Here is a 57671-nt window from a genome sequence, read left to right as displayed (position 1 = left end):
TCGGCCTCGTAGGCGAGCCAGACGGCCCGGGCCTCCTCCAGCTCGTCCAGCGCGGCCACGAGCCGCGCCGGGTCGGGGGAGCGGTCCTCGGGGCCGAACCCGGCCCGGGAGCACAGGTGGTCCCAGGTCGCCCTGTGTCCGTAGGGAGCGAACCGCTCGAGGCACTTGCGCAGCGAGTACCGCCGTAGCGCCAGATCGCAACGCGGGTCCCGCACCTGTCTCGCCAGACTCCGGAAACCGGCCATCGCCTTGCACCTCCGTCACATTTGCAGCTGAACTTCGGTCACTTCGGCGTCGTCGTACGGACGTCGTCGAATAGACGTATCGACATGCGATTCGGCTCCCTCCGATCTCCGATTGCCTCCACGCGCCGAAAACTTGACGCATGCTCATCTTCAAAACTGGGGGCTACCGGCGGTAACCTTCCGGCCACCCCCATCGCTAGGAGCAGCCGATGCCACGGCGAACCCCACGCAACACACTCGACAGACTGAGAACTCCCGGCAGATTCCCCGGGTTCCTGAAGACGGCGTCCGTATGCGCGCTGATCGCAGGTCTTCTGTCGCCCCTCACCCAGGTCGCGGCCGCCGCCGACGCCACGGCCTCGAACGACTACTGCGGCGGCCAGTGTTCCGACATCCTGCCGCCGGGCGAGAACGGCAACGCGACGCTCGCCCAGATCCTGCTCAACCAGGCCTTCGGCACCCAGCCCGAGCACGCCGAGGACCAGCTCGGCCCCTACGCCAACCTCGCCAAGGGCTACCCCGCACTCACCAACGCGACGATCAACACCTTCTTCAACGACGCGTCCTTCGGCGTTCCCTCGGCTCAAGTCGCCTCCACGGTGAAGCCGGCGGGCCGCTCCGACGTGACGATCGTCCGGGACAAGAAGACGGGCGTCCCGCACATCACCGGCACCACCCGGTACGGCACCGAGTTCGGCGCCGGGTACGCCGCCGCCCAGGACCGGCTCTGGCTCATGGACGTCTTCCGCCATGTCGGCCGCGGCGGGCTCACCGCGTTCGCGGGCGGCGCGCCCTCCAACCAGGGCCTGGAACAGCAGTTCTGGCGCAATGCTCCGTACACCGAGGCAGACCTCCAGGCCCAGATCGACAACGCCGTCGCCGCCAACGGCGCCCGCGGTCAGCAGGCCCTCGCCGACGTGGACGCCTACCTGGCCGGCATCAACGCCTACATCGACGCCTCCGACAGCGGCCGCTACTTCCCCGGTGAATACGTCCTCACCGGCCACAAGGACTCAATCACCAACGCCGGCGCCATCGACCACTTCAAGATCACCGACATGGTGGCGCTGGCCTCGGTCATCGGCGCGCTCTTCGGCTCCGGCGGCGGCGGCGAGGTCGGCAACGCCGTGTCGCTGCTCGCCGCGCAGGAGAAGTACGGCGTCGAGCAGGGCACCCGGGTCTGGGAGGCGTTCCGCGAACGCAACGACCCCGAGGCCGTGCTCACCGTCCACGACGGGAAGAGCTTCCCGTACGCCGTCAAGCCCGCGAACCCGCAGGGCGAGGCGCTGCCCGACGCCGGCTCGGTGACCACGCAGCCGCTGGTCTACGACGCCGCGGGCACCGGCGGCGACCAGAACGCCTCCGCCGCCGCCCGGGCGGCCACCGCGTCCGCCCTCGGCTCGGCCCGGCGCGGCATGTCCAACGCCCTGGTGGTGAGCGGCAGGTCGACCGCGAGCGGACACCCGATCGCCGTCTTCGGCCCGCAGACCGGCTACTTCGCCCCCCAGCTGCTCATGCTCCAGGAAATCCAGGGGCCGGGCATCAGCGCCCGCGGCGCCTCCTTCGCCGGCCTGAGCATGTACGTCGAACTCGGCCGCGGCCAGGACTACGCGTGGAGCGCCACGACCTCCGGCCAGGACATCATCGACTCCTACGCGGTCGAACTGTGCCAGGACGACTACCACTACCTGTACCACGGCGCCTGCACGGCCATGGACGTCGTCGAGCAGAAGAACGCCTGGAAGCCGACCACCGCCGACGGGACGGCGGCCGGCTCGTACACGATGCGCGTCTACCGCACCAAGTACGGGCCCGTGCAGTACCGGGCCACCGTCGGCGGCAAGAAGGTCGCCTACACCACCCTGCGCTCGTCGTACATGCACGAGGCCGACTCGATCATCGGCTTCCAGATGCTGAACGACCCGGACTACGTCAAGAGCCCGCAGACCTTCCAGAGCGCGGTCCAGCACATCAACTACACCTTCAACTGGTTCTACGCCGACTCCACGCACACCGCGTACTACAACAGCGGCGACAACCCGGTGCGGGCGAGCGGAGTGGACGCCGAGTTCCCGGTGTGGGCGCAGCCCGCGTACGAGTGGAAGGACTGGGTCCCGGCCACCAACTCGGCCGCGTACACGCCCCCTTCGGCGCACCCCAACTCCGTCGACCAGGACTACTACATCTCCTGGAACAACAAGCAGGCCAAGGACTACGCCACCGCCTCGTGGGGGGACGGGTCCGTGCACCGCGGCAACCTGCTGGAGGACCGGGTGAAGAAGCTGGTCGCGGCCGGCGGCGTCACCCGCGCCTCCCTGACGGCCGCGATGGCCGAGGCGGCGCTCGTCGACCTGCGGGCCGAGGACGTGCTGCCCGACCTGCTGAAGGTGGTCACCAGCTCCCCGGTCACCGACTCCACGGCCGCGGCCGCGGTGACCAGGCTCCAGACCTGGCTCACGGCGGGCGGCAGGCGCACCGAGACGACGGCCGGCTCCAAGGCGTACGCCGACGCCGACGCGATCCGCATCCTGGACGCGTGGTGGCCGCTGCTGGTGAAGGCCGAGTTCGAACCCGGTCTCGGCGCCGACCTGTACAGCGCGTTCGCCGCCAACCTGCCCGTGGACGAGGCCCCGTCCGCCGCCCACGGCCCGACCGGGGCGCACGCGGGCAGCTCCTTCCAGTACGGCTGGTGGAGCTATGTCGACAAGGACGTCCGGGCCGTGCTCGGCGAGCCGGTGCAGGGCGGGCTGACCCGCACGTACTGCGGCGGCGGCACCCTCAGCGGCTGCCGTGACGTCCTGATCGCCACCCTGAAGACGGCGGCCGGCCAGACCGCGGCCCAGGTCTACCCGGGCGACACCCTGTGCGCGGCGGGCAACCAGTGGTGCGCCGACTCGATCGTCCAGCGCACGCTGGGCGGCATCAAGCACGGCAACATCAGCTGGCAGAACCGCCCCACCTTCCAGCAGGTGGTGGAGTTCACCTCGCACCGGTAGTCCGGCGGGGTCCGCCTCGAACCGGAAGTCCCGCGGCGGCGGGCCGGGTCCTCAGGGACGCGGCCCGCCGCCGTCGTGCGGCGGGACCCCTGCGACCATGGGGCCGGCCGTCGGCCACGACTCCCGCGGAGCGGGGACGGGTCACGGCCGCCGGACTCGGCGGCGATCCCCGGGTAACCCTTCCGCCGCAACATACCGACTGGTTAGTCTGGCGGGCAGAGCCGATTCGTGCCGCAGTCGCGTCGAAGGAGACCGATGGTGGAAGCCGTGCAGGATGCCGCAGTGGTCGTGACCGGAGCGGGAGGCGGCATCGGGGCCGCACTGGCCCGCCGCTTCGCCGCCGAGGGCGCGCGGGTCGTCGTCAACGACCTGGACGCCGGGCGGGCCGAGGCGGTGGCCGCCGAGATCGGCGGCATCGCGGTGCCCGGCGACGCCTCCACGATCGTCGACCGGGCCCGCGAGGCGCTCGGCGGCGTCGTCGACGTGTACTGCGCCAACGCCGGGGTCGCCTCGGGCGGCGCCGAGTCCGCCGACGAGGCCGTGTGGGCGCAGGCCTGGGACGTCAACGTCATGGCCCATGTCCGCGCGGCCCACGCGCTGCTGCCGCACTGGCTGGAGCGCGGCCGCGGCCGGTTCGTCTCGACCGTCTCCGCCGCCGGGCTGCTCACCATGATCGGCGCGGCCCCCTACAGCGTCACCAAGCACGGCGCGTACGCCTTCGCCGAATGGCTGTCGCTCACCTACCGCCACCGCGGCGTCCAGGTCCACGCGATCTGCCCCCAGGGCGTGCGCACCGACATGCTGGCCGCCACCGGCAGCGCGGGCGACCTGGTGCTCAAGCCCACCGCGATCGACCCCCGGGACGTCGCGGACGCCCTGTTCGACGGCATCGCGGAGGACCGCTTCCTGATCCTGCCGCACCCCGAGGTCGCCGGGTACTACCGGACGCGCGCCGCGGAACCCGACCGCTGGCTGACCAACATGAACCACCTCCAGCAGAAGTGGGAGACCGCAGAATGACCCAGCCCGCCTCCCGGTACGCGGCCAAGCCCTGGCTGGCCCTCCTCGACGACGCCCAGCGCGCCCCGATCGAGCCCGCCGACTCCGCGGTGCACGCCTTCCGCAGGTCCGTGGCCGAGGCCCCCGACCGCGCCTTCCTCGCCTACTTCGACGGCCGGCTCAGCTACCGCGAGGCCGACGAGCTCAGCGACTCCGTCGCCGGCCACCTCGCCGCCCGCGGTCTGGCGCCCGGCGACCGGGTCGCCGTCGTGCTGCAGAACTCCCCGCTCTTCGTCCTCGCCCTGCTCGGCGCGTGGAAGGCCGGCGCGACGGTCGTCCCGGTGAACCCCATGTACAAGAGCGGGGAGGTCGCCCACGTCCTGCGGGACGGCGAGGTCGCGGCGCTGGTCTGCTCCGACCGCGCGTGGGAGACGTATCTGCGCGACACCGCCGCCGACTCGCCCGTGCGGATCGTCCTCACCGGCTGCGAGCTGGACTTCCAGACGCGGGGCGACGCGCGCGTGCTCGCCTTCGAACGCCTCCCGCAGGCCCCCGACGCCGACGACCTCACCGCCGTCGCCCGCGCCGGCCACAAGGCGCCCGAGGGCCGCGACGCCGCCCCCGACGACATCGCGCTGATCAGCTACACCTCCGGCACGAGCGGAGCCCCCAAGGGCGCCACCAACACGCACGGCAACATCATGCACAACGCCGAGCGCCAGCGCACCGGGCTGCACCTGCCGGACGCGCCCGTCTACTACGCGCTCGCGCCCCTGTTCCACATCACCGGCATGGTCTGCCAGCTCGTGGCCTGTCTCAACAGCGCGGGCACCCTCGTCCTCACCTACCGCTTCGACGCGGGCGTGGTGCTGGAGGCGTTCGCCGAGCACCGGCCGCACTACACAGTGGGCCCCTCCACCGCCTTCATGGCGCTGGCCGCCCACCCGTCCTGCACCCGCGACCACTTCGCGTCCTTCGCGCACATCTCCTCGGGCGGCGCACCGCTCCCGCCGGCCCTGGTGGAGAAGTTCCGGGCCGGCTTCGGCCCCTACATCCGCAACGGCTACGGCCTCACCGAGTGCACCGCGCCCTGCGCCTCGGTGCCGCCCGGCCGGGAGGCGCCGGTCGACCCGGCCTCCGGGACCCTCGCCGTGGGAGTGCCCGGCCCCGACACCGTCGTGCGCATCCTCGACGACCAGGGGGCGGAGGCGCCCTTCGGCGAACAGGGCGAGATCGTCGTCCGGGGCCCGCAGGTCGTGCCCGGGTACTGGCGGCGGCCCGAGGCCACCGCCGAGACCTTCCCCGACGGCGAGCTGCGCACCGGCGACATCGGCTTCATGGACGAACAGGGCTGGCTGTACGTCGTCGACCGCAAGAAGGACATGATCAACGCGTCCGGGTTCAAGGTCTGGCCGCGCGAGGTCGAGGACGTGCTGTACACGCATCCGGCGGTGCGCGAGGCCGCCGTCGTCGGCGTGCCGGACGGCTACCGCGGCGAGACCGTCAAGGCCTACATCAGCCTGCGTCCCGGCGCCGACGCGGATGCCGGTACGCTCGCGGCCTACTGCAAGGACAGGCTGGCGGCGTACAAGTATCCGCGTCAGGTGGAGATCCTGCCGGACCTGCCCAAGACGGCGAGTGGCAAGATCCTCCGTCGGGAACTGCGTTCCCGCGCACACGACGGCCAGTGACGCATCGAGGAAGAAGGCAGGTGGCGGCAGTGCCCAGGACCACGGAGGGCGACGGGACGCCCGTGCCGCAGCGGCTGCTCGCCGCCGCCACCCGGCTCTTCGCCGAGCAGGGCTACGACCGCACCTCGGTGCAGGAGATCGTCGAGGCGGCGGGCGTCACCAAGGGGGCGCTGTACCACTACTTCGGCTCCAAGGACGACCTGCTGCACGAGGTCTACGCGCGCGTGCTGCGCGTCCAGCAGGAGCGCCTCGACGCGTTCGCGGACGCCGACGAGCCGATCGAGAAGCGGCTGCGGGGCGCGGCCGCGGACGTCGTCGTCACGACGATCGAGAACCTCGACGACGCGATGATCTTCTTCCGCTCGATGCACCACCTCGGCCCCGAGAAGAACAAGCAGGTGCGCGCCGAGCGGCGGCGTTACCACGAACGCTTCCGCGCCCTGGTCGAGGAGGGCCAGCGCACCGGCGTGTTCTCCACGGCGACCCCGGCCGACCTGGTCGTGGACTACCACTTCGGGTCCGTCCACCACCTGTCGACCTGGTACCGCCCGGACGGCCCGATGGGCGCGCAGGAGGTCGCCGACCACCTCGCCGACCTGCTGCTGCGGGCACTGCGGCCGTAGCTTCCGGGGCCGTGCCAGGGGTGCACGCGGGAGGGGCGGCCGCCGCGGCGACCGCCCCTCACCGGTTCCCGTCCCAGGATCCCGTGACCGGTTCCCTAGAGGTACTTCTTCAGCTCCCGGCGCGCCAGCGACCGCTGGTGGACCTCGTCCGGACCGTCCGCGATCATCAGCGTGCGCGCGCTCGCGTACAGCTCCGCCAGCGGGAAGTCCTGGCTGACGCCGCCCGCGCCGTGCAGCTGGATCGCCCGGTCGATGATGTCGACGACCGCGCGAGGCGTCGCGATCTTGATGGCCTGGATCTCCGTGTGCGCGCCCCGGTTGCCGACGGTGTCCATCATCCAGGCGGTCTTCAGCACCAGCAGCCGCAGCTGCTCCACCGTCACCCGGGCGTCCGCGATCCAGTTGTGGACCACGCCCTGCTGGGCCAGCGCCTTGCCGAAGGCGTCGCGGGCGACGGCCCGGCGGCACATCAGCTCGATCGCCCGCTCGGCCATGCCGATCAGCCGCATGCAGTGGTGGATGCGGCCGGGGCCGAGCCGGGCCTGGGCGATGGCGAAACCGCCGCCCTCCTCGCCGATCAGGTTCGTCACCGGCACGCGCGCGTGGTCGAAGACCACCTCGGCGTGGCCGCCGTGGGAGTGGTCCTCGTAGCCGAACACCTTCATGGCCCGGCGCACGGTGACGCCCGGGGTGTCGCGCGGCACGAGCACCATGGACTGCTGGCGGCGGACGTCGGCGCCGCCCGGGTCCGTCTTGCCCATCACGATGAAGATCTTGCAGTCCGGGTTCATCGCCCCGGAGATGTACCACTTGCGCCCCGTGACGACGTACTCGTCGCCCTCCCGCTGAATGAGCGTGGTGATGTTGGTGGCGTCGGAGGAGGCCACCTCCGGCTCGGTCATCGCGAACGCCGACCGGATCTCCCCGGCGAGCAGCGGCTCCAGCCACTGCTTCTTCTGCGCCTCGTCCGCGAACTGCGCGAGCACCTCCATGTTCCCGGTGTCGGGCGCGGCGCAGTTCAGGGCCGTCGGCGCCAGGTGCGGGGAACGGCCGGTGATCTCGGCCAGCGGCGCGTACTGGAGGTTCGTCAGCCCGGCCCCGTGCTCCGCGTCGGGCAGGAACAGGTTCCACAGGCCCTGCCTGCGCGCCTGCGCCTTCAGCTCCCCGACCACCGCCGGGGTGTCCCAGGGCGAGGCCAGCGCCGCCCGCTGCTCCTCCGCCACGGCCTCGGCCGGGTAGACGTACTCGTCCATGAAGGCGAGCAGCCGGGCGCGGAGTTCCTCGGTACGGGCGTCGAACGTGAAGTCCATGCCGGTCAGCCTTCCTGGAGAGTGGTCAGTCCGTGTTCGATGAAGACGGGGACGAGCTCGCCGATGCGGTCGAAGCCGCGTCCGACCGTCTGGCCCAGCGTGTACCGGTAGTGGATGCCCTCCAGGATCACGGCGAGCTTGAACCAGGCGAACGCCGTGTACCAGGAGACCGCCGAGACGTCCCGCCCGGAGCGGGCCGCGTACCGTTCGACCAGCTCGGCGGGCGACGGGTGGCCGGGGGCGGAGGCCGTCGTGGAGATCGGGGAGTCCGGCAGCGTGAGCGGCACGCTGTACATCACCAGCAGGCCGAGGTCGGTCAGCGGATCGCCGAGCGTCGACATCTCCCAGTCGAGGATGGCCCGGATGGTGTCGTCCGGGCCGATCAGCACGTTGTCGAGCCGGTAGTCGCCGTGCACGACGGCGGGCGCGGGGGAGTGCGGCAGCTCGCGGCCGAGAGCCGCGTGCAGCTCGTCGACCCCGGCCAGGTCACGGCTGCGGGAGGCGTCCAGCTGCTTGCCCCAGCGGCGCAGCTGCCGGTCGAGGAAGCCCTCGGGGCGGCCGAAGTCGGCCAGGCCCACGGCGGCCGGATCCACCGCGTGCAGCTCCACCAAGGTGTCCACCAGCGACAGGATCGCGTCCCGGGTGCGCCGCTCGCCCAGCGGGACGAGTTCGTCGGCCGTCCGGTACGGGGTGCCCTCGACGAACTCCATGACGTAGAAGGGCGCCCCGAGCACCTGCTCGTCCTCGCACAGCAGCACCGGCCGCGGCACCGGCACGCTCGTCGGGTGCAGCGCGCTGATCACCCGGTGCTCGCGCCGCATGTCGTGCGCGGTGGCCAGCACGTGCCCGAGCGGAGGCCGCCGGACGACCCAGTCGCCCTCGCCGTCGGAGACCGCGTAGGTGAGGTTCGACCGCCCGCCCTCGATCAGCCGGCCGGTCAGGGGGCCGTGGACCAGACCGGGACGCTCGCGCTCCAGCAGGGCGCGCAGCCGGTCGAGGTCGAGTCCGGGCGGGTGGTCGGGGCTCATGCGTCGCTCCTGTGGGCGGGACGGGTGAACAGGACCCCTTCATGATGCCGACCGGTCGGTATGCCGTCCAGTGGTCACGCCCAACGTGATCGGGGCCACGATAGACGCCGACGCCCCCGGACGAGGCCGTGAAGCCGTGGGGCCCGCGGAGCCGCGGTCACCGTCCGCCCGCCCGCTCCTGCCCGCAGTCCCGGTCACTCGTCGGTCATGTCCGCTTGCGTCGCGTTCGGGGACCACGGAGGGTCGGAACCATGAAGGCCATCAGCTACTCGCGCTACGGCGGCCCCGAGACCCTCGTGTACGGGGACGTCCGTGAGCCCAAGATCGGTCCCGACTCGGTGCTGGTGAAGGTCCGGGCGGCGGCCGTGAACCCCGTCGACTGGAAGTGCCGCGAGGGATACCTGGACCCGATGATCGACGCCGTCTTCCCGGTGGTCCCCGGCTGGGACGTCTCCGGGGTCGTCGTCCGGCTGGGCGTGTCCGTCGCGGAGTACGCCGTCGGCGACGAGGTCATCGGCTACGTCCGCGAGGACTTCCTGTCGCGCGGCACCTTCGCCGAGTACGTGGCCGCGCCGGTGCGCACCCTCGCCCGTAAGCCGCGCAACCTCACCTGGGAGGAGGCGGCGGGCCTGCCGCTGACCGGCCTCACCGCCTACCAGGTGCTGACCAAGGCCCTCCAGGTGAAGCGCGGCGAGACCGTCCTGGTCCACGCGGCGGCCGGCGGGGTCGGCTCCATCGCCGTGCAGCTCGCCCGCCACCTGGGCGCCCGGGTGATCGGCACGGCCAGCGAGGCCAACCACGACTTCGTGCGCTCCCTGGGCGGCGAGCCGGTCGTCTACGGCGAGGGACTGGCCGAGCGGGTGCGCGGGCTGGCCCCCGAGGGGGTCGACGCGGCGTTCGACACGATCGGCGGCGACACCCTGAAGGTCTCCGCCAACCTGCTGGCCCCGGAGGGACGCCTGGCGTCGATCGCCGACGGCGACGTCGTGGGCTACGGCGGCCGCTACTGCTGGGTCCGGCCCGACGCGGAGGACCTCACCCGACTGGCGGAACTGGCCGAACAGGGCGTCGTCAGCGTGCACGTCTCCGAGACGTTCCCGCTGGAGCAGGCGGCGCGGGCGCACCGGTTGAGCGAGGAGGGCCGCACCCGCGGCAAGATCGTCGTCACGGTGCCGTGGGCCGACGACGCCGCCGAGCGCGGTGCGGGGGCGTCCGCCGGGTAGCCGCCGGGGCCGGTCGGGGCGGCGGCCGGGCCTCCGGCTAGCAGACGACCAGGGCCAGGGCGCACGCCGCCGTGGCGATGGTGCACAGCACCACCGACGCGGCGTGCCGCGGCGCCAGCGCCCGCGGACGCGCCGTGGCCGCGAGGGACCGGATCCGCCGGTGGGCGAGCAGCAGGAAGGCCAGCCACAGACCGCAAGCCAGCGCGCAGGCGACGACCCCGGACGCGGACGTCCCGCCCGTGCCGTTCAGCGCGGCCTTCACGGCCAGCACGGCGGTGACGGTGCTCGCCAGCGTCGTGCGCCGCCAGGCCAGCCGGGTCCGCTCGGGTTGCAGTCCGGGATCGCGCGGGGACGGCGTGCGGCCGCTCACCCGTCCCACCCCGCCAGCACCACGACGACCATCGCCAGGGCCACCACCGCGACCACCACGCCCAGCAGCGCCGGGAAGCGGGACGCCGGCAGGTCCTCGCCCCGGCGCATCGCCCGCTCGCAGCGCATCCAGTGGTTCACCGCGCGCAACGAGCACAGCACGCCCGCCCCGAGCAGGGCCAGCGCCAGCCCGACCCGCCAGCCCCAGCGCAGGTCCGGCAGGAACTGGTCCACGGCGAAACCGCCGCCGATCAGCGCCATCGCGGTGCGCAGCCAGGCCAGGAACGTGCGCTCGTTGGCCAGCGAGAACCGGTAGTCGGGCGTGCTGCCCTCCTCCCGGACCTGCTCGGGCGCGAACCACAGCCGGACGTTCCGCACGAACTCGATCACGCGACGGACCCTACCCGCCCTCCGCCGCCGCGCCCGGAGCCCTCGGACGCTGCCGCGCCGCTCAGCCCGCCGCCCGGAACTCCTTCAGCCGGCGGTACGCGGCCAGCCCGTCCGGGACCCACTCCCACACGGGCAGACGGCGCTCCACCTCCTCCTCCGGCAGGAACGCGTGCCAGGCCACCTCCTCCACCTGGGGACGCAACGGCAGGTCGCAGCGGACCTCGTAGACGGCCGACCACCAGCTCCCGGCGGACCCGCCGTCGTAGAGGAACTTGAAGAGGAACCGGGGCCGGGGCAGACCGCTCACTCCCAGCTCCTCCTCGGCCTCGCGCAGGGCGGCGTCGTCGTAGGTCTCGCCCGCGCCGACCACACCGCCGACGAACATGTCGTACAGGGACGGGAAGACCAGTTTGGTCGCGGTCCGCCGGTGCACGAACAGCCGGCCGCCGGCGTCCCGGGCCTGGATGAAGACGCAGCGGTGGCGCAGCCCTTCGGCATACACACGCCCTCTGGGAAACCGCCCCACCACCAGGTCGTTCTCGTCGACGACGTCGAGGATCTCGTCAGCAGCGCTCATCCGCCCATCCAAGCAGGCCGCCTCGCCGCGGTACGTGCCGTCCGGCCCGGCGGCCGCAACCCGCCGGTCACCGCGATCGCGAGCCGCCAGTCAGCGCGACCGGGGCGCGCCCGTCACCGCGACCGGGACGTGCCGGTCACCGCGACCGGGACGTGCCGGTCACCGGGGCCGGGGCGTGGCCGTCACTGCGGCTGGAAGTCCGGCACCCGCTCGCGGGGCGCCGTGCCGCGGGGCATCGCCGGGTGCAGGCCCAGCAGGACGATGCCCGCGACGATCGCCGCGAGTCCCGCCGCCTCCCAGGCCAGCGCGCCGGTGTCGGTGTGCAGCCGGTCGCCGAGGAAGCCCACGCCGCAGAGAATCCCCGCCAGCGGCTGCGCCGCCGTCAGCGCGGGCAGCGACATCCGCAGCGGCGCCGTCTCGAACGCGCTCTGGACCAGCACGAGTCCGGTCACGCCGAGCGCGAGCACCGCGTACGGCTGCCAGCCGGTGAACAGCTCACCGAGGCCGCCCGCGCCGAAACGCTGTCCGCTGACCCTGGTCAGGGCGTCCTGGACGCCGTAGAGCAGACCCGCCGCCAGGGCGAGCAGGACCGGGCCCGAACTCAGCCGCGAGCGCTTGGCGTACGCCGTCAGCAGCAGCGCGAGACCCACCATCACCCCGATGATCAGCCAGTGCCGCAGCGGGTCCGCGACCGCGCTGCCGCCGCTCGGCTGGCCCGCCACGATGAAGGCGGTCACCCCGCCCGCGAGCAGGAGCAGACCGGCCCAGCCCTGACGGCCGAGCGACTGCTTCGTCTGGTGGCGGGAGAGCGCGAGGGCGAAGAGCAGGTTCGTCGCGAGCAGCGGTTCCACCAGGGAGATCTCGCCCTGGCCGAGCGCGACCGCGCCCAGCGCCATGCCCGCCACCATCAGGCCGATGCCGCCGAGCCAGCGCGGCACCCTCATCAGGTCGAGCAGCAGCCGCGGCGAGAGGAAGTCGCCGAGCGGCGCCCTCTGGGCCGCGTTCTGCTGGAGCACGAACCCGAAGCCCAGGCAGCAGGCGGCGCTCACGGCGAGAACCAGAACCAGTACCGACACGCTGCGTACCTCGATCATCCGGTCGGACCACGGACGGGGTGCGTGTGGCCGACTGTAGCGTCCCGCCGCCCGCAGTGCCCCTGCGAGTGCCGGACTCCTTCGCTTCGGGCCCACCCCGGGACGACGCTTCCGGGAGTACCCCTGACCGGGCGGTCGACCCGCCCTCGGCGCCGGGCCCGGGAGCCGGGGCGCGACCGTACGGCCGCGGCGGCCGTACCGCCATGGTGTGGGCTCGGGCGCGGCGGCGCCATGGCGTACACCACACCGTCACGGCCCGCCCCGGACCGCGACCGGTCCCACCAGCGGCGGGACGCCGCCACCCGTCCGCAACCGGGCGGCGGCCGGCACGGGTCACGGTTCCCGGCCCTTGACGCTGGCCGCCGGCTGGGGATTGGCTGTGTGTGATCGGCCGATCGCGGGCCGATGCCGGATCCGCCGCCGAGGAGGATGAGGAAGTCCCGCGGTGCTCTTACCCCCGCCATCCCTCGGCCCCGACGGGCTGTCCCCGGACACGGTCCCCGACCCGGCCCTGGACGACGACCGGCTCGGCGCCGCCCGTGCCGCGCTGGCCCAGGGCCGACGACAGCCCGTGCGCTCCCTGCTGGCGCACACCGGCGACGACTGGGACCGGCGCGCGCACCGGATCGCCGTCCTCGCCCTCGATCCGTGCGCGGCCGCCCGGGCCGACGAGTGGCTGCTCGCCGAACCCGGCAGCGCCGACGCCGCCGCCCTGCTCGCCCTGGCCCGGGTCCGCCGGGCCCTGCGCGGCGAGGAGGACCCGGACGCCGCCCGCGCCGCGTGCCTCGCGTCCGCCGAGGCGGCCCCGGCGGACCCCACCCCCTGGCTCGGCCTGCTCCAACTGGAGCGGACCGGCGGCGCGCGGGCGGTGCGGATCTTCGAGGAGATCCGCGCCCGGCACCCCGACCACCACCACGCGCACCATCTGATGGTGGCCCTGCTCGCCGACCGCCGCGCCGACGGCGGCCCCGACCCGCTGCACGAGGTGTACGACTTCGCCGCATGGGCCGCCGAGCAGGCGCCGGCCGACTCCCCGCTGGCCATCCTGCCGGTCGTCGCGCACGCCGAGCGCTACCGCGTGCTGGCCGGGCACGGCTTCGCGCCCGCCGACCCCGCCGCCTCCGGGCACTGGCGCGAGGGCCGGGCCCCGGACGTGATGAAGGCGGCCTTCGACTGGTGGCTGGAGTGGGAGCACGACGACCACCCCCGGCGTCTGGTCGACCTGAACTTCCTCGCCCACGCCAAGGTGTGCGAGGGCCGGGGGGCCGAGGCCGCCGCCCTCTTCCAGCGCATCGGCCGGCACCTCACCCGCCGGCCCTGGTCCTACCCGGACCGCGATCCGGCCGAGGCCTTCCGGGCGGCCCGGGCCGGCGCGCTGCGCACCGGCCGGTCAGCGCGGTGGCCGGGAGGCGGGTGAGCGGCCGGGAGGCGGGTGGGAAGACATGACGGAAGTCTGACGGCGGCCCCGGATCCCTGGCCCCGGCGGGCACACCGGTGCTCGAATGGAGGGGTGAACCCCGAACCGTCCGAGCGACCCGGACGACCCGAACCACCTGGACGCCCCGAACGACCGCGCCCGTCCGAACCGCCGGGCGTATCCGACGCGTCCGGTGGGCGCGGCGCGCCCGTGGGACGGCGGGTGTTCCTCGGCACGCTCGCCCTGGGCGCCCTCGGCGTGATCGCCGCGCCCCCGCTGCAACGCGGCCTGGAGGCCTTCCTGGCCGGCGCCGCCGACAAGGACCCCACCGGTCTCACCGGGCTGCTCCCCAACGGCGGCGGCTTCCGCTACTACTCGGTGACCTCGTCCGTGCCGCACAAGAACGCCGCGGACTACCGCCTCACCGTGGACGGACTGGTCGACCGGCCCGGCGTCCACACACTGGACGACCTGCGCGCGATGCCGCAGACCCGGATGGTCAGGGACGTCCAGTGCGTCACGGGCTGGCGGGTGCCCGGCACGCCCTTCGAGGGCGTACGGCTGTCCGCGCTGCTCGACGCGGCCGGCGTGCGGCCCGGAGCCGGCGCTGTCCGCTTCACCTGCTTCGACGGCGCCTACAGCGAGAGCCTCACCCTGGAGCAGGCGCGCCGCCCCGACGTCCTGGTCGCGCTGCGCATGCAGGACAAGGACCTCGGCCACGAGCACGGCGGCCCCGTCCGCCTCTATGTGGCGCCCATGTACTTCTACAAGTCCGCCAAGTGGCTCTCCGGCATCACCGTCACGAAGAAGGTGCGCCCCGGCTACTGGGAGGACCGCGGCTACGACGTCGACGCCTGGGTCGGCCGTTCGAACGGACGCGACGATGATCCTACGAGCTGAGGCGCCGCCCGCCGCGCGAGTGCGCCGCTTCACCCCCGCCGTGCGCTGGGTGCACCGCACCACCGCCCTCCTGATGGGCGTGTGCGTGGTGACCGCGTCCTTCCTGTACGTCCCCGAGTTCGCCCAGCTCGTGGGGCGCCGGGAACTGGTGGTCCGTATCCACGAGTGGGCCGGGCTGGCCCTGCCGGCGCCCGTCCTGGCGGGCCTGGCGTCCCGCGCGTTCCGCGCCGACCTCGGTCACCTCAACCGCTTCGGCCCGCACGACCGGCGCTGGCTGCGGGCCGCCCTGCGCCGGGACAAGCGCCGCGAGTCGCGTCCGGCGGCCAAGTTCAACGCCGGGCAGAAGGTCTACGCGTCCTGGATCGCGGGCGCGAGCCTGGTCATGCTCGGCACGGGGCTGCTCATGTGGTTCACCCACCTCGCCCCGATCATGTGGCGCACCAGCGCGACCTTCGTCCACGACTGGCTGGCCCTGACCGTCGGCGTCGTGCTGGCCGGCCACATCGGCATGGCCGTGGCCGACCCGGAGGCGCGGCGCGGCATGCGCACCGGCTCGGTGAGCCGCGAGTGGGCGGAGCGGGAACACCGCCTGTGGCGCCCGTGACCCCGCGGCGGCGGTCCGCGGGCGACGGTCGGCGGTCCGGCCGCCGCCCGTGGCGTCGTCCCGGCCCGCCGACCGGCCGTCCGCGCGCACGGGCGGCCGTGCGCGGACGTCAGCTTTCGAAGTCCAGCAGGACCTTGCAGGACCGCTCCCGGTCGGCCGCCAGCGCGAACGCCGACTCCGCCTCCGTCACCGGCGCCACCGCGCTGATCAGACGGTCGAACGCGGGGCGTGCCGCGAGCAGCGCCAGGGCGTCGTCGAACTCGGCGTCGAAGCGGAACGCCCCGCGCAGCTCGATCTCCCGTCCTACCAGCAGGTTCCCCGCGAACGGGCTCCGCCCGGGCGGCAGCATGCCGAGCTGGACGACCGTCCCGCCGCGCCGCACTCCCCGCAGACAGGCGTCGAGCCCGGCGGCCGCCCCGGACGCCTCGACGGCCACGTCCGCCTCCTCCGCCGGCGGCCGGCCCGCCTGATCCTCCGGATCCTCCGGATTCTCCGGATCCCCGGCGAGGACGGTCGTGTCGGCGCCGGCGGCGCGCGCGAACCCGAGCGCCGCCGGCAGCAGGTCCGTCGCCGTCACCCGGGCCGCGCCCGCCGCCTTCGCCGCCGCGACCACCAGGCAGCCGATCGGTCCGGCCCCGGTGACGAGGACACGGCGGCCGGCCACCGGGCCGGCCCGCCGCACCGCGTGCAGGGCCACCGACAGCGGCTCGGCGAGCGCGGCCCGCCGCAACGGGAGCCCGGCGGGAAGCGGTCGCACCTGACCGGCGGGGACGACGATCCGGGCCGCGAACCCGCCCTGGACGTGCGGTGTGCGGGCCGCGCTGCCGAGATAGCGGGCGTCCCGGCAGACGTTGCGCAGGCCCCGGGCGCACTCCGGGCACGCCCCGCACGGGGTGGCCGGGTGCACGGCGACCCCGGCGCCGAGGGGGACGCCCGACGGATCGGGGGAGCCGTGCTCGAGCACCGTCCCCACCACCTCGTGCCCGAGCACCATCGGCTCGCGCAGCCGGAAGTCGCCCACCCCGCCGTGCCGCCAGTAGTGCAGGTCGGAGCCGCAGATCCCGCCGTAGCGGACGGCGACCAACACCTCGCCCGGTCCGGGCGAGGGCTCCGCGAGCCCCTCGACGCGCAGGTCGCCCCGACCATGGATCACACAGCCCAGCATCCGCCTCACGTCCTCTCAGAGCACACTGGTCATTCCGCCGTCGACGTAGAGCACCTGCCCGTTGACGAAGTCCGCCGCGGGGGAGGCGAGGAACAGCACCCCGCCCACGAGGTCCTCGGTGCGGCCCCACCGCCCGGCCGGAGTGCGCCGCCGTACCCAGGCGCTGAACTCCTCGTCCTCGACCAGGGGCCGGGTCAGCTCGGTCTCGATGTAGCCGGGACCCAGCCCGTTGACCTGCACGCCGTGCGGGCCCCAGTCCGCGCACATGCCCTTGGTGAGCATCTTCAGCGCGCCCTTGGCCGCCGCGTACGGCGCGATGCCGGGCCGCGCCACCTCGCTCTGCAGGGAGCAGATGTTGACGATCTTCCCGTGGCCGCGTTCCGTCATCCGCCGGGCGGCCTCCCGGCCCACCAGGAACGCGCTGGTGAGGTTGGTGTCCAGCAGTCGGTGCCAGTCGGCGTCCGCGAACTCCAGCAGCGGGGCGCGCAGTTGCATGCCCGCGTTGTTGACGAGGATGTCGAGGTGGCCGACCCGTTCCTCGACGTCGGCGATCCCGGCGGCGACGGACGGGCCGTCGGTGACGTCGAAGACGGCCGTGCGGACCCGGTCGCCGGGCACTTCGGCGGCGGCCCGCTCCAGGCGTCCGGCGTCGCGGCCGTTGAGGACCACCGTGCAGCCGGCCTCCGCCAGGCCCCGCGCGAGGGCGAGGCCGATGCCCCGGCTGGAGCCGGTGACCAGCGCGGTCCGGCCGCCGATGTCGAACAGGGGATGACTCATCCGCGTGCTCCTCCTCTTCCCGGCACGACCTCTCCTTCCGGCACGTCCCGGCCGGGCCTAGACGACGAGCGAGAGCAGCAGGACCAGGCCGCCCGCGACCACCGAGATGATGGTCTCCATGACCGACCAGGTCTTGACGTTCTGACCGACGCTCAGCCCGAAGTACTCCTTCACCAGCCAGAATCCGGCGTCGTTGACATGGCTGAAGAACAGCGAGCCCGCGCCGACGGCCAGCACCAGCAGGGCGGTGTGCGCGGTCGACATGTCGGCGGCGAGCGGCGCGACCAGGCCGGCCGCGGAGATCGTCGCCACCGTCGCCGATCCGGTCGCCAGCCGGATCGCCACCGCGATCAGCCAGGCCAGCAGCAGGGCCGGTATCGACCAGTCCTTGGACACGTCCAGGACCATCTGGCCCACACCGCAGTCGATGAGGGTCTGCTTGAAGCCGCCGCCCGCGCCGACGATCAGCAGGATGCCGGCGATGGGCGCGAGCCCGTTGTCCACGAGGCGCGAGATCCGCTCCCTGCCGAAGCCCGCGGGCCGGCCCAGCGTGAAGATGCCGACGAGCACGGCGGCGAGCAGCGCGATCAGGGGCGAGCCGACGACGTCGAACACGCGCTGCACGGTGTGCTCGGGGTCGTCCACGACGATGTCGACGAGCGCCTTGGACAGCATCAGCACGACCGGCAGGAGGATGGTGGCCAGCGTGGCGCCGAAGCCCGGGCGCCTCTCCAGCTTCTCGGAGGGCCGCTCCGGCATCATGCGGTCGGGCGCGGGGACGTCGACCCAGCGGGCCGCGACCTTCGAGAACAGCGGACCCGCCACGACGACCGTCGGCACGGCGACGAGCACGCCGAGCGCCAGGGTCACGCCCAGGTTGGCGCCGACCGCGTCGATCGCGACCAGCGGGCCGGGGTGCGGCGGGACGAGTCCGTGCATCACCGACAGACCGGCCAGCGCCGGGATGCCGATCCGCATGAGCGAGTAGTTGCCCCGCTTGGCGACCATCAGCACCACCGGGATCAGCAGCACCACGCCCACCTCGAAGAACAGCGGCAGACCGATCACGGACGCGATCAGCACCATCGCCCACGGCATCGAGCGGCCGCCGGCCCTGGCGAGGATGGTGTCCACGATCTGGTCGGCGCCCCCGGAGTCCGCGAGCAGCTTGCCGAGGATCGCGCCCAGCGCGATCAGCACGCCCACCCCGGCGACCGTGGAGCCCAGCCCGGCGGTGAAGGAGGCGATGGCCTTGTCGAGGGGCGCCCCGGCGAACGCGCCGAGCGCGAGCGAGCCGATGGTCAGCGCCAGGAAGGCGTGCAGCTTGAACTTGGTGATGAGCAGGACGATCACGGCGATGCCCGCCAGGACGGCGATGCCCAGCTGTGCGTGGCCGGCCGAGGTGATCGGCTCGACCTTGTCCGCCGCCAGCATCTCGACGCTGAGTCTGGTCACGGGGTTTCCTTTTGCGGTTATCGGGACGGGGGAGGGTGCGGGGGGTTACGCGGCCGGGTCGGGGAGGCCGGCGAGCGCCGTCACGGCCCGGCCGGCGATGCTCTCGGGGCCGCCGCGGACGTCGACGCAGACGCCCGCCTCGTCGGCCTGGAGGGGCTGGAGGGCGGCGAACTGGGAGTCCAGCAGCGCGGTCGGCATGAAGTGGCCCTGCCGGTGCGCCATGCGGTCCTCGATCAGGGACCGGTCGCCCGCCAGGTGCACGAAGACGACTCCGGGGGCCGCGGCCCTGAGCCGGTCGCGGTACGACCGCTTCAGCGCCGAGCAGCTGACCACCCCGCCGAGCCCGGCCCGCTCGTCCGCCCAGGCCCCGATGGCGTCGAGCCACGGCCGGCGGTCGTCGTCGTCGAGCGGGACGCCGGCCGACATCTTGTCGATGTTGGCCTGCGGGTGGAAGTCGTCGCCCTCGGCGTACGGAACGCCCAGCCGGGCGGCGAGCAGTGGACCGATGGTGGTCTTGCCCGTGCCGGCGACGCCCATCACCACGACGACAGGGGGGGTGCGCATCTTCGCCTCGCTGTCTTCCTCGACACCTGACGCCAATGGACGCCGACGACACTGAAGCCGATTAGGTACGACGAATTCAAGAGGCTGTGACGAATAAGTCTGACTTTTTGGCTTCGTGATCTACCGCGTACTCTGTGTGCATGACCACTCCGGGCCGGGGTCTGCACGGCCGAGTACTGGACGCCCTGGGGCCCGCGATCACCGCGGGTGAGTACCCGCCCGGCAGCGTTCTGCGCACCGACGAACTGGCCCAGCGCTTCGACGTCTCCCGCTCCGTGATGCGCGAGGCGGTCCGTGTGCTGGAGTCCATGCACCTCGTCGAGTCCCGCCGTCGCGTGGGCGTCACGGTGCGCCCCAAGGCCGAGTGGAACGTCTACGACCCGCAGGTCATCCGCTGGCGGCTGGCCGGCGCCGACCGCCCGCACCAACTGCGCTCGCTCACCGTCCTGCGCTCGGCGGTCGAGCCGGTCGCGGCGGGCCTCGCGGCGACGCACGCCACGGCGGAGCAGTGCGCCGAGCTGACGCGGTGCGCGCTGGGCATGGTGGCCACCTCACGCGGCCACCGCCTCCAGGAGTACCTGGTCCACGACGTCGCCTTCCACCGGGTGATCCTCACCGCGTCCGGCAACGAGATGTTCGCCAGGCTCGGCGACGTCGTCGCGGAGGTGCTGGCCGGGCGCACCCATCACGAGGTCATGTTCGAGGACCCCGACCCGGCCGCCGTCACCCTGCACGTCCAGGTCGCCGAGGCGGTCCGCGAGGGCGACCCGGTACGCGCCGAACGCCTCACCCGCGAGATCACGGTCGGCGCCCTCCAGGAACTCGACATCCTGGCCCCCTGAGTCCCCTGAGCAAGCACCCTGAGCACCCGGAACCGCTCCGAGCACCCCGGAACTGCCCCGAGCACCCGGAACCGCCCCGAGCGCCCCGAGCCGTCCCTGACCGGCTTGACCGGCCCGCTTCAGGCCTGACCGGCCGGAACAGGCCTGACTGGCCCTGACCGGCGCGAATGCCTGACCGGCCCTGACGGCCCGACTCGGGCCTGACCGGCGTCGACCGGCCTGGACCGGCCCTGGCCGACGCGAATGCCTGACCGGCCCCTACGGGCCCGAATCAGGCTTGGGCCGGCTCCAACCGGCGCCAATCGGCCCGCTTCAGGCCTGACCAGCCGGAACAGGCCTGACTGGCCCTGACCGGCGCGAATGCCTGCCTAGCCCTGACGGCCCGAATCGGGCCTGACCGGCGTCGACCGGCCTGGACCGGCCCTGGCCGACGCGAATGCCTGACCGGCCCCTACGGGCCCGAATTAGGCCTGGGCCGGCTCCAACCGGCGCCAATCGGCCCGCATCAGGCCTGACCGGCCGGAACAGGCCTCACCGGACCTGACCGGCGCGAATGCCTGCCTAGCCCTGACGGCCCGAATCGGGCCCGACCGGCCCCTACGGGCCCGAATTAGGCCTGGGCCGGCCCCAACCGGCCACCAGTGGGCCCGAATCGGGCATGACCGGCCGGAACCAGGTGTGACCGGCCCCGACCGATCCTGGTCCGCCGCGACGGGCCTCAGCGCGCTCCCGCGCCCGGCTCGGGGAACTCCCCGTCCACGTACGCCCAGGCCCCGCCCACCCGCTCGAACCGGCTGCGCTCGTGCAGCGTGCCGCCCCGGTAGGAGGCCCGGAACTCCACGACGCCGGACGTGTGGAACGCGGTGCCGTCGGACGTCGCGAGGATCTCCAGCCCCGTCCACCGCGTCCCGGGATCCGGCTCCAGCCGCTCCGGCCGGGTCCGCGGATGCCAGGTCCGCAGCAGGTAGGGCACGTCCCCGCGCACGAACGCGCTGTAGCGCGAGCGCATCAGCGCCTCGGCGGTGGGGGCGGTCACGGCACCGCCGCCCGCGTGGTAGCGCCCGCAGCACGCCTCGTAGGACGCGGGCAGCCCGCACGGGCAGCCGGCGGGCACGGAGGCGGCGGCTCGCTGCCGCGGACGGGCGGAACGTCGGACCATGCCCCCATTGTGCCCGCCCCCGCATCCCGGAGAGCCGGGGGAGGGCCGTGGGACATCGCCCCGCACGGGGCCGTCACCGCGTTCCCGTGGAGCGCTACGCGCCCCGGTCCGCCCACCGGACCGGGTGCTCCCGGACCGGGTGCTCACGGGCAGGGGAGCCGCTCCACGCACACGAGCGAGGGCCGCGACCAGTGGTCGCGGCCCTCGCTCTTTCATGTGTCCGAGGGGGGACTTGAACCCCCACGCCCGATAAAGGGCACTAGCACCTCAAGCTAGCGCGTCTGCCATTCCGCCACCCGGACAAGGTGTCTGTCGTGCGGGGTTTCCCTCGCGGCGACGTCGTAAACATTACCAGGCTTTCCGCAGTGCCCGATCACGGGATGCGGGCCCCCGGCGGGCGGCGCGGCGTGCACGGTGTGTGACGGGCCGGGACCGGTCTTGGGCCGGGACCCGGGAGAGAGGGAGGATGAGAGGACCCACCAGCAGTGACAGCGGGAGGAACCAGCGTGAGCGCGACGGACGACACGGCCAGGACCGTCACCGGCGAGGACGAGGTCGTGGACCTCTGCCGCGAGCTGATCCGGATCGACACCAGCAACTACGGCGACCACTCGGGCCCCGGCGAGCGCAAGGCGGCCGAGTGGGTCGCCGAGAAGCTCGCCGAGGTGGGCCTCGAACCCGAGATCTTCGAATCCCATCCGGGCCGCGCCTCCACGGTGGCCCGCATCGCGGGCGAGGACCCGTCGAGGCCGGCCCTGCTCATCCACGGCCATCTCGACGTCGTCCCGGCCAACGCGGCCGACTGGACCCACCACCCCTTCTCCGGCGAGGTCGCCGACGGCTGCGTGTGGGGCCGCGGCGCGGTCGACATGAAGGACATGGACGCGATGACGCTGGCCGTCGTCCGCGACCGCCTGCGCTCCGGGCGCAGGCCCCCGCGCGACATCGTGCTGGCGTTCCTGGCCGACGAGGAGGCCGGCGGCACCTACGGCGCCCGCCACCTCGTCGACCGCCACCCCCACCTCTTCGACGGCGTCACCGAGGCGATCAGCGAGGTGGGCGGCTTCTCGTTCACGGTGAGCGAGGAGCGGCGGCTCTATCTCGTCCAGACGGCCGAGAAAGGCATGCACTGGATGAAGCTGACCGTGGCCGGTACCGCGGGCCACGGCTCGATGATCCACCGGGACAACGCCATCACCGAGCTGTCCGAGGCCGTCGCACGGCTCGGCCGGCACACCTTCCCCGTCCGGGTCACCAAGACGACCCGGGCCTTCCTCGACGAGCTGGGCGACGCCCTGGGCACCCCGCTGGACCCCGAGGACATGCAGGCGACGCTGGCCCGGCTCGGCGGCATCGCCAAGCTGATCGGCGCGACCCTGAGCAACACCGCCAACCCGACCCAGCTCGGCGCCGGCTACAAGGTCAACGTCATCCCCGGCGAGGCCACCGCGCACGTCGACGGACGGTTCCTGCCGGGGTACGAGGACGAGTTCCTGGCCGACCTCGACCGGATCCTCGGCCCGAACGTGCGCCGCGAGGACGTGCACTCCGACAAGGCGCTGGAGACGTCCTTCGACGGGGCGCTGGTCGAGGCCATGCAGTCCTCGCTGCTCGCCGAGGACCCCACGGCGAAGGCGGTCCCGTACATGCTCTCGGGCGGCACCGACGCCAAGTCCTTCGACGACCTCGGCATCCGTGGGTTCGGCTTCGCCCCGCTCAAGCTTCCGCCGGAGCTGGACTTCGCCGGCATGTTCCACGGCGTCGACGAGCGGGTGCCGGTGGACGGGCTCAAGTTCGGGGTGCGCGTGCTGGACCGCTTCATCGACGCCTCCTGAAATGTCCCGGTGAAACGAGATTTCACCAGGCTCCGGCCGCGCCGGGAAAATCGTCCGCCTGTACGGGCGCGACTGGGAAGAGTGAATGCGCCGATAAACTCGTAGCCTCATTAATTCCGCCTCGTTACTGGTGACATGCGATCCGCTGCTTGGGGTCGCTTTGCCAACTAGGAGGAATAATGATCAAGAAGGTCGTCGCTGCTGCGGCTGCCACTGGTGGGCTGGTTCTCGCGGGTGCGGGCCTCGCCGTCGCCGACGCCGGTGCCCAGGGTGCCGCGGTGGGCTCCCCGGGTGTGGTGTCCGGCAACGTCATCCAGGTTCCCGTGCACGTCCCGGTGAACGTCTGCGGCAACACGATCTCGGTGATCGGGCTGCTGAACCCCGCCTTCGGCAACACCTGCGTCAACGACTGACGTCGACCCGCTGAGGGGTCGTCCACACCGTCGGCCCCGGAGCGCACCCCATGCGCTCCGGGGCCGACCGGTCTTTTCCCGAAGGAAAGACCGAAGACTTCGAAAATCCCGAACAAATCGAACAGCTGCAATGATGCGAGCGATTCGGGACGCGGACGAAATGGAAAGCAGGGATTCAGCAATGCGACAGGTCACCCGCAAAAGCCTCATGACCGTGGCGGCGGCAACGGGGGTGATCGCCGCCGCCGGCGGCTACGCCCACGCCGACGCCGGCGCGAACGGCTACGCCACCGACTCGCCCGGCGTCCTGTCGGGCAACTCGGTGCAGGCGCCGATCAACGTTCCCGTCAACGTGTGCGGCAACACCGTCGACGTCGTCGGGGCCCTCAACCCGACCTTCGGCAACTCCTGCGTCAACAAGGGCGGCGGCGCCCCCTCGCGCGGATACGGCGAGCACCGGGGCGGCGCCGGCCACTCCGGGAGCCATGGCGGGAACCAGGGCGGGAACCAGGGCGCAGGCCACAACGGCGGCCACGCCGGAGGACACAACAGCGGCCACAACGGCGGTCACGGCGGCCACAACGGCGGTCACGGCGGCTACGACGGTGGTCACGGCGGCTCCGGGGGTGCGCAGGCCGGCGGCCACACGGGCGGATCGCCGGGCGTCGGCTCCGGCAACCACGTCCAGGCGCCGGTCGACGTGCCGGTGAACGTGTGCGGCAACGGCATCGACGTCGTCGGGATCCTCAACCCGAGCTTCGGCAACGACTGCGCCAACGACAGCGGTCCCGGCATGCACACGCCCCCGTCCCGCGGCCACGAGACCCCGGGCAGGCCCGGCGGCCACGACCACGGCAAGCCGGGCGTGTCCACCCCGTCCCACCCCGGCGGCGTGCCGTCCACCCCCCACCACGTGACGCCGGCCGGCGCCTCCTCCGTGCACGGGCCCGCCGTCCGGGCCCCGCAGCTCGCGCACACGGGCAGCGAGATGCCGATGGGCCTCGTCCTGCCGGTCGGCGCGGGCGCGCTGCTCGCGGGCGCGGTGCTCTACCGCAAGGCGCGCCCCTCCGCGTAAGCGGTCCGGGCGCCCACAACGGAGCGGGCCCCGCCTCGGCGGGGCCCGCTCCGTTTTCCGTCTCTCACCTCACCAGGTGGCACGCACCTGGCGGATGATCCGCCGGCGCAACCGCACCCTGCGGCTGCCGTCGCGCAGCAGGCTCAGGCGGTCCAACTCCCAGTGTCCGTACTCGGCATGGTCGGTCAGCAGTCGCGTCGCCTCCTTGCGGGAGACCCCGCGCGGCACGTAGACGTCGACGAATTCGTATTCCGGCATCGCATCTATTGTGCGGGCTGGGGCCCGGTACGGATAGCGTCTGCACTATGTCTGATGCTGCGCAGCCCACCGCTGCCGAGGTACGCGCCGCCGCCGAGGCGGTCAAGACCGCGCTCGACCGCCACCTGGCCGCGGTCGAACGCAGGACGGGAGAGGACGACCCGGCTGTCAACGAGGCGTTCAACGAGCTGGCCGCGGCCGCCGAGGTGTACGACGAACTGCTCTACGACCGGTACGACGAGGTCACGCCCTTCGAGATCCCCGGCGCGGAGGACTCCCTGCCGCCGTACGCGGGGCCGGAGGAGCCGAACGGGCTGAGCGTGCTCATCCGCCGCGACTACGCCGTCGCCGAACCGCAGCGGCTGCTGGCGCAGGCGCAGCGGGTGGAGGCGGCGGACGAGGAGGCCGCCGGCGCCGGGGCCGCGAGCACCGTGCACGGAGCGCTGGGCATCCTGTTCGGCGAGTTCGAGGCGGACGAGATCGCCTCCCGGCACAAGGAGTTCGGCCTGGAGGAGGGCGACTCCACGCTGTGGGTGCTGGCCGCCGACGAACCGCCCGAGCCGGGGGAGTGGCTCGAGGCCCCGTTCGACGACGCCGACCCCGAGCGCGTGGTCTGCCGCTTCGACGTCAGCTCGGTCTTCGACGAACTGGACGACGACCCCGACGACGAAGCCGACGACGTCGAGGACGAGGAGCTGGAGACGCTGGACGCGGACCGCTAGCGACCGCACCGCGACCGGCCGCCCGCACCCGACGGCACGGGCGGCCGCCCGGTGACGGGCCCGGCGAGCCCACCGGGTGACCGGCTCCCGGTGACCGGCGCCGAACGATCGGCGTCAGGCGACCGGCGGCCGCTACGGGAGGCGGTGGCGTCGGATCGCCCGCACTTCCGGGCGTCAGGGGGACGGAGGCCGGGACGGCGGCGGTCGTGGAGGGGGAGACCCCTTCACGACCGCCGCCTTTCGCGCTACCGCGCCGCCGGGAGCTGGGTGCGCAGCAGCACCGGCAGGCGCGTCGTGCGCGGTTTCGCGGGAACCTCCGCGACCGCCCGCGGCAGGGCCTGCTCCACTCCGTGCACCACCGACAGATGACGCTCCGCCCGGCCGAAGGCCGTGTACACCCAGGGGCGGGACAGGGCTCGCGCCCCGTCCCCGGGCAGCACCACGACCGCCGCGGGCCACCGGCTGCCGACGGCCTGGTGAGCGGTGAGCGCCCACCCGTGGCGCACGGTCTGCTCCACCCGTTCCCTCGGGACGACGACGGGGACGTCCGCGCACGTCAGGTGCAGCCCGTCCGCGTCGGCCGTCACCACCCGGCCGGTCACCGTACGGCCCGGCGCGGGGGAGTAGGCGATCCGGTCGCCGGGGTCGAAGCCGCCGAAGCGGCCGGGGCCGGGATTGAGCCGTTCCTTCAGAGCCGTGTTGAGAGCACGGGTACCGGCCGCGCCGCCGTGTCCCGGCGTGATCACCACCGCTTCGTCGGACGTGATCCCGAAGGCCCGCGGCACCGAGTCGGCGAGGAGCTGCACCGTGCGGTGGACGGCCTCGCCCGCGTCGCGCACCGGCACGATCACGATCTCCTTGCCCGGTGCGTCGACCTGGTTCAGCTCGCCGATGCCGACCCCGGACACCAGCTCGCCGAGCGGGCCGGGGTCGGGGACGCGCGAGGCGACCTGGGGGCAGGCGCGCGCCGCGAGCAGGTCGGCGAAGACCCGGCCGGGCCCCGCCGACCACAGCACCGCCGGGTCGCCGCTGAGCACCAGGCGTGCCCCGTCCGGCAGGGACTCGGCGAGCATCGCGGCGCTCTCCACGTCCAGTTGCGGCGCGTCGAGCACGATCAGCAGGTCCAGCGCGAAGGCCCCGTCGCCGTCCCGGCCCGGACCCTCGGCGCCGGAGAGGAGACCGGGGACGGTCACCACCGCGCCGTCCGGGGCCGCCTCGCCGAGGAGGGCCGTGAATCGCCGTCGGCCGTCGGAGGTGTGGCACGCGGCGACGGCGCGCAGGCCCAGTCGGAGGGCAGCGGTGAGGAGCGCGGCGGGCTCGGCGCGGGCGGCCTCGCCCCCGGTGTGCAGCACCAGCCCGTGCCCGGCCACGGCGCGGATCAGTTCGGCGGTGCTGCCGGACGTGCCGGCGGCCGCGGGCTCCCACGGTGCGGACGCCTCCTTGGCCAGGGAGTTGACCACGCGGGCCAGGGCGTCGGCCAGGCTCTCCTCGGCGAGCGCGTACCGCTCCAGGCCGACCAGCACCCGGACCGGCCGGGCCTCCTCGCCCTCCGGCCCGTCGTCTCCCTGCTCCCCCTTCTCCCTCTGCTCGGCGTGGGAGCCGTGTTCGCGGTGGCCGCCCGGCACGGAGGCCGCGTCCGGACGATCGGCCGCAGGCGCGTCGTCCAGGGCGTCCTGGAAGACCAGGGCCTCTCCTTCGGCCAAGGTGCTCTGTACGGCCGCGTCGGCGTCCGGCACGGCCTGCCGTACGAGTGCGGCGGTGAGCGTGGGCAGCTCCAGGGCCGTGTGCCCGGCCAGCGCGGCCTGCTCCAGCAGCCAGACCGTCACGGCGCGGCCGCGCCGCTCGTCGTCGGGGGCGCACTGCGGGCCCAGCAGCGCCCGCGCGAACCCGTCGGCCTGCTCGGGCCGGACGCCGGGGACCCGCAGCAACTGCCACGGGTCCTCGCGCAGGACGTCCTCGGCGCCCTCGCCGAGCGCGGCGGCGGCCTGTGCCGCGAGCGCCTCGGGCGCGCCGCCGCCGGCCAGCACGCGCCGCACGCCCTCGACGGTGTCGGCCGCCGGAGCCGACGGGAGGGACTCGGCGGGCGCGGGCTGCGGCCGCCGGACCGGCTCGGGCACGGCGCGGCGCGGGGCGGGTTCCGCGCCGAAGACCGTGGCCGGGGGCGTGGCCCCGCCCTCCACAGCCCGAACCGCGGCCAGCAGATCGGCCGCCTTCCCGCTGAGCTTGGCCCCGGCGGCGATGGGGGCCGCCTTCTCGGCCTTGCGCCGCGCGATCCGCTCCCGCTCCAGCTTCTGCGCGGCGAGTTCGGCCTGCGCCTCGGAGAGCTGCGCGGCGGCCTCCGCCGCGGCCGCGGCCTCGGCGGTCGAGGAAGCACTGCCGTCGCCGTCGCCCTCACCGTCCTCGTCGGCCGCGCCGGCATCGGTGTCGCCCGCGAGGGCCTCCGCGTCGTCGGCGGAGCCCTCCGGGCCCGTACCGGCGCTCTCGCCGTCTTTCGGGGACGTGGTTCCGTCGGCCCGGGGTGCCGCCGCGTCGGCCTCGGAGGCGCGGGCGTCGCCCGCACGGTCCGGGCCGCCGGGGCCGTCCGACGCGGTGCCCGTCCCGGCGTTCGCGTCCTCGGCGGCGGCCGGCGTTCCGGGCTCCTCGGCGGCGTCCGGCCCCGCCGGTGCGGCGTTCTCCGTGCTCTGCGGGGAATCCGGCTCCGTGCTCACAGCGTGCTCCAGTCGTGATCGGGATAGCGGTGCACGGGCGCCGACACGTCGTCGAGGGCCCGGCAGATCTCGTCAGGAAGACTAAGCGCCTCCACTGACAAAGCCGCCGTGAGCTGCTGCGCGTTGCGCGCGCCGACGATCGGGGCGGCCACGCCCGGCCGGTCGCGCACCCAGGCCAGGGCCACCTGAAGGGGCGTCACCGCCAGCCCGTCCGCCGCCGTCGCCACGGCGTCGACGATCCGGCTAGCGGTGTCGTCCAGATAGGGCTCGACGAAACGCGCGAAGTGCTCGGAGGCGCCGCGCGAGTCGGGCGGCAGGGCGTCCCCGCGGTACTTGCCGGTGAGGACGCCCCGGCCGAGGGGAGAGGAGGGCAGCAGGCCGACGCCCAGGTCGAGCGCGGCCGGCAGCACCTCGCGTTCGATGCCGCGTTGCAGCAGCGAGTACTCCATCTGCGTCGCCGCCAGCCGCGTCCGCGTTCCCGGCGCGGCGAGCTGCCAGGTGGCCGCCTTGGCGAGCTGCCAGCCGCAGAAGTTGGAGACGCCCGCGTACCGGGCGCGGCCGCTGGCAACGGCGATGTCCAGCGCCTGGAGGGTCTCCTCCAGCGGGGTGTCCGGGTCGAAGGCGTGCACCTGCCATATGTCGACGTGGTCCGTGCCCAGCCGGGAGAGGGAGGCGTCGAGAGCGGCGAGCAGATGACCCCGTGAGCCGTCGAAGCGCCGGTCCGGGTCGGGCACGCTGCCCGCCTTCGTGGAGACGACCAGGTCCCGGCGCGGCACCAGCCCGTCCATGAGCCGCCCGAGCAGGTACTCGGCGTCCCCGTCGCCGTACACGTCGGCCGTGTCGACCAGGGTCCCGCCCGCCTCCCAGAACGTCTTCATGACGTCCGCGGCGTCGTGCTCGTCGGTGCCGCGTCCCCAGGTGAGGGTGCCGAGCCCGATGCGGGACACACGCAGGCCGGTGCGGCCGAGATGCCTCTGCTCCATGGACGCCGAGATTACTGGCCAGAACTGGGCGGTGGGTTGCCTGTGGACAACCGGATCCGGGGACGGCGGACCGGGTTCCGCGCAGGCCGCGACGCCGGCGCCGGCCCGCGCGACCCTCGCCACACCGTCTCCCGGCCCCGCGCCCCCCGCGCTAAGGTCTGCGCAACAGCGTCGTTACTGATCAGTAAGGGGATCGGCCATGCAGCTCGGGATCAACCTCGGCTACTGGGGTGCCGGAATGGACGGCGACAACCTCGCCGTCGCCCAGGAGGCCGACCGCCTCGGGTACGCCGTCTGCTGGGCCGCCGAGGCCTACGGGTCGGACGCGGCCACCGTGCTCACCTGGGTCGCCGCGCAGACCGAGCGGATCGACGTCGGCTCTGCCATCTTCCAGATCCCCGCGCGTCAGCCCGCCATGACCGCGATGACCGCCGCCACGCTCGACTCCCTCTCCGGCGGCCGCTTCCGGCTCGGTCTCGGCGTCTCCGGGCCGCAGGTCTCCGAGGGCTGGTACGGCGTCAAGTTCGACAAGCCGCTGTCCCGCACCCGCGAGTACGTCGAGATCGTCCGCAAGGCGATGACGCGTGAGCGGCTGTCGTACGAGGGCGCGCACTGGACGCTGCCGCTGCCCGGTGGCCCCGGCAAGCCGATCAAGCTGACGGTGCACCCCGAGCGCGAGCACATCCCGCTGTACATCGCGGCGATCGGCCCGAAGAACCTGGAGCAGACCGGCGAGATCGCCGACGGCGCACTGCTCATCTTCCCGTCCGCCGACCACCTCGAGGACACCGCGATCAGGCACCTGCGGGCCGGACGCGAGAAGGCGGGCAAGACCCTGGAGGGCTTCGACGTCTGCCCGACGCTGCCGCTGGCCCTCGGCGAGGACAAGGACGTCGAGCGCCTCGCCGACACCTTCCGTCCCTACACCGCGCTCTACGTCGGCGGCATGGGCAGCCGCAAGCAGAACTTCTACAACCAGCTGGCGCAGCGGATGGGCTACGAGGCGGCGGCCGCCGACATCCAGGACAAGTACCTGTCCGGCGACAAGCAGGGCGCGGCGGCCGCGGTCCCCCACGAGCTGATCGACCGCACCACGCTGCTGGGCTCGGTGGAGCGGATCGCCGACCGCATGAAGGCCTACGCGGCCGCCGGCGTCACCACCCTCACCCTGGCCCCGGCGGGCTTCGCCCTGGAGGAGCGGCTGGCCTCGCTGCGGGCGGGCGTGCAGGCCGCGGAGCTGGCCGGCCTGGTGTAACCGGACGGAGCGGGCTCGCGCGGACGGCTCCCGCGGACGACGGCGCGGGAAGGCACGCGCGAGAAGACCGCGGGAGCCGCGCGGGGGAAGTTTCAGCGGCCGTGGTGGGGGCTCGGGGGTCTTCCCCGCCACGGCCGTCACGCAGCACAACGCGCCGCGCGGCGCCTGGTTACGCTCCACGGCCGACTCCCGGCGTCCCTCTTTCGGCGGAGTCGGCCGACACTGCTGTTGCAGCGCCCGACGGGCCGCACTTGACTCGTTCCTTGCGGAACCTTGCGGAATGCTGCGCAGTGCGGAGAGGGGCCCACGATGCTTTCGGCCAAGAGTCTGTTCCAGGAGATCCTCGACGACGACGAGTCCTTCGCGCTGTTCTGCTCGATCGCGGCCGGCGGCGAGTCGCAGGGGGGCTGGGAGAACGGCCGGATCGCCGCCCTCGTCCCGCCCGCCGAACGCGCCCTCGCCCCCAAGATCGCCCGCCACGGAGCCGACGAGGACAAGCACGGGCGGATCTTCCGCGCCCTGCTGCGCAAACGCGGCCTCGACCCGGTGCCCGTCCCGCCCGACACCGACTACACGATGCTCCTGGAGCAGGGCGGCATCGGCCTCTCCCACGACCGCCTCAGGGCCGAGCGGCCCCTGACGGTGCCCGACGTCGTCACCTACCTCTCCCACAGCCGGGTCACCGAACAGCGCGCCGCCGAGCAGATGGCCCTGCTGCGCAGGCACTTCGCCGATCACCCCGACATCGGCCGCGCCGTCAGGATGATCGCCGCCGACGAGGACAACCACCTCGCGTACTGCCACGAGGAACTGCTGCGCCTCGCCCGCGCGGGGCACGGACGCGACATCCAGCGCACCCTGCGCGCGTGCGCGCTCGCCGAGATCCGCGTCTACCGCGACGTGAGCCTGGCCGTCATGGCCCACATGGGCCGCATCCTCGGCTGGTCCAGGGCGCGCGCGGTCCTCCTCGCGGCGGGCATCCACGCCGTCTACGCGTGGGAGCGGTTCACCGGCTGGCGGCGGATGGTCTCCCTGGAGACGCCCGAACGCCGCGACGCCCTCGGCGGCCCCGCCACCGCGGCCCCCGAGTACGCCTGACCCGCGTCAGCCGCCTGACCTGCCTGACCTGCGCTGCCCGACCGGCCCCCCGGTCCGACCGGTCCGCCCGGTCGCGCCGCCCTTTCGGCGCGGGCGTTCGCTTCGGGCGGCCGGCCCGGCGGGCGGGCGCGCTACAGCCAGCCGCGGCGCTTGAACATCCGGAACAGCAGCAGCTCCAGCACGCCCATCACCACGATCACCACCGGATACGACCACACCCAGTGCAGCTCCGGCATGTGCTCGAAGTTCATGCCGTAGATCCCCGCGATCATCGTGGGGACCGCCGCCATGGCCGCCCACGCCGAGATCTTCCGCATGTCGTCGTTCTGCCGGACGCTCATCTGCGCCAGATGCGCCGAGAGGATGTCCGTCACCAGCCGGTCCAGCCCCTCCACGGACTCGTTCACGCGCGTGAGGTGGTCGCTGACGTCCCGGAAGAACGGCCGCGCCTTGTCGTTGACGAACGGCACGCCGGGGCCGGACACGCTGCCCCCCGCCAGCCGGGTCAGCGGCGGCCCCAGCGGGCCCGTCGCCCGACGGAACTCCAGGATCTGCCGCTTGAAGGTGTAGATCCGCGACGCGGTGTTGCGCGAGCCCCCGCCGTCCGGCGAGAACACCTCCGCCTCCAGCTCCTCCAGGTCGGTCTGCAACTCCGTCGCCACGTCCAGGTAGTGGTCCACGGTCGCGTCGGCGATCGCGTACACGACCGCCGTGGGCCCCTTGGCGAGCAGCTTGCGCTCGTGTTCCAGCCGGTGCCGCACGGCGGCGAGCGGCGCGCCCTCGCCGTGCCGGACGGTCACCACGAACGAGTCCCCGAGGAAGACCATCACCTCGCCGGAGGTGACCGTGTCGCTCTTCGTCTCGTAGACGACGGGCTTGAACACCAGGAACAGCGAGTCGTCGTACACCTCCAGCTTGGGCCGCTGATGGGCCTTGAGCGCGTCCTCGACGGCCAGCGGGTGCAGCCCGAACTCCCGCGTGACGAGGTCGAACTCCTTCTCGGTGGGCTCGTGCAGCCCCACCCAGACGAAGCCGCCCCCGGCCCGCGCCTCGTCCACGGCGTCCGAGAAGTCCTCCGGACCCTCCGTGCGACGTCCGTCGCGGTAGATGGCGCAGTCCACGATCACCGGAGGCGTCCTCCCTTCGAGCGCTCGTCGGCGCACACGCGCGTGCGCCTACCCTGGGCCGCATGCCCACGTTGATCCTCGTCCGGCACGGCCGGTCCACCGCCAACACCTCCGCAGTGCTCGCCGGCTGGACGCCCGGCGTCGCCCTCGACGAACGCGGAGCCGCACAGGCCGCCGCGCTGCCGGGGCGGCTCGCGGCGCTGCCGATCGCGGAGGTCGTCACCAGCCCCCTGCAACGCTGCCAGGAGACGCTGGGCCCCCTGCTCGCCGCCCGGCCCGCCCTGCGCGCGCACACCGACGAGCGGATCGGGGAGTGCCACTACGGCGACTGGTCGGGCCGCAAGCTCGCCGAGCTGACGGACGAGCCGCTGATGGAGATCGTGCAGTCGCACCCCTCCGCGGCCGCCTTCCCGGGCGGCGAGTCCCTGCGGAGCATGCAGACCCGCGCCGCCGAGGCGGTGCGCGAGTGGAACGCGCGAGTGGAACGCGACCACGGCGCCGACGCCGTCTATCTGATGTGCTCGCACGGGGACATCATCAAGTCGCTCGTCGCGGACGCACTGGGGCTTCATCTCGACCTCTTCCAACGGATCTCTGTGGAACCTTGTTCCATCACGGCGATCCGTTACACCCGGCTGCGCCCCTTTCTCGTGCGCCTCGGCGACACCGGCGACCTCGCCTCCCTGGCGCCGCGCGAGGAGCCGCCCACGGGGGACGCCCCGGTCGGGGGCGGTGCGGGCGCACCGTGATCGTCGGCCGCAGTAGGGTGAAGCGGTCCGCGAACGCGCGCGTACCCGCGGGGACGTCTCCCCACGCGTCCCCAGTGCCACGATGACCCACGACTTCCATGGAGACAGGACGTGTCCCGTCAGGTGTTCCTCTACGACCCCCCGGACCGTTTCGTGGCCGGTACGGTCGGGCTGCCCGGGCGCCGCACCTTCTTCCTCCAGGCCACCGCCGCCGGTCGGGTGACCAGCGTGGCCCTGGAGAAGACGCAGGTCGCCGCGCTCGCCGAGCGCATGGACGAACTGCTGGACGAGGTCGTACGCCGCAGCGGCGGCAGCGCCATGGTGCCCGCCGTGTCGCCCGCCGAGAACAGCGACACCGCTCCCCTCGACACCCCGATCGAGGAGGAGTTCCGGGTCGGCACCATGGCCCTCGCCTGGGACGGCGAGGAACAGCGCATGATCGTCGAGGCGCAGGCCCTCGTGGAACTCGAGGCCGACTCCGAGGAGGACCTCGCCGAGGCCGAGGAGCGCCTCCTCCAGGACGAGGAGAACGGTCCCCCGATGCTGCGGGTCCGGCTCACCGGCGCCCAGGCGCGGGCCTTCGCCAAGCGCGCCCTCGACGTCGTCAACGCCGGCCGGCCGCCGTGCCCGCTGTGCAGTCTGCCGCTCGACCCGGAAGGACACGTATGTCCGCGCCAGAACGGATACCGCCGGGGAGCGTGACGACCACCGACCCGGCCCTCGCCGGCCTCCTCGCCCACGGCGGGCTCACGGTCCGCGGACGCATCCGCGACGCCTCGAACGCGGCCCTGTACTGCACCGTCGCCCACGAGGGCCGCGAGGCCGCCTGCGTCTACAAGCCGGTCGCGGGGGAGCGGCCCCTGTGGGACTTCCCCGACGGCACCCTCGCCGGGCGCGAGGTCGCCGCGTACGAGGTCTCGGAGGCCACCGGATGGGGCCTCGTCCCGCCCACCGTGCTGCGGGACGGGCCGCACGGCGAGGGCATGTGCCAGCTGTGGGTCGAGACGGCCCCCGAGTCCGAGTTGCTGGCCCTGGTGGACGGCGACGAGCCCGGGCCCGGCTGGAAGGCGATCGGCTTCGCCGAGGTCGGCGAGGGCCGCACCGCGCTGCTGGTGCACGCCGACGACGAACGGCTGCGCCGGCTCGCCGTGCTGGACGCCGTCATCAACAACGCCGACCGCAAGGGCGGCCATCTGCTGCCCACCGCCGACGGCCGCCTGTACGGCATCGACCACGGCGTCGCCTTCAACGCCGAGAACAAGCTGCGCACGCTCCTGTGGGGCTGGGCCGGCGAGCCCCTGACCGCCGAGGCCGTCGAGGTCCTCCAGGGCCTCAGAAGCGCCCTGGAACCCGGCGGACGGCTGTCCTCCGCGCTGAGCGGGCTCATCACCCCCGCCGAGATCGACGCCACCCGCGCGCGGACCGAGGCCCTGCTCGCCGCCGGGACCCACCCCGAGCCGAGCGGCGACTGGCCCGCGATCCCCTGGCCCCCGGTCTAGAAGGCCGATGAAGACGTTGGGACAGGGGGCGTCACAGCGGCCGGCGACCGGCAAGAGCGCCTTCCCGGCCATCCGGCCGCTCCGGTTCGTACGCGCAACTGCCGTCCGGTTACGCTCATGACATGCATGCCTGGCCCGCTTCCGAGGTCCCCGCCCTGCCCGGTCAGGGCCGCGACCTGAGGATCCACGACACCGCGACCGGCGGTACGGTCTCCCTCGACCCCGGTCCCGTCGCCCGAATCTACGTCTGCGGCATCACGCCGTACGACGCGACCCACATCGGCCACGCGGCGACCTACAACGCGTTCGACCTCGTCCAGCGCGTGTGGCTCGACACCAAGCGGCAGGTCCACTACGTCCAGAACGTCACCGACGTCGACGACCCCCTCCTGGAGCGGGCCGAACGCGACGGCGTCGACTGGGTCGCCCTCGCCGAGAAGGAGACGGCCCTCTTCCGCGAGGACATGACCGCCCTGCGGATGCTCCCGCCGCGGCACTACATAGGCGCGGTCGAGGCCATACCCGGCATCGTCCCGCTCGTCGAGCGGCTGCGGGACGCGGGCGCCGCCTACGAACTCGACGGCGACGTCTACTTCTCCGTCGAGGCCGATCCCGACTTCGGCAAGGTCGCGAACCTGGACGTCGCGACCATGCGCGCGCTGTCCGCCGAACGCGGCGGCGACCCCGAGCGCCCCGGGAAGAAGAACCCGCTCGACCCCATGCTGTGGATGGCCGCCCGCGAGGGCGAGCCCAGCTGGGACGGCGGCTCGCTCGGCCGCGGCCGGCCCGGCTGGCACATCGAGTGCGTGGCCATCGCCCTGGACCACCTGGGCATGGGCTTCGACGTCCAGGGCGGCGGCTCCGACCTCGCCTTCCCGCACCACGAGATGGGCGCCTCCCACGCACAGGCCCTCACCGGCGAGTTCCCCATGGCCAAGGCGTACGTGCACGCCGGCATGGTCGCTCTCCACGGCGAGAAGATGTCCAAGTCCAGGGGCAACCTCGTCTTCGTCTCCAGGCTCCGGCAGGACGGCGTCGACCCCGCCGCCATCCGGCTCGCCCTCCTCGCGCACCACTACCGCGCCGACTGGGAGTGGACCGACCAGGTGCTGGCGGACGCCGAGGCCCGGCTCGGCCGCTGGCGCGCCGCGGTCTCGCGGCCCGACGGACCGCCCGCCGAGGCGCTCGTCGAGGAACTGCGCGACGCCCTCGCCGCGGACCTCGACGCCCCCGCCGCGCTCGCCGCCGTCGACCGCTGGGCGGCGCTCCAGCAGGAGACGGGCGGCACCGACATCGGCGCCCCCGGCATCGTCTCGCGGGCGGTGGACGCCCTGCTCGGCGTGGCGCTCTGACACCTCGGCAGCTGAACGAAAGGGGCGCCTCCCGGGGCGCCCCTTTCGTTCAGCTGCCGTTCACGGCCTCGGCGCCCGCCGCCGGTTCACGACGCCCGCGCGGTCGACGACCGCGACCGGCCGCCGCCCCCGTGCGGCCGCCGTCCCGCGAGTCGCCGCCCCGCCGGACGCCGTCCCGTCGACCGCTGTCCCGGCGGGCCGCTCAGTCGTCCGAGGACTCGCCGTCGTCCGGGGTCTCACCGCTCGGCTTCGGCGGCTTGGGGGGCCGGGTGCGCTCCCCGGGGTCGGGCGGCCCGCCGCCGTCCCGCCGCCGCAGGTAGCGCTCGAACTCGCGGGCGATCGCCTCGCCCGACGCCTCCGGCAGTTCCGCGGTGTCCCGCGCCTCTTCCAGCGTCTGCACGTACTCGGCGACCTCGGTGTCCTCGGCGGCCAGCTGGTCCACGCCCACCTGCCAGGCCCGCGCGTCCTCGGGCAGTTCGCCCAGCGGGATGCGCACGTCGATCAGGTCCTCCAGGCGGTTGAGGAGGGCCAGCGTCGCCTTCGGGTTCGGCGGCTGCGAGACGTAGTGCGGCACGGCCGCCCAGAGGCTCACCGCGGGCACCCCCGCGTGCGCGCACGCCTCCTGGAGGACGCCGACGATGCCCGTGGGGCCCTCGTACTTGGTCTCCTCCAGGTCCATCCGCTGCGCCAGATCGGCGTCCGACGTCGTCCCGCTGATCGGCACCGGACGCGTGTGCGGGGTGTCGCCGAGCAGCGCGCCCAGGACGACCACCAGCTCCACGCCCAGCTCGTGGGCGAAGCCCAGCAGCTCGTTGCAGAACGAGCGCCAGCGCATGGACGGTTCGATGCCGCGCACGAGCACCAGGTCGCGGGGCTTGTCACCGCCGACCCGCACGACCGACAACCTTGTCGTGGGCCATGTGATCTTGCGCACGCCGGCGTCCATCCACACCGTGGGCCGGTTCACCTGGAAGTCGTAGTAGTCCTCGGCGTCCAGCGCCGCGAACACCTCGCCCTTCCATTCCCGCTCCAGATGCGCGACCGCGGTGGAGGCGGCGTCGCCGGCATCGTTCCAGCCCTCGAACGCGGCCACCATGACCGGGTCGATCAGCTCGGGAACCCCCTCGAGCTCGATCACCCAGCGCCTCCTTCCGACGTGCCCTCGCTTGACCACCCAACCTTACGGCGTTCTGCGGGGGCGCCCGCAGCCCCCTTGCACGGGGGAGTGACCGGATCACTGCCCCGATCACCGCCCCCGGACACCCCTCGGCGCCCGCGTCCGCGACCGGCCGGGAGAACCGCGCCGGCGCGCCGGGGCCACCGCCGCGCACCACGCCCCGCGTCCGCGGCCTCCGCCCTACAACGACGAACGCAGCCACTGCTCGACGCTCGCGATGTGCACCGTCGCCCACGACCGCGCGGCGTCCGCGTCGCGGTCGCGCAGCGCCGCCAGGATCGCCCGGTGCTCGCGCAGCGTCCCCGTGACGGCGTCCTCCTGGGTCAGGCCGCGCCAGATCCGGGCCCGGGTGGTGGGCCCGGACAGGCCGTCGAGCAGCGAGCACAGCACCGAGTTGCCGGCGCTGCGCACGATGCCCCGGTGGAACTCCAGGTCGCTCGCGACCAGTTCCTCCACCGACGGGGCGTCCCCCAGGTTGTCCAACTGGGACTCCAGCGCGTCGAGTTGCTGTTCGCTCACGCGCAGGGCGGCCATCGCCGTGGCGGCCGGCTCCAGGATGCGGCGCACCGCCAGGAACTCCAGGACGGTGTCGTCGCGGTGGAAGTCCACGACGAAACTCAGCGCCTCCAGGAGCAGTTGGGGGTCGAGGCTGGTGACGTACGTGCCGTCGCCCTGCCGTACGTCCAGGATCCGGATCAGCGACAGGGCGCGCACCGCCTCGCGCAGCGAGTTGCGGGACAGGCCCAGCTCGGCGGCCAGCTCGCTCTCCTTGGGCAGCCGGTCCCCGGGGCGCAGCGCACCCGAGACGATCATGCCCTTGATCCGCTCGATCGCCTCGTCGGTGACTGCCATGTCCGTCCTCCTGTCGTTCCCCATGAGACATCCGATGTCTCAGCGGCCATTATGCGGCCAGATCACCGGACCGCCCCCGAAACCGCGATCACGTTCGACGCCGGACGTCCGGCCGCACCCGTGGAGGGCGGGGCGTGGCGCGGGGACGGCATGCGGAAGGGGCGGCTCCATAGGGGTGGAGCCGCCCCTTCCCCGGTTCCGGCCCCGGTACGGCGGGGCCGTCCCCCGGCGCCGGCCCCGGTCAGGGGAGTGGGACCGGCGGAGGGTCTTCGTGCCCGGCCCGCCGGGGGGCGGGCCCACGGGCCTACTTCTTGTCGAGCAGGTCCTGCACCTTGGCGCGGACGTCGTCGGTGGCGAGACCGCGGATGGTCAGCGTCGTGCGGCGGCGCAGCACGTCGTCCGGCGTCTCGGCCCACTCGTTGTCGCGGGCGTAGACGACCTGCGCCCAGATCTCCGGCGCGTCCGGGTGGACGCGCGCGGCCAGCTCGGGGTTGTCGTTGGCCAGCCGGGCGATGTCGAAGGCGAGCGAGCCGTAGTGGGTCGCGAGGTGCTTCGCGGTGTCGGCCGCCATGCGCGGGCCGGGCGCCGGGTTGTCGACCAGCAGCCGGTGGGCGACCGCGCGCGGGTTGGCGACGCCGGGCAGCGGCAGCTTCCTCGGCAGCGCGGAGACGGGCTCGAAGTCGTCGCCCAGCGGGTGGCCCGGCAGCGCCTCCAGCTTCTGCATGACCGTACGGCCGATGTGCCGGAACGTCGTCCACTTGCCGCCCGCGACGGACAGCATGCCGCCCCGGCCCTCGGTCACCACGGTCTCGCGCTTGGCCTTCGCCGTGTCGCCGGGGCCGCCCGGCAGCACGCGCAGCCCCGCGAAGGCGTAGGTGATCAGGTCGCGGTCGAGCTGCTGGTCGCGGATGGAGAAGGCGGCCTCGTCGAGTATCTGGGCGGTGTCCTTCTCGGTGACGGCGACGTCCGCCGGGTCGCCCTCGTACTCCTCGTCGGTCGTGCCGAGCAGCAGCATGTCCTCCCAGGGGAGGGCGAAGGTGATGCGGTACTTGTCGATGGGCGTGGCGAGCGCGGCCCGCCACGGCGCGGTGCGCTTGAGCACCAGGTGCGCGCCCTTGGACAGGCGGATGGACGGCGCCGCGTTCGGGTCCTCCATCCTGCGCAGGTGGTCCACCCACGGGCCGGTGGCGTTCAGCACCAGACGGGCGTCGACGCCGAACTCGTCCCCGGAGAGCCGGTCGCGCAGGTCCGCGCCGGTGACCCGGCCCCTGGTGAAGCGCAGGCCGGACACCTCGGCGTGGTTGAGGACCACCGCGCCCGCCTCGACGGCCGCGCGGACCGTCATCAGCGCCATGCGCGCGTCGTTCATCTGGTCGTCGCCGTAGACGGCCACGGCCTTGAGGCCGTCGGTGCGCAGCTCGGGCACGTCCTGCGCGGCCTTGGCCGGGGACAGGAGGTGGCCGACGCCGTCGCCGAACGCCGACAGGGCGGAGTAGGCGAAGACGCCCGCCCCGAGCTTCGCCGCGCCGTGCGGCCCGCCCTTGTACACGGGGAGGTAGAAGGTGAGCGGGTTCGCCAGGTGGGGGGCCACCTGGCGGGAGACCGCACGGCGCTCGAAGTGGTTCTCCGCCACCAGCTTCACCGCGCCGGTCTGCAGGTAGCGCAGACCGCCGTGGAGCAGCTTGGAGGAGGCGGAGGAGGTGGCGCCGGCGAAGTCGCCGGCGTCGACCAGAGCCACCCTGAGGCCGGACTGCGCGGCGTGCCAGGCGGTGGAGATGCCCAGGATGCCGCCGCCGATCACGAGAAGGTCGTACGACGCCTTGGAGAGCTGGTCCCGGGTCTCGGCGCGGCTCGGGTTGGAGCCGGACGCCGGGTGCGTCCCCAGGGCAGGCACGGACTGCAGGGTGGGCTGACTGGTCATGTCGGGTCTTACTCCTCGTCCTCGAGCCAGCCCATGGTCCGCTCGACGGCCTTGAGCCAGCTCTTGTACTCACGGTCGCGGGTGTCCGCGTCCATGCGGGGGGTCCACTCGGCGGCCCTGCGCCAGTTGGCGCGCAGGTCGTCGGTGCTGGTCCAGAAGCCGACGGCGAGACCGGCGGCGTAGGCGGCGCCGAGGCAGGTGGTCTCGGCGACCATGGGGCGCACCACGGGGGCGTCCAGGAAGTCCGAGAGGGTCTGCATCAGCAGGTTGTTGGAGGTCATGCCGCCGTCGACCTTGAGGGCCGCGAGCTCGACGCCGGAGTCCTTCGTCATGGCGTCGGTGATCTCACGGGTCTGCCAGGCCGTGGCCTCCAGGACGGCGCGTGCGAGGTGCGCCTTGGTGACGTACCGGGTGAGGCCGGCGATCACACCGCGGGCGTCGGAGCGCCAGTACGGGGCGAACAGGCCGGAGAAGGCCGGCACGAAGTAGGCGCCGCCGTTGTCCTCGACGGAGAGCGCGAGCGTCTCGATCTCGGCGGCGGTGGAGATCAGGCCCATCTGGTCGCGCATCCACTGCACCAGCGAACCGGTGACGGCGATCGAGCCCTCCAGGGCGTACACCGGCTTGGCGTCGCCGATGCGGTAGCCGACCGTGGTCAGCAGGCCCGAGTAGGAGTTGATGATCTTCTCGCCGGTGTTCATCAGCATGAACGTGCCGGTGCCGTACGTCGACTTGGCCTCGCCCTCGGCGAAGCAGGTCTGGCCGAACAGGGCGGCCTGCTGGTCGCCGAGCGCGGAGGCGACCGGGATGCCGCCGAGCAGGTCGCCCAGGCGGCCGCCGGTGACCTCGCCGTAGACCTCGGCGGAGGAGCGGATCTCCGGGAGCATGTTCATCGGGACGCCGATGGACTCGGCGATCTTCTCGTCCCACTCCAGGGTGTGCAGGTTCATCAGCATGGTGCGCGAGGCGTTGGTGACGTCGGTGTAGTGCTTGCCGCCGTCGACGCCGCCGGTCAGGTTCCAGATGACCCAGGAGTCCATGGTGCCGAAGAGGATGTCGCCCGCCTCGGCGCGCTCGCGCAGGCCCTCGACGTTGTCGAGCAGCCAGCGCGCCTTGGGGCCGGCGAAGTAGGAGGCCAGCGGGAGACCGGTCTCGCGGCGGAAGCGGTCCTGGCCGACGTTGCGGCCGAGTTCGCGGCACAGGGCGTCGGTGCGGGTGTCCTGCCAGACGATGGCGTTGTGGACGGGCTCACCGGTGTTCTTGTCCCACAGCAGCGTGGTCTCGCGCTGGTTGGTGATGCCGATGGCCTTGATGTCGTCGCGGGTGATGCCGGCCTTCTCGACGGCTCCGGCGACGACCTCCTGGACGTTGGTCCAGATCTCGTTGGCGTCGTGCTCGACCCAGCCCGGCTTCGGGAAGATCTGCTCGTGCTCCTTCTGGTCGACGGAGACGATCCGGCCGTCGCGGTCGAAGACGATGCAGCGGGAGGAGGTGGTGCCCTGGTCGATGGCGGCGATGAAGGGGCCGGCGGTGTGCGCGTCGGTCACTGTGTGCTCCTGGGGGTCCGTGGAAAGAGGGCTGTCTGTACGGCGCTGTCGACTACGCGGTGCAGCTGGTGCTCTCAAGCAAAAGCGACGTTGTAGATGCCTGCAGCGATCGCGCCGCCGATCAGCGGGCCGACCACCGGGATCCAGGCGTAGCTCCAGTCGGATCCGCCCTTGTTGGGCAGGGGCAGGAGGGCGTGCACGATGCGCGGACCGAGGTCACGGGCCGGGTTGATCGCGTACCCCGTCGGGCCGCCGAGCGACAGGCCGATGGAGACGACCACGAGCGCGGTGATCAGCGCGCCCAGGTTGCCCAGGCCGTTGCCCTTGTCGTTCAGGCCCTGCGTGAGGACGGCCAGCACCAGCACGACGGTGCCGATGATCTCGGTGGCCAGGTTCTGCCAGGCGACGCGGACCTCGGGGCCCGTGGAGAAGACGCCCAGGACCGGGCCGGCGCCCACTTCCTGTGCCTCGACGGCCTTGACCTTGGTCGACTGCGCGCCCGGACCGCCGACGATCTCCTTGTCGGTGAGGTGCGCGTGGAACTGGCCGTAGTAGGCGACCCAGACCAGGGTGGCGCCGATGGCGGCGCCGAGCAGCTGCCCGGCCCAGTAGACCGGAACGTTGCTCCAGTCGTCGTCCTTGATCGCGAGTGCGAGGGTGACCGCCGGGTTGAGGTGGGCCCCGGAGAGGGGGGCCGAGGTGTAGACAGCCGTCAGAACGGCGAAACCCCACCCGAAGGTGATGGCGAGCCAGCCGGCGTTGCGGGCCTTGGAGGCCTTCAGCGTGACGGCGGCGCAGACGCCACCGCCGAGCAGGATGAGTATGGCGGTACCGATGGTCTCGCCGATGAAGATGTCGGAGCTGGACACCCGCGACTCCTTTGTCCTTCGTCCAGGGAAGCCGAACCCCGGGTCCCACCGGGGGTTCGAGCGCCCTCGGGGGTGAGAGCGATGCCGGCCTTTGGCGTTGTCACACTCTAGCGCGTATTGCCGGTAGGTGTTCGACAATGCCGACCGATGGACGGGAGTCTTGCCCGCCGTCGCGTGTGCGTCAAGGGTGCTGTTATTGAAAACGCGATCGTTATTGATCGGGGCAGGGCATCGATCTTCGCGCCGGTGTGCACGCACGTGCCGCAGATGCCGGTTCCGGACCGCTTCGGGCCGCTTTTCGCACGGGGGAGGGGCGCGTCGGTACGGCGGAGGCCTGGACGACGTCCGGCGTCCCGCAGGAGGTCCCACGTACCGCTCGCTGCCCGGAAGATCCCGCCAAGGAGCGCCGCCGACGCCTCAGAAGCGTTTGGCGCCCAGGTCCCGCGACACCGCGCGGGCGCAGTCCCGCACCGCCGCGATCAGCTCGGGACGCAGCTCGCCGTCGCGCGCCAGCCGCTCCACGGCGCCGGTGATCGCGACCGCGCCGACGGGCATGCGCCGCCGGTCGTGGATGGGTGCGGCGATCGACGCCACACCCTCCCAGGTCTCCTCCACGTCGGCCGCGTAACCACGCGCGCGCGTGAGGTCGAGGATGTGCTCGAAGGCGTCCGGCTCGCACACCGTGCGGTCGGTGAACGGCTTGCGGTCGACCTCCATGGCCTCGCTGTGGGCCACCGGGTCGTAGGCCGACAGCACCTTGCCCAGGGCCGTGGAGTGCAGCGGCTGCATGGCCCCGATCTCCAGCACCTGCCGGCTGTCGTCGGGCCGGAACACGTGGTGCACGATCAGCACGCCCCGCTGGTGCAGGACCCCCAGGTGGACGCTCTCGCCGCTGGAGCGGGCCAGGTCGTCCGTCCACACCAGGGCACGCGCGCGCAGCTCGTGCACGTCCAGGTAGGTGGTGCCCAGGCGCAGCAGCTCCGCGCCCAGCTGGTAGCGCCCGGAGGCGTCGTCCTGCTCGACGAAGCCCTCCTGCTGGAGCGTGCGCAGGATCCCGTGCGCGGTGCCCTTGGCCAGGCCCGTCGACGAGGCGATGTCCGACAGGCCCAGGCGCCGCTCGCCGCCGGCCAGCAGCCGCAGCATCGCGGCCGCACGTTCGACCGACTGGATGTTCCGTGCCATCGCAGTCCTGCCTCCGTCTCCTTCGACCGTCAACCACGGCATCCGCTGCCGTCGTTCGGCAATGTCGAACACTACCGGTCCATGTCGACCTCCCGCTAATGGTCGGTCGATTCGTGTCACGCGAGCCGTCCCCCGGACGCGGCGCGCCCGTCGCCCGAGCGAAGCCCACGCGCCGCCGCACGGCCGGACCGGCCGTCCGCGCACCGCGCGGGGGCCCGGTCCGCCGCGCGGGAGCCGTCCGCCCCGTGGACGCCCCTGACCATAAGGCCTCCGTCCCGGCTACCCTGACGGCGTGCGCACCGCTCGGGAAGCCGCTCCACCCGCATCCCGAGACGACGCAAAGCCGACAGCCGTCGCATCTGAGGGAGCCCTTACATGGCCTCTGTGCCGCCGACCCCTTCCGCCGACAGCCGGACCCGTGTGTCCGCGCTCCGAGAGGCCCTGGCCACCCGTGTGGTGGTGGCCGACGGAGCGATGGGCACCATGCTCCAGGCCCAGGAGCCCACCCTGGAGGACTTCGAGAACCTCGAGGGCTGCAACGAGATCCTCAACCTCACCCGGCCGGACATCGTCCGCTCGGTGCACGAGGAGTACTTCGGCGCGGGCGTCGACTGCGTCGAGACCAACACGTTCGGCGCAAACCACTCCGCCATGGCCGAGTACGACATCGCCGACCGCGTGTACGAGCTGTCCGAGGCGGGCGCCCGCATCGCCCGGGAGACCGCCGACGACTTCGCCGCCCGCGACGGCCGCACCCGCTGGGTCCTCGGGTCCATCGGCCCCGGCACCAAGCTGCCCACCCTCGGCCACATCGCCTACGGCACCCTGCGCGACGGCTTCCAGGCCAACGCCGAGGGCCTGCTCGCCGGCGGCGCGGACGCCCTGATCGTCGAGACCACCCAGGACCTCCTCCAGACGAAGTCCTCCGTCCTCGGCGCCCGGCGCGCCATGCAGGCGACCGGCGTCGAGGTGCCGCTGCTGGTCTCCATGGCCTTCGAGACGACCGGCACCATGCTGCTCGGCTCCGAGATCGGCGCCGCGCTGACCGCACTGGAGCCCCTCGGCATCGACATGATCGGCCTGAACTGCTCCACCGGCCCCGCCGAGATGAGCGAGCACCTGCGCTACCTCGCCCGGCACTCCCGCACCCCGCTGCTGTGCATGCCGAACGCCGGTCTGCCCATCCTCACCAAGGACGGCGCCCACTTCCCGCTCGACGCCGTGGGCCTCGCCGACGCGCAGGAGAACTTCGTCCGCGACTACGGGCTGAACCTCGTCGGCGGCTGCTGCGGCACCACGCCCGAGCACCTGCGCCGGCTCGTGGAGCGCGTGCAGGGGACCTCCCCCGCCGAGCGCGACCCGCGCCCCGAGCCGGGCGCCGCCTCCCTCTACCAGAGCGTGTCGTTCCGCCAGGACACCGCCTACATGGCGATCGGCGAGCGCACGAACGCCAACGGCTCGAAGAAGTTCCGCGAGGCCATGCTCGAAGGCCGCTGGGACGACTGCGTGGAGATGGCCCGGGACCAGATCCGGGAGGGCGCGCACATGCTGGACCTGTGCGTGGACTACGTCGGCCGGGACGGCGTCGCCGACATGGACGAACTCGCGGGACGCTTCGCCACCGCCTCGACGCTGCCGATCGTGCTGGACTCGACCGAGGTGGAGGTCATCCGGGCGGGACTGGAGCGGCTGGGCGGCCGCGCGGTCATCAACTCGGTGAACTACGAGGACGGCGACGGCCCCGACTCGCGGTTCGCGAAGGTCACCGCCCTGGCCAGGGAGCACGGCGCGGCGCTGATCGCGCTGACCATCGACGAGGAGGGCCAGGCCCGCACCGTCGAGTCGAAGGTGGCCATCGCCGAACGGCTCATCGAGGACCTCACCGGCAACTGGGGGATCCAGGAGTCGGACATCCTCATCGACTGTCTGACGTTCACCATCTGCACCGGCCAGGAGGAGTCCCGCAAGGACGGCGTGGCCACCATCGAGGCCATCCGCGAACTCAAGCGGCGCCGGCCCGACGTGCAGACCACGCTGGGCCTGTCGAACATCTCCTTCGGGCTCAACCCGGCGGCGCGCATCCTGCTGAACTCGGTCTTCCTGGACGAGTGCGTCAAGGCGGGCCTGGACTCCGCGATCGTGCACGCCTCGAAGATCCTGCCCATCGCCCGCTTCAGCGAGGAGGAGGTCGCCACCGCCCTCGACCTCATCCACGACCGCCGCGCCGAGGGCTACGACCCGCTGCAGAAGCTGATGGCGCTCTTCGAGGGCGCCACCACCAAGTCCCTCAAGGCCGGCAAGGCCGAGGAACTGGCGGCGCTGCCCCTCGACGAGCGCCTCAAGCGGCGGATCATCGACGGCGAGAAGAACGGCCTGGAGGCCGACCTCGCCGAGGCGCTGCTGACCCGCCCCGCCCTCGACATCGTCAACGAGACGCTGCTCGACGGCATGAAGGTCGTCGGCGAACTGTTCGGCTCCGGACAGATGCAGCTGCCGTTCGTGCTCCAGTCGGCGGAGGTCATGAAGACGGCGGTGGCCTACCTGGAGCCGCACATGGAGAAGTCGGACGCGGAGGGCAAGGGCACCATCGTGCTGGCCACCGTGCGCGGCGACGTCCACGACATCGGCAAGAACCTCGTCGACATCATCCTGTCGAACAACGGCTACAACGTCGTCAACCTCGGGATCAAGCAGCCCGTCTCCGCGATCCTCGACGCGGCCAAGGAGCACCGGGCCGACGTCATCGGCATGTCGGGCCTGCTGGTGAAATCCACGGTGATCATGAAGGAGAACCTGGAGGAGCTCAACCAGCGCAAGTTGGCCGCCGACTACCCGGTCATCCTCGGCGGAGCGGCACTGACCAGGGCCTACGTCGAACAGGACCTGCACGAGATCTACGAGGGCGAGGTGCGCTACGCCCGCGACGCCTTCGAGGGCCTGCGGCTCATGGACGCGCTCATCGGCGTCAAGCGGGGCGTCCCGGGCGCGAAGCTGCCCGAACTGAAGCAGCGCCGGGTCCGGGCGAGCGCCGCCGAGACCGTGGTCGAGGAGCGCCCGCAGGAAGGCCACGTGCGCTCCGACGTGTCCACGGACAACCCCGTCCCCGAACCGCCCTTCCGGGGCACCCGCGTCGTCAAGGGCATCCAGCTCAAGGAGTACGCGTCCTGGCTCGACGAGGGCGCCCTCTTCAAGGGCCAGTGGGGCCTCAAGCAGGCCCGCACCGGCGACGGACCCACCTACGAGGAACTCGTCGAGAGCGAGGGCCGCCCCCGCCTGCGCGGTCTCCTGGACCGGCTCCAGACCGACAACCTCCTCGAAGCGGCCGTCGTCTACGGCTACTTCCCCTGCGTGTCCAAGGACGACGACCTGATCGTCCTGGACGAACAGGGCAACGAACGCACCCGCTTCACCTTCCCCCGCCAGCGCCGTGGCCGCCGGCTGTGCCTGGCCGACTTCTTCCGCCCCGAGGAGTCGGGCGAGACGGACGTCGTCGGCTTCCAGGTCGTCACCGTCGGCTCCCGCATCGGCGAGGAGACCGCGAAGCTCTTCGAGTCGAACTCCTACCGCGACTACCTCGAACTGCACGGCCTGTCCGTCCAGCTCGCCGAGGCCCTCGCCGAGTACTGGCACGCCCGCGTGCGCGCCGAACTCGGCTTCGGCGGCGAGGACCCGGCCGACGTCGAGGACATGTTCGCCCTGAAGTACCGCGGCGCCCGCTTCTCCCTCGGCTACGGCGCCTGCCCCGACCTGGAGGACCGCGCCAAGATCGCCGAGCTGCTGCGGCCCGAGCGGATCGGCGTCCACCTCTCCGAGGAGTTCCAGCTCCACCCCGAGCAGTCCACCGACGCCATCGTGATCCACCACCCCGACGCGAAGTACTTCAACGCACGGTGACGACGGGACGCCCCGGCCCGCCTCAGGCGCGCCACCGGGCACACTGATCGGACAAGTCGTACACTGGTCGGTCCACTGCAGGCCGGTTCCCCAGCGGGAACCGGCCTGCTCGTCCCTCACAAGGAGGTACGCGGATGACCAGCACGGTTCCCGCGCCCGTCACCCGCACGGCCCAGGGCTCGGCCCTGCAAGCCGTGCTTCTCGACATGGACGGCACTCTGGTGGACACCGAGGGCTTCTGGTGGGACGTCGAGGTCGAGGTCTTCGCCCGCCTCGGCCACCCCCTCGACGACTCCTGGCGCCATGTCGTGGTCGGCGGCCCCATGAGCCGCAGCGCCGGGTTCCTGATCGACGCGACCGGAGCCGACGTCACCCTCGACGAACTCGCCGTCCTGCTCAACGAGGGCTTCGAGGACCGCATCACCCGCGCCCTGCCCCTGATGCCGGGCGCCACCCGGCTGCTGGCGGAACTCGCCGAGCACGAGGTGCCCACCGCCCTCGTCTCCGCCTCGCACCGGCGCATCATCGACCGCGTCCTCACCGCGCTCGGCGCCGAGAACTTCCGGCTCACCGTGGCCGGCGACGAGGTCCCGCGCACCAAGCCCCACCCGGACCCCTACCTGTTCGCCGCAGCGCGTCTGGGCGTGGACCCCGCCCGCTGCGCCGTCGTCGAGGACACGGCCACCGGGGTCGCCTCGGCGGAGGCCGCCGGATGCCACGTGGTCGCCGTGCCCTCCGTCGCCCCCATCGCGCCCGCCCCGCGCCGCACCGTCGTCTCCTCCCTGGAGCAGGTCGACCTGACGTTTCTGCGCGGCCTGATGCTGCTCCGATGATCGCCGCCGCGATCATTGGTGAGCGGCCGATGACGGAAATGCGAGAGGCGTTCACCCAGCGTGCACCGTCGATAGCGGGGAATTCGGCGGTTCCGCCCGCCAACGAATTCCGATCTTCACGCAGCGTCGCCCGGCGGTCGAATTCCGTGCCGCCCGAACTGTTTATGCGTGTGACGTTCCCCACCCGCGCGGGTCTCGACAGATGACTCTCCGTATGCCTGGCGGCCTCGCCGGACCCGTGCGGACGCATCCTTGTGTCCCGATTGGTAAGCGGGTGTACGAATCCTTCCGGTGACGGCTGTTCAGTGCGTCCACAGCCGGTTTCGCTGCGTGAGGGGGCTTCAACTCCGGTGGCCGTCAACCCTCCTGTCGGCCCCGACTAATCTCGTCGCGAGAACATCGCCCTACCCCCGTGATCCGCAGCGCCACCCCTGCATGCCGGATACACGGACCGACAGCTCTGGAGAAACTCGAGCATGAACCGTAAGACTTTGGTGCTGCCGGCCGTGGTCGGTCTGCTCGCGCCCGCACTCGCGGCCTGCGGCGGAACCGACGGCGGGAGCGGCAGCGGCGACGCCATCGTCGTCGGCACCACCGACCGGTTCACGGCCACGAAGGACGCCCCGGCCCCGCTCGACCCGGCGTACTCCTACGACGTCGGCACCTGGAACATCCTGCGCCAGACCGTGCAGACGCTGATGATCCAGCCCAAGGGCGAGGGCGAGCCCGTCCCCGAGGCGGCCGAGAGCTGCGGCTTCACCGACACCGGCAACGAGCGCTACTCCTGCAAGCTGCGCAGCGGCCTGAAGTTCGCCAACGGCGACGACGTGACCGCCAAGGACGTCAAGTTCTCCATCGAGCGCGCCCGCTCCATCAAGGCCGACTCCGGCGTCTTCGCCCTGCTGTCCACGATCGACACCATCGAAACGCAGGGCGACAACGAAGTCATCTTCCATCTCAAGACCGCGGACGCGACGTTCCCCTTCAAGCTGTCGACCCCGGTCGCCGGCATCGTCAACCCCGCCGACTACGACAAGAACAAACTGCGCGACGGTTTCGACGTCGACGGATCCGGCCCCTACACCCTCAAGGCCGAGACCGACGGCGACCAGATGACCAAGGCCGTGTTCACCAAGAACCCCCACTACAAGGGGACCCTGACGGTGAACAACGACAACGTCGACATGGTGTCCTTCAAGGACGCCGAGGCCATGGGCACCGCCCTGCAAAAGGGCGACATCGACCTCATGACCCGCACCATGTCGCCGGAGCAGATCCGCAAGCTCTCCGAGTCCTCCGCGAGCGGCGACATCGACCTCGTCGAACTCAACGGCCTCGAGATCCGCTACCTCGCCTTCGACACCACGGACCCCGCGGTCAAGTCCAAGGCCGTGCGCCAGGCGATGGCCCAGATCATCGACCGCAGCCAGCTCGTCTCCGCCGTGTACGGCTCCCAGGCCGAGCCCCTCTACTCGCTCGTCCCGGCCAGCGTCACCGGCCACTCCAACTCGTTCTTCAACACCTACGGCGACCCGAACGTCGGCAAGGCCAAGTCCATGCTGGCCGACGCCGACATCACCACCCCGGTGAAGCTGACGCTGAACTACACGACCGACCACTACGGTCCTGCCACCAAGCAGGAGTTCCAGACCCTGCAGAAGCAGCTCAACGACAGCGGCCTGTTCGACGTCACCATCAAGGGCACCGAGTGGGACTCCTTCATCCCGGCCGAACGCAAGGGTGAGTACGCCGTCTACGGCATGGGCTGGTTCCCCGACTTCCCCGACGCCGACAACTTCGTCGCGCCCTTCCTGGACAAGGACAACTTCCTCAAGTCCCCCTACTCCAACAGCGACATCATCAACAAGCTGATCCCGGCCTCCCGCCGTGAGGCCGACCGCCTCAGCGCCGGCAAGAGCCTGACCGAGGCCCAGGACATCGTCGCCAAGGACGTCCCGATCCTCCCGCTGTGGCAGGGCAAGCAGTACGTCGCCGCCAACAACGACGTCACCGGCACGGCCTACGTGCTCAACTCCTCCGCCACCCTGCAACTGTGGGAGCTCGGCCGCGGCTCCAGCAGCTGACCCACCCCGGACACCACGCACGACGAAGGGCGCCCCCCGCGGGGGGCGCCCTTCACCGTCGCCGGCCATGCCGCGCCTACTGGGCGCCCGGACGCACCAGACCGCTCTCGTACGCGTACACCGCCGCCTGCACCCGGTCGCGCAGCCCCAGCTTCGTCAGCACATGCCCGACATGCGTCTTCACCGTCGTCTCGCTGACGAACAGATCCGCCGCGATCTCCGCGTTCGACAGCCCCCGGGCCACCAGCTTCAGCACCTCCACCTCACGGTCGGTGAGCGTGTGCAGCGTGTCCGGCACCGGCTCGTCGCCCGACGGCAGATGCGTGGCGTACTTGTCCAGCAGCCGGCGCGTGATGCTCGGCGCCAGCATGGCCTCACCCGCGGCCACCACCCGGATCGCCTGCACCAGTTCGACCGCCGGCGCGTCCTTCAGCAGGAACCCGCTCGCCCCCGCCCGCAACGCCTCCACCACGTACTCGTCGAGATCGAACGTCGTCAGCACCAGCACCTTCGCCGGCCCGTCCCGCCCGGGCCCGGTGATCTGACGGGTCGCCTCCACCCCGTCCATCCGCGGCATGCGAATGTCCATCAGCACCACATCGGGCTGCAACGCCCGCACCTGGTCCAGAGCCTGCAGGCCGTCTCCGGCCTCACCGACGACCGCGATGTCCTGCTCGGCCTCCAGAATCATCCGAAAGCCCGTGCGCAGCAGCGGCTGGTCGTCGACCAGTAGGACGCGGATGGCCACATGAATCTCCTTCTCTAGCCCGGCCCCATTCTGCCCTGCGCCCCACCCTCCGACTCGGCCGCCCTCACCGGCTCCGCCGCCGGCGACGCCACCGCCAGCGGATACGGCGGGGGAGTGCCCCCGAACTCCGGACAGTGCGCCTGGTGATCACACCAACCGCACAACTTCGTCGGCCGGGGCCGCCACTCACCCGTCCGCGTCGCCAGCCGGATCGCCTCCCACAACGCGAGCAGCTTGCGCTCCACCCGCTCCAGATCCGCAAGCACCGGGTCGTACGTCAGGACGTCCCCACTGCCCAGGTACACCAGCTGAAGCCGCCGCGGCACCACGTTCTTCAGCCGCCACACCACCAGCGCGTAGAACTTCATCTGGAACAGGGCGCCCTCCGCGTACTCCGGCCGCGGCGCCTTGCCCGTCTTGTAGTCGACGATCCGCACCTCACCCGACGGCGCCACGTCGACCCGGTCGATGATCCCGCGCAGCCGCAGCCCCGACTCCAGCTCCGTCTCCACGAACAGCTCCCGTTCGGCAGGCTCCAACCGCGTCGGATCCTCCAGCGTGAACCAGCGCTCCACCAGCCGCTCCGCCTCCGCCAGCCACCCCGCCAGCCGCTCGCCCTCCGGATCGTCGGCGAACAGCTCCACCACCTCCGGACGGCTCTCGCGCAACCGGTCCCACTGCCCCGGGATCAGCGACTTCGCCCGCGGTGCCGTCCGCTCGGCCGCCGGAGCGTCGAACAGCCGCTCAAGCACCGCGTGCACCAGCGTCCCCCGCGTCGCCGCCGGACTCGGCTTCTCCGGCAGCCGGTCGATCACCCGGAACCGGTACAGCAGCGGGCACTGCATGAAATCACCGGCACGCGACGGCGACAGCGAAGCGGGCGCCACCGCCACCGGCTCCGCCGACTCAGACGCCACCGCCACCGCGACCGGCGCCACTGCCTCCGGCTCCACCGCCGCCACCTGCTCCACCACCTCCGGCGCGGCCGCGACCTCATCCGCCGCCACGGCCGCCGGGCCCTCCACGACACCGCCGCCGCCCACCTGGACGACGTCCTCGCTGCTGCTCTCCATGACCACAGACCTTACGGCCCGCCACCGACAGTCACCCCCTCCCGCACCCCGCCCACCCCTCCGGACACCAGGCCCGCCGGGAAAACACGGGGGGTGCCGGGCGGAACAGATCACCTCCGCCGCATACCATCGGTGCCAGACCCTCCCGCCCGGCACCGGCGGGAGACGCATCGATCGAGGGGACACCGTGGTGGAAAGCGGCGGGAGCGGGCGGCCGCGGCCGGACAACGAACAGTCGGCCGAGCACCCCTCCACACCTGCGTCCCCGGCCACCGACCCCCGGCCGAGCCCGGCCCCGGCCGACGGCCCCCCGGACACCCCCCAACACCCGCCGACGCCGGACGACGACCGCGCCCCCCGCGCCGAACACCCCGACCGCACCCCCGGCGCCACCACGGGCGACGACGCGGCCCCCACAGCCCAGACCCCCCACGCACACCCGGCCCAGCCCGCCGACGCAGCCGACCGCGCCGAGCCCGCCGCCCCCCGCCCCACCCCCCCCGGCCTCCCCAAGGGCCCCCCGCCCGCACGCCCCCCGGAGCAGCCCCGCGGCGGCCTCCTCATGGGCCGCCCCTTCGGCGTCCCCGTCTACGTCGCCCCCAGCTGGTTCCTCGTCGCCGCCCTCATCACCTGGGTCTTCGGCGGCCAGCTCGACCGCGTGCTCCCCGAACTCGGCGCCGCCCGCTACCTCGTCTCCCTCTTCTTCGCCGTCGCCTTCTACGCCTCCGTCCTCATCCACGAACTCGCCCACACCGTCGCCGCCCTCCGCTTCGAACTCCCCGTCCGCCGCATCCAGCTCCAGTTCTTCGGCGGCGTCTCCGAGATCGAGAAGGAAGCCGAGACCCCCGGCCGCGAGTTCTGGCTCGCCTTCGTCGGCCCCCTCCTCTCCCTCGCCCTCTCCGGCCTCTTCTACCTCGCCATGCAGCCCGTCGAGCGCGGCACCGTCCCCGGCGTCCTCCTCGCCGGCCTCATGATCTCCAACCTCATCGTCGCGATCTTCAACCTGCTGCCCGGCCTCCCCCTCGACGGCGGCCGCATGCTCCGCGCCGTCGTCTGGAAGATCACCGGCAAACCCATGAGCGGCACCATCGCCGCCGCCTGGGTCGGCCGCGCCCTCGCCGTCTCCGTCCTCATCGGCCTCCCCCTGCTCACCCAGTCCGGCGCCCTCGGCTCCAGCGCCGAGGACAGCGTCGGCATGGACACCGTCACCGACGCCCTCCTGGCCGCCATCCTCGCCGCCATCATCTGGACCGGCGCCGGAAACAGCCTGCGCATGGCCCGCCTGCGCGAACACCTCCCCGAACTGCGCGCCCGCACCCTCACCCGCCGCGCCGTCCCCGTCGAGACCCACACCCCCCTCTCCGAAGCCCTCCGCCGCGCCAACGACGCCGGCGCCCGCGCCCTCGTCGTCGTCGACGCCCACGGCGAACCCCTCTCCCTCGTCCGGGAAGCCGCCATCGTCGGCGTCCCCGAACACCGCCGCCCCTGGGTCGCCGTCAGCGGCCTCGCCCAGGACCTCACCGACGGCATGCGCGTCTCCGCCGAACTCGCAGGCGAAGACCTCCTCGACGTCCTGCGCGCCACCCCCGCCACCGAATACCTCGTCGTCGAGGAAACCGGAGAGATCTTCGGCGTCCTGTCCGCCGCCGACGTCGAGCGCGCCTTCGTCAAAGCCATGGCCCGCCCCAACTGACCACCCCGCCCCCCGGACGATGGTCGGCGCCCCCGCCAAACGCCGGTAGGCTGGTCACATGTCCGAACCGACCGGTGCCGCCCGCAGGCGCGGGCCCTTCAAGGTCGGGGACCAGGTTCAGCTGACCGACCCCAAGGGCCGCCACTACACGTTCACGCTCGAAGCCGGGAAGAACTTCCACACCCACAAGGGTTCCTTCCCGCACGACGAACTGATCGGCTCACCCGAGGGCAGCGTCGTCCGCACCACCGGGAACGTCGCCTATCTCGCGCTGCGCCCCCTGCTCCCCGACTACGTCCTGTCCATGCCCCGCGGGGCGGCCGTCGTCTACCCCAAGGACGCGGGGCAGATCCTCGCCTTCGCCGACATCTTCGCCGGCGCACGCGTCGTCGAAGCCGGCGTCGGCTCCGGCTCCCTCAGCAGCTTCCTGCTGCGCGCCATCGGCGACCAGGGCATGCTGCACTCCTACGAGCGCCGCGAGGACTTCGCCGAGATCGCCCGGCAGAACGTGGAGCGCTACTTCGGCGGCCCGCACCCCGCCTGGCAGCTCACCGTCGGCGACCTCCAGGACAACCTGAGCGACACCGACGTCGACCGCGTCATCCTCGACATGCTCGCCCCCTGGGAATGCCTCGAAGCCGTCTCCAAGGCACTCGTCCCCGGCGGCATCCTGTGCTGCTACGTCGCCACCACCACCCAGCTCGCCCGGACCGTCGAGTCCATCCGCGAGATCGGCTCCTTCAACGAGCCCACCGCCTGGGAGTCGATGATCCGCAACTGGCACGTCGAAGGCCTCGCCGTCCGCCCGGACCACCGCATGATCGGCCACACCGGCTTCCTGCTCACCGCCCGCCGCCTCGCCGACGGCGTGGAGCCCCCCATGCGCCGCCGCCGCCCCGCCAAGGGCGCCTACGGCGACGACTACTCCGGCCCCAACGCCGACGGAGGCGCCGGCCGCTGAGCGGCACCCCGCACCACCCACAACGACAAGGCGCCGTGGCCGAGTTCCCCCGACCCACCGGGAACTCCACCACGGCGCCTCGCCAGTTCACCCCCGACCCGGGCCGCCCGCCCCCGGCCGCCCGACCCCTGCGTCCGAAATCCCGCACCCCGGCGTTCCCCCGCCCTGTGACGTGTGGCACGATGCTGGCCAATCCCCCCACCCCACCGGCACAGCCCCGCAGGAGACACCCGTAGTGCAGCACTCCGCCGTCCCGGAACTGGCACACACCCACACCCGGCCCATCCACTGGGTCGCGACCGCCACCGCCGTCGCCGGCGTCGTCGCCCTCTCCTCACTGCTGCAGCCCGGACCCGCCACGGCCGCCCAGGCCCCCGGCCCGCCCGCCGCGGCCCCCGCCACCACCGGCGTCGACTTCCCCCTGCACTGCGGCCCCGTCACCGCACTCGTCGTCAAGAAGGCCACCGGCGACCTCGACGGCGACGGCACCCCCGAAACCGTCGCCGTCGTCCACTGCGACGCCCCCATGGGCACCCCGCCCGACGGCGTCTACGTCCTCACCCGCGGCCCCCGCGACACCCACGCGCGCGTCGTCGCCACCCTCGTCGACCCCAAGGCCCGCAACACCGTCACCGACCTCACCGTCGCCGACGGAGCCGTCGCGGCCACCCTCCTCGGCTACTCCACCCCCGACGTCCCCAGCTGCTGCCCCGACGTCAAGGACCACGCCCGCTGGCAGTGGAAGGACCACAAGTTCCTGCGCACCACCCCCGCCGGCGCCCGCAGCGTCTGACCCGGGCCGTTCGCCCTGTGAGAAATCAGACAGCCGTCACCGCGCGAACCAGCACGCTCACTCCGCGTCCGGACCGTAGACCTCGACCCCGTCCGCAACGCGGCGCACATGAATGCAGTCGCCCGGACACTCCCGCGCCGAGTCCACCACGTCCACCAGCAACGGCAACGGCACCGGCGTCACCGCCCCCTTGGCCTGCAACAGCTCGTCCTGCTCACCCTTCACATACGCCAGCCCGTCGATGTCCAGCTCGAACACCTCCGGCGCGTACTGCGCACAGATCCCGTCACCGGTACAGAGATCCTGATCGATCCACACCTCCAGGGCCTCGCCATCGACACCGGCCTCCTGCTGCACGCCCATAACTCCTGCCGTTTACCGTCGAACCGCCAGGGAACCATGCAGGCTCTGACGGGTGTTGAACACTTCGACCCTACCCTCGGCCGCTTTCCAATCATGTTCGGTGGGTATTCCCCTGGCGTGAGGGAGAGCGCAAGGGTGAAGATCGGACACACCCCGACAGTCTTTGTGATCTAGGGGTTTCAATCGACACCCACCCAGGTAGGGTCTGGAAGCGTCCAGCTCCCCTTGGAGGAGGTGAGGACCGTGGCAGCCCACGACGACGACATGAACCGCGGCATCCGCCCGGGACGAGGGTCCGACGACCCGTCCGGGCAGATTGCCTACCTTGAGCAGGAGATCGCCGTCCTGCGACGCAAGCTCGCCGACTCTCCGCGACACACGAGGATTCTCGAAGAGCGGATCGTCGAGCTGCAGACCAATCTGGCCGGCGTGTCCGCCCAGAACGAGCGACTCGCCAACACGCTCCGCGAGGCCCGCGACCAGATCGTGGCCCTCAAGGAAGAAGTCGACCGGCTCGCCCAGCCGCCGGCCGGCTTCGGAGTCTTCCTCACGGCGAACGAGGACGGCACCGCCGACATCTTCACCGGCGGCCGCAAACTCCGCGTGAACGTCAGCCCCGGCGTCGAACTCGACGAACTCCGGCGCGGCCAGGAAGTCATGCTCAACGAAGCGCTCAACGTGGTCGAGGCCATGGAATACGAGCGCGTCGGCGACATCGTCACCCTCAAGGAGATCCTCGAGGACGGCGAACGAGCCCTGGTGCTCGGACACACCGACGAAGAACGAGTGGTCAGGCTCGCCGAGCCCCTGCTGGACGTCACCATCCGGCCCGGCGACGCCCTCCTGCTCGAACCCCGCTCCGGGTACGTCTACGAGATCGTCCCCAAGAGCGAGGTCGAGGAACTCGTCCTCGAAGAGGTCCCCGACATCGGCTACGAGCAGATCGGCGGCCTCGGCGGACAGATCGAGATGATCCGCGACGCCGTCGAGCTGCCCTACCTCTACCCCGACCTCTTCAAGGAGCACGAGCTCCGCCCGCCCAAGGGCGTCCTCCTCTACGGACCCCCCGGATGCGGCAAGACGCTCATCGCCAAGGCCGTCGCCAACTCGCTGGCCAAGAAGGTCGCCGAAGTCACCGGCCAGGCCACCGGCAAGAGCTTCTTCCTCAACATCAAGGGC

52 protein-coding genes and 1 tRNA gene (2 of these 53 only partly in view) are annotated in these 57671 nt (G+C 72.6%); 27 read left to right on the top strand and 26 right to left on the bottom strand.

The genetic code is table 11. The features are described 5' to 3' along the window. Positions 1-245 carry the beginning of a hypothetical protein gene (locus OG802_RS07115; RefSeq protein ID WP_329408287.1) on the bottom strand. It extends 358 nt beyond the left edge of the window, so only the first 245 of its 603 coding nucleotides appear in the window; it begins with the start codon at positions 243-245; its stop codon lies beyond the left edge, outside the window. 209 nt (positions 246-454) lie between these two features. On the opposite strand from OG802_RS07115, the gene OG802_RS07110 reads away from it, so the two are divergent. The 4 genes from OG802_RS07110 to OG802_RS07095 all read left to right on the top strand — a co-directional run bounded on the left by OG802_RS07110 (position 455) and on the right by OG802_RS07095 (position 6554). Beyond that, the gene (locus OG802_RS07110) at positions 455-3241 is read left to right on the top strand and encodes a penicillin acylase family protein (RefSeq protein ID WP_329408285.1); all 2787 of its coding nucleotides are present in this window, start codon (positions 455-457) and stop codon (positions 3239-3241) included. Between the two features lie 255 nt (positions 3242-3496). Further along, a complete protein-coding gene (locus tag OG802_RS07105; protein ID WP_329408283.1) occupies positions 3497-4261 on the top strand; it encodes an SDR family oxidoreductase in 765 nt (254 codons plus the stop codon). After that, positions 4258-5931 carry a class I adenylate-forming enzyme family protein gene (locus OG802_RS07100; protein ID WP_329408281.1) on the top strand — a complete coding sequence of 558 codons (1674 nt, stop codon included), beginning with the start codon at positions 4258-4260 and terminating at the stop codon, positions 5929-5931. The genes OG802_RS07105 and OG802_RS07100 overlap by 4 nt, the downstream gene beginning before the upstream one ends. 29 nt (positions 5932-5960) lie before the next feature. Further along, positions 5961-6554 (top strand): TetR/AcrR family transcriptional regulator, encoded by a 594-nt coding sequence (locus OG802_RS07095; protein WP_329408279.1) that lies wholly within the window; start codon positions 5961-5963, stop codon positions 6552-6554. Positions 6555-6649: 95 nt separating this feature from the next. Here OG802_RS07095 and OG802_RS07090 read toward each other — a convergent pair whose 3' ends face one another. Together OG802_RS07090 and OG802_RS07085 are read right to left on the bottom strand one after the other, a co-directional pair. After that, positions 6650-7864 carry an acyl-CoA dehydrogenase family protein gene (locus OG802_RS07090; RefSeq protein ID WP_329408277.1) on the bottom strand — a complete coding sequence of 405 codons (1215 nt, stop codon included), beginning with the start codon at positions 7862-7864 and terminating at the stop codon, positions 6650-6652. Positions 7865-7869: 5 nt separating this feature from the next. Next, positions 7870-8892 carry a phosphotransferase family protein gene (locus OG802_RS07085; RefSeq protein WP_329408275.1) on the bottom strand — a complete coding sequence of 341 codons (1023 nt, stop codon included), beginning with the start codon at positions 8890-8892 and terminating at the stop codon, positions 7870-7872. 251 nt (positions 8893-9143) lie between these two features. Here OG802_RS07085 and OG802_RS07080 point away from each other — a divergent pair, with 251 nt between their 5' ends. Next, a complete protein-coding gene (locus tag OG802_RS07080; protein ID WP_329408273.1) occupies positions 9144-10115 on the top strand; it encodes an NADP-dependent oxidoreductase in 972 nt (323 codons plus the stop codon). Between the two features lie 37 nt (positions 10116-10152). On the opposite strand, the gene OG802_RS07075 is transcribed toward OG802_RS07080, so the two are convergent. The 4 genes from OG802_RS07075 to OG802_RS07060 all read right to left on the bottom strand — a co-directional run bounded on the left by OG802_RS07075 (position 10153) and on the right by OG802_RS07060 (position 12527). After that, positions 10153-10485, bottom strand: coding sequence for a DUF202 domain-containing protein (locus OG802_RS07075; protein WP_329408271.1), 333 nt, complete (start codon positions 10483-10485; stop codon positions 10153-10155). After that, complete coding sequence (locus OG802_RS07070) at positions 10482-10874, bottom strand: YidH family protein (RefSeq protein WP_329408268.1); 393 nt, start codon at positions 10872-10874, stop codon at positions 10482-10484. The genes OG802_RS07075 and OG802_RS07070 overlap by 4 nt, the downstream gene beginning before the upstream one ends. Positions 10875-10935: 61 nt before the next feature. After that, entirely contained in the window at positions 10936-11451 is a 516-nt protein-coding gene (locus OG802_RS07065; RefSeq protein WP_329408267.1) for an NUDIX hydrolase, read from the bottom strand. Between the two features lie 182 nt (positions 11452-11633). Then, positions 11634-12527: a DMT family transporter gene (locus OG802_RS07060; protein ID WP_329408265.1), complete on the bottom strand. Its 894-nt coding sequence runs from the start codon at positions 12525-12527 to the stop codon at positions 11634-11636. 463 nt (positions 12528-12990) lie between these two features. Between OG802_RS07060 and OG802_RS07055 the strand changes: the two genes are divergently transcribed. The 3 genes from OG802_RS07055 (at position 12991) to OG802_RS07045 (ending at position 15466) form a co-directional block, all read left to right on the top strand. Continuing rightward, positions 12991-13962: a hypothetical protein gene (locus OG802_RS07055; RefSeq protein ID WP_329408264.1), complete on the top strand. Its 972-nt coding sequence runs from the start codon at positions 12991-12993 to the stop codon at positions 13960-13962. Positions 13963-14055: 93 nt separating this feature from the next. Continuing rightward, positions 14056-14862: a molybdopterin-dependent oxidoreductase gene (locus tag OG802_RS07050; RefSeq protein WP_443055193.1), complete on the top strand. Its 807-nt coding sequence runs from the start codon at positions 14056-14058 to the stop codon at positions 14860-14862. After that, complete coding sequence (locus tag OG802_RS07045; protein WP_329408261.1) at positions 14846-15466, top strand: cytochrome b/b6 domain-containing protein; 621 nt, start codon at positions 14846-14848, stop codon at positions 15464-15466. Before OG802_RS07050 ends, OG802_RS07045 begins: the two co-directional genes overlap by 17 nt. 109 nt (positions 15467-15575) lie before the next feature. Here OG802_RS07045 and OG802_RS07040 read toward each other — a convergent pair whose 3' ends face one another. The 4 genes from OG802_RS07040 to OG802_RS07025 are packed head-to-tail and all read right to left on the bottom strand — an operon-like array spanning position 15576 to position 19427. Beyond that, positions 15576-16631 (bottom strand): L-idonate 5-dehydrogenase, encoded by a 1056-nt coding sequence (locus OG802_RS07040; RefSeq protein WP_329408260.1) that lies wholly within the window; start codon positions 16629-16631, stop codon positions 15576-15578. Between the two features lie 15 nt (positions 16632-16646). Then, complete coding sequence (locus OG802_RS07035; RefSeq protein WP_329408259.1) at positions 16647-17408, bottom strand: SDR family oxidoreductase; 762 nt, start codon at positions 17406-17408, stop codon at positions 16647-16649. Between the two features lie 57 nt (positions 17409-17465). Further along, on the bottom strand, positions 17466-18863 hold the full coding sequence (locus OG802_RS07030) for a GntP family permease (protein WP_329408257.1): 1398 nt from the start codon (positions 18861-18863) through the stop codon (positions 17466-17468). Positions 18864-18908: 45 nt separating this feature from the next. After that, on the bottom strand, positions 18909-19427 hold the full coding sequence (locus tag OG802_RS07025; RefSeq protein ID WP_329408255.1) for a gluconokinase: 519 nt from the start codon (positions 19425-19427) through the stop codon (positions 18909-18911). Between the two features lie 140 nt (positions 19428-19567). Between OG802_RS07025 and OG802_RS07020 the strand changes: the two genes are divergently transcribed. Next, a complete protein-coding gene (locus tag OG802_RS07020) occupies positions 19568-20269 on the top strand; it encodes a FadR/GntR family transcriptional regulator (protein WP_329408254.1) in 702 nt (233 codons plus the stop codon). 718 nt (positions 20270-20987) lie between these two features. Here OG802_RS07020 and OG802_RS07015 read toward each other — a convergent pair. Then, positions 20988-21428: a YchJ family protein gene (locus tag OG802_RS07015; protein ID WP_329408252.1), complete on the bottom strand. Its 441-nt coding sequence runs from the start codon at positions 21426-21428 to the stop codon at positions 20988-20990. Between the two features lie 217 nt (positions 21429-21645). Next, positions 21646-21730: transfer RNA gene (locus OG802_RS07010), tRNA-Leu, on the bottom strand. Between the two features lie 204 nt (positions 21731-21934). Between OG802_RS07010 and OG802_RS07005 the strand changes: the two genes are divergently transcribed. From OG802_RS07005 to OG802_RS06995, 3 genes are all read left to right on the top strand, one after another. After that, positions 21935-23263, top strand: coding sequence for a M20/M25/M40 family metallo-hydrolase (locus OG802_RS07005; RefSeq protein WP_329408250.1), 1329 nt, complete (start codon positions 21935-21937; stop codon positions 23261-23263). A 179-nt stretch (positions 23264-23442) separates the two neighbouring features. Continuing rightward, positions 23443-23676: a chaplin ChpH gene (gene chpH, locus OG802_RS07000; protein WP_069773519.1), complete on the top strand. Its 234-nt coding sequence runs from the start codon at positions 23443-23445 to the stop codon at positions 23674-23676. Positions 23677-23857: 181 nt separating this feature from the next. Then, on the top strand, positions 23858-24751 hold the full coding sequence (locus tag OG802_RS06995; RefSeq protein ID WP_329408247.1) for a chaplin: 894 nt from the start codon (positions 23858-23860) through the stop codon (positions 24749-24751). A gap of 69 nt (positions 24752-24820) precedes the next feature. Here the strand turns inward: OG802_RS06995 and OG802_RS06990 are convergent, their stop codons facing one another. Next, complete coding sequence (locus tag OG802_RS06990; protein ID WP_014671721.1) at positions 24821-25009, bottom strand: DUF5703 family protein; 189 nt, start codon at positions 25007-25009, stop codon at positions 24821-24823. A gap of 47 nt (positions 25010-25056) precedes the next feature. On the opposite strand from OG802_RS06990, the gene OG802_RS06985 reads away from it, so the two are divergent. Further along, positions 25057-25731, top strand: a complete 675-nt coding sequence (locus OG802_RS06985) for a hypothetical protein (RefSeq protein ID WP_329408235.1) — start codon at positions 25057-25059, stop codon at positions 25729-25731. 245 nt (positions 25732-25976) lie between these two features. On the opposite strand, the gene OG802_RS06980 is transcribed toward OG802_RS06985, so the two are convergent. Together OG802_RS06980 and OG802_RS06975 are read right to left on the bottom strand one after the other, a co-directional pair. Beyond that, the gene (locus OG802_RS06980) at positions 25977-28439 is read right to left on the bottom strand and encodes a helix-hairpin-helix domain-containing protein (protein ID WP_329408233.1); all 2463 of its coding nucleotides are present in this window, start codon (positions 28437-28439) and stop codon (positions 25977-25979) included. Further along, positions 28436-29422, bottom strand: a complete 987-nt coding sequence (locus OG802_RS06975) for an aldo/keto reductase (RefSeq protein ID WP_329408232.1) — start codon at positions 29420-29422, stop codon at positions 28436-28438. Before OG802_RS06975 ends, OG802_RS06980 begins: the two co-directional genes overlap by 4 nt. A 199-nt stretch (positions 29423-29621) precedes the next feature. Between OG802_RS06975 and OG802_RS06970 the strand changes: the two genes are divergently transcribed. Both OG802_RS06970 and OG802_RS06965 read left to right on the top strand, forming a co-directional pair. Then, positions 29622-30677 carry an LLM class F420-dependent oxidoreductase gene (locus tag OG802_RS06970; protein ID WP_329408230.1) on the top strand — a complete coding sequence of 352 codons (1056 nt, stop codon included), beginning with the start codon at positions 29622-29624 and terminating at the stop codon, positions 30675-30677. Between the two features lie 309 nt (positions 30678-30986). Beyond that, positions 30987-31775: a ferritin-like domain-containing protein gene (locus OG802_RS06965; protein WP_329408228.1), complete on the top strand. Its 789-nt coding sequence runs from the start codon at positions 30987-30989 to the stop codon at positions 31773-31775. A gap of 131 nt (positions 31776-31906) precedes the next feature. Here OG802_RS06965 and corA read toward each other — a convergent pair whose 3' ends face one another. Then, positions 31907-32902, bottom strand: coding sequence for a magnesium/cobalt transporter CorA (gene corA, locus OG802_RS06960; RefSeq protein WP_329408226.1), 996 nt, complete (start codon positions 32900-32902; stop codon positions 31907-31909). A gap of 62 nt (positions 32903-32964) precedes the next feature. On the opposite strand from corA, the gene OG802_RS06955 reads away from it, so the two are divergent. From OG802_RS06955 to mshC, 4 genes are all read left to right on the top strand, one after another. Then, the gene (locus OG802_RS06955) at positions 32965-33651 is read left to right on the top strand and encodes a histidine phosphatase family protein (RefSeq protein WP_329408224.1); all 687 of its coding nucleotides are present in this window, start codon (positions 32965-32967) and stop codon (positions 33649-33651) included. A 111-nt stretch (positions 33652-33762) separates the two neighbouring features. Continuing rightward, the gene (locus OG802_RS06950) at positions 33763-34353 is read left to right on the top strand and encodes a DUF3090 domain-containing protein (RefSeq protein WP_329408222.1); all 591 of its coding nucleotides are present in this window, start codon (positions 33763-33765) and stop codon (positions 34351-34353) included. Next, positions 34317-35150, top strand: coding sequence for an SCO1664 family protein (locus OG802_RS06945; protein ID WP_443055192.1), 834 nt, complete (start codon positions 34317-34319; stop codon positions 35148-35150). Before OG802_RS06950 ends, OG802_RS06945 begins: the two co-directional genes overlap by 37 nt. Before the next feature lie 122 nt (positions 35151-35272). Next, positions 35273-36502 (top strand): cysteine--1-D-myo-inosityl 2-amino-2-deoxy-alpha-D-glucopyranoside ligase, encoded by a 1230-nt coding sequence (gene mshC / locus OG802_RS06940; protein WP_329408218.1) that lies wholly within the window; start codon positions 35273-35275, stop codon positions 36500-36502. A gap of 202 nt (positions 36503-36704) precedes the next feature. Here mshC and OG802_RS06935 read toward each other — a convergent pair whose 3' ends face one another. From OG802_RS06935 to OG802_RS06910, 6 genes are all read right to left on the bottom strand, one after another. Continuing rightward, positions 36705-37640, bottom strand: a complete 936-nt coding sequence (locus OG802_RS06935; RefSeq protein ID WP_329408216.1) for a PAC2 family protein — start codon at positions 37638-37640, stop codon at positions 36705-36707. Between the two features lie 219 nt (positions 37641-37859). Further along, positions 37860-38531 (bottom strand): FadR/GntR family transcriptional regulator, encoded by a 672-nt coding sequence (locus OG802_RS06930; protein ID WP_329408214.1) that lies wholly within the window; start codon positions 38529-38531, stop codon positions 37860-37862. A 304-nt stretch (positions 38532-38835) separates the two neighbouring features. Beyond that, a complete protein-coding gene (locus OG802_RS06925; RefSeq protein ID WP_329408212.1) occupies positions 38836-40452 on the bottom strand; it encodes a glycerol-3-phosphate dehydrogenase/oxidase in 1617 nt (538 codons plus the stop codon). An 8-nt stretch (positions 40453-40460) separates the two neighbouring features. Further along, the gene (gene glpK / locus OG802_RS06920) at positions 40461-41999 is read right to left on the bottom strand and encodes a glycerol kinase GlpK (RefSeq protein WP_329408209.1); all 1539 of its coding nucleotides are present in this window, start codon (positions 41997-41999) and stop codon (positions 40461-40463) included. A 74-nt stretch (positions 42000-42073) separates the two neighbouring features. Then, a complete protein-coding gene (locus OG802_RS06915) occupies positions 42074-42868 on the bottom strand; it encodes an MIP/aquaporin family protein (protein WP_329408206.1) in 795 nt (264 codons plus the stop codon). 417 nt (positions 42869-43285) lie between these two features. After that, complete coding sequence (locus tag OG802_RS06910) at positions 43286-44050, bottom strand: IclR family transcriptional regulator (RefSeq protein ID WP_329408204.1); 765 nt, start codon at positions 44048-44050, stop codon at positions 43286-43288. Positions 44051-44425: 375 nt separating this feature from the next. Here OG802_RS06910 and metH point away from each other — a divergent pair, with 375 nt between their 5' ends. The 4 genes from metH to OG802_RS06890 all read left to right on the top strand — a co-directional run bounded on the left by metH (position 44426) and on the right by OG802_RS06890 (position 50861). Beyond that, complete coding sequence (metH, locus tag OG802_RS06905) at positions 44426-47944, top strand: methionine synthase (RefSeq protein ID WP_329408202.1); 3519 nt, start codon at positions 44426-44428, stop codon at positions 47942-47944. A 134-nt stretch (positions 47945-48078) separates the two neighbouring features. Next, positions 48079-48777, top strand: a complete 699-nt coding sequence (locus OG802_RS06900) for an HAD family hydrolase (protein ID WP_329408200.1) — start codon at positions 48079-48081, stop codon at positions 48775-48777. Then, positions 48774-48983, top strand: a complete 210-nt coding sequence (locus tag OG802_RS06895) for a hypothetical protein (protein ID WP_329408198.1) — start codon at positions 48774-48776, stop codon at positions 48981-48983. The genes OG802_RS06900 and OG802_RS06895 overlap by 4 nt, the downstream gene beginning before the upstream one ends. A 270-nt stretch (positions 48984-49253) precedes the next feature. Next, positions 49254-50861 (top strand): ABC transporter substrate-binding protein, encoded by a 1608-nt coding sequence (locus tag OG802_RS06890; protein ID WP_329408196.1) that lies wholly within the window; start codon positions 49254-49256, stop codon positions 50859-50861. A 76-nt stretch (positions 50862-50937) separates the two neighbouring features. On the opposite strand, the gene OG802_RS06885 is transcribed toward OG802_RS06890, so the two are convergent. Both OG802_RS06885 and OG802_RS06880 read right to left on the bottom strand, forming a co-directional pair. Continuing rightward, complete coding sequence (locus tag OG802_RS06885) at positions 50938-51609, bottom strand: response regulator (protein ID WP_044380401.1); 672 nt, start codon at positions 51607-51609, stop codon at positions 50938-50940. A 14-nt stretch (positions 51610-51623) separates the two neighbouring features. After that, the gene (locus OG802_RS06880; RefSeq protein WP_329408191.1) at positions 51624-52682 is read right to left on the bottom strand and encodes a RecB family exonuclease; all 1059 of its coding nucleotides are present in this window, start codon (positions 52680-52682) and stop codon (positions 51624-51626) included. Between the two features lie 187 nt (positions 52683-52869). Between OG802_RS06880 and OG802_RS06875 the strand changes: the two genes are divergently transcribed. The 3 genes from OG802_RS06875 (at position 52870) to OG802_RS06865 (ending at position 56129) form a co-directional block, all read left to right on the top strand. Then, positions 52870-54375 carry a site-2 protease family protein gene (locus OG802_RS06875; RefSeq protein WP_329408188.1) on the top strand — a complete coding sequence of 502 codons (1506 nt, stop codon included), beginning with the start codon at positions 52870-52872 and terminating at the stop codon, positions 54373-54375. Between the two features lie 58 nt (positions 54376-54433). Next, positions 54434-55336 (top strand): tRNA (adenine-N1)-methyltransferase, encoded by a 903-nt coding sequence (locus OG802_RS06870; RefSeq protein ID WP_329408186.1) that lies wholly within the window; start codon positions 54434-54436, stop codon positions 55334-55336. Positions 55337-55571: 235 nt separating this feature from the next. Next, on the top strand, positions 55572-56129 hold the full coding sequence (locus tag OG802_RS06865) for a hypothetical protein (RefSeq protein WP_329408184.1): 558 nt from the start codon (positions 55572-55574) through the stop codon (positions 56127-56129). A 57-nt stretch (positions 56130-56186) separates the two neighbouring features. Here OG802_RS06865 and OG802_RS06860 read toward each other — a convergent pair whose 3' ends face one another. Beyond that, positions 56187-56492, bottom strand: a complete 306-nt coding sequence (locus OG802_RS06860; RefSeq protein ID WP_329408183.1) for a ferredoxin — start codon at positions 56490-56492, stop codon at positions 56187-56189. A gap of 243 nt (positions 56493-56735) precedes the next feature. On the opposite strand from OG802_RS06860, the gene arc reads away from it, so the two are divergent. Beyond that, positions 56736-57671: the 5' portion of a proteasome ATPase gene (gene arc / locus OG802_RS06855; RefSeq protein WP_329408181.1), read on the top strand. The gene runs 831 nt beyond the window's last position; only the first 936 of its 1767 coding nucleotides appear in the window; it begins with the start codon at positions 56736-56738; the stop codon falls past the right edge of the window.

This window comes from Streptomyces sp. NBC_00704 (assembly GCF_036226605.1).
Taxonomy (GTDB): domain Bacteria; phylum Actinomycetota; class Actinomycetes; order Streptomycetales; family Streptomycetaceae; genus Streptomyces.
This window is presented reverse-complemented; position numbering and strand designations above follow the sequence as displayed.

Coding starts and splice junctions, on each gene's coding strand:
- OG802_RS06880 (WP_329408191.1), bottom strand. CDS start 52,682: ATGGAGAGCAGCAGCGAGGACGTCGTCCAGGTGGGCGGCGGCGGTGTC.
- OG802_RS07040 (WP_329408260.1), bottom strand. CDS start 16,631: ATGCTGGGCTGTGTGATCCATGGTCGGGGCGACCTGCGCGTCGAGGGG.
- OG802_RS07020 (WP_329408254.1), top strand. CDS start 19,568: ATGACCACTCCGGGCCGGGGTCTGCACGGCCGAGTACTGGACGCCCTG.
- OG802_RS06910 (WP_329408204.1), bottom strand. CDS start 44,050: ATGGCACGGAACATCCAGTCGGTCGAACGTGCGGCCGCGATGCTGCGG.
- OG802_RS06945 (WP_443055192.1), top strand. CDS start 34,317: ATGTCCGCGCCAGAACGGATACCGCCGGGGAGCGTGACGACCACCGAC.
- OG802_RS07025 (WP_329408255.1), bottom strand. CDS start 19,427: ATGCGCACCCCCCCTGTCGTCGTGGTGATGGGCGTCGCCGGCACGGGC.
- OG802_RS07105 (WP_329408283.1), top strand. CDS start 3,497: ATGGTGGAAGCCGTGCAGGATGCCGCAGTGGTCGTGACCGGAGCGGGA.
- OG802_RS07085 (WP_329408275.1), bottom strand. CDS start 8,892: ATGAGCCCCGACCACCCGCCCGGACTCGACCTCGACCGGCTGCGCGCC.
- OG802_RS06900 (WP_329408200.1), top strand. CDS start 48,079: ATGACCAGCACGGTTCCCGCGCCCGTCACCCGCACGGCCCAGGGCTCG.
- OG802_RS06990 (WP_014671721.1), bottom strand. CDS start 25,009: ATGCCGGAATACGAATTCGTCGACGTCTACGTGCCGCGCGGGGTCTCC.
- mshC (WP_329408218.1), top strand. CDS start 35,273: ATGCATGCCTGGCCCGCTTCCGAGGTCCCCGCCCTGCCCGGTCAGGGC.
- OG802_RS07015 (WP_329408252.1), bottom strand. CDS start 21,428: ATGGTCCGACGTTCCGCCCGTCCGCGGCAGCGAGCCGCCGCCTCCGTG.
- OG802_RS06975 (WP_329408232.1), bottom strand. CDS start 29,422: ATGGAGCAGAGGCATCTCGGCCGCACCGGCCTGCGTGTGTCCCGCATC.
- OG802_RS06860 (WP_329408183.1), bottom strand. CDS start 56,492: ATGGGCGTGCAGCAGGAGGCCGGTGTCGATGGCGAGGCCCTGGAGGTG.
- OG802_RS06895 (WP_329408198.1), top strand. CDS start 48,774: ATGATCGCCGCCGCGATCATTGGTGAGCGGCCGATGACGGAAATGCGA.
- metH (WP_329408202.1), top strand. CDS start 44,426: ATGGCCTCTGTGCCGCCGACCCCTTCCGCCGACAGCCGGACCCGTGTG.
- chpH (WP_069773519.1), top strand. CDS start 23,443: ATGATCAAGAAGGTCGTCGCTGCTGCGGCTGCCACTGGTGGGCTGGTT.
- OG802_RS06925 (WP_329408212.1), bottom strand. CDS start 40,452: ATGACCAGTCAGCCCACCCTGCAGTCCGTGCCTGCCCTGGGGACGCAC.
- OG802_RS07035 (WP_329408259.1), bottom strand. CDS start 17,408: ATGAGTCATCCCCTGTTCGACATCGGCGGCCGGACCGCGCTGGTCACC.
- OG802_RS06995 (WP_329408247.1), top strand. CDS start 23,858: ATGCGACAGGTCACCCGCAAAAGCCTCATGACCGTGGCGGCGGCAACG.
- OG802_RS06985 (WP_329408235.1), top strand. CDS start 25,057: ATGTCTGATGCTGCGCAGCCCACCGCTGCCGAGGTACGCGCCGCCGCC.
- OG802_RS06890 (WP_329408196.1), top strand. CDS start 49,254: ATGAACCGTAAGACTTTGGTGCTGCCGGCCGTGGTCGGTCTGCTCGCG.
- OG802_RS06970 (WP_329408230.1), top strand. CDS start 29,622: ATGCAGCTCGGGATCAACCTCGGCTACTGGGGTGCCGGAATGGACGGC.
- OG802_RS07100 (WP_329408281.1), top strand. CDS start 4,258: ATGACCCAGCCCGCCTCCCGGTACGCGGCCAAGCCCTGGCTGGCCCTC.
- OG802_RS07080 (WP_329408273.1), top strand. CDS start 9,144: ATGAAGGCCATCAGCTACTCGCGCTACGGCGGCCCCGAGACCCTCGTG.
- OG802_RS07110 (WP_329408285.1), top strand. CDS start 455: ATGCCACGGCGAACCCCACGCAACACACTCGACAGACTGAGAACTCCC.
- OG802_RS07045 (WP_329408261.1), top strand. CDS start 14,846: ATGATCCTACGAGCTGAGGCGCCGCCCGCCGCGCGAGTGCGCCGCTTC.
- OG802_RS06965 (WP_329408228.1), top strand. CDS start 30,987: ATGCTTTCGGCCAAGAGTCTGTTCCAGGAGATCCTCGACGACGACGAG.
- OG802_RS07065 (WP_329408267.1), bottom strand. CDS start 11,451: ATGAGCGCTGCTGACGAGATCCTCGACGTCGTCGACGAGAACGACCTG.
- OG802_RS06930 (WP_329408214.1), bottom strand. CDS start 38,531: ATGGCAGTCACCGACGAGGCGATCGAGCGGATCAAGGGCATGATCGTC.
- OG802_RS07090 (WP_329408277.1), bottom strand. CDS start 7,864: ATGGACTTCACGTTCGACGCCCGTACCGAGGAACTCCGCGCCCGGCTG.
- OG802_RS06955 (WP_329408224.1), top strand. CDS start 32,965: ATGCCCACGTTGATCCTCGTCCGGCACGGCCGGTCCACCGCCAACACC.
- OG802_RS06870 (WP_329408186.1), top strand. CDS start 54,434: ATGTCCGAACCGACCGGTGCCGCCCGCAGGCGCGGGCCCTTCAAGGTC.